Origin of the sequence: Bradyrhizobium elkanii WSM2783 (assembly GCF_000472865.1) — a bacterium.
Classification (GTDB): Bacteria; Pseudomonadota; Alphaproteobacteria; order Rhizobiales; family Xanthobacteraceae; genus Bradyrhizobium; species Bradyrhizobium elkanii_A.
Window position 1 is genome coordinate 57,078 of sequence record NZ_AXAP01000010.1, and the last position, 57,671, is coordinate 114,748.

At 63.5% G+C, this 57,671-nt stretch carries 47 protein-coding genes (1 of these 47 only partly in view); 26 read left to right on the forward strand and 21 right to left on the reverse strand.

Translation table 11 applies throughout. From position 1 onward, the window contains the following. Positions 1-64: 64 nt before the first annotated feature. From YY7_RS60245 to YY7_RS0111780, 11 genes are all read right to left on the reverse strand, one after another. The gene (locus YY7_RS60245) at positions 65-193 is read right to left on the reverse strand and encodes a DUF2474 domain-containing protein (protein WP_155255134.1); all 129 of its coding nucleotides are present in this window, start codon (positions 191-193) and stop codon (positions 65-67) included. Continuing rightward, entirely contained in the window at positions 193-1,203 is a 1,011-nt protein-coding gene (gene cydB, locus YY7_RS0111735) for a cytochrome d ubiquinol oxidase subunit II (RefSeq protein WP_028163402.1), read from the reverse strand. The genes YY7_RS60245 and cydB overlap by 1 nt, the downstream gene beginning before the upstream one ends. Then, positions 1,200-2,606: a cytochrome ubiquinol oxidase subunit I gene (locus YY7_RS0111740; RefSeq protein ID WP_028163403.1), complete on the reverse strand. Its 1,407-nt coding sequence runs from the start codon at positions 2,604-2,606 to the stop codon at positions 1,200-1,202. The genes cydB and YY7_RS0111740 overlap by 4 nt, the downstream gene beginning before the upstream one ends. Positions 2,607-2,757: 151 nt before the next feature. Then, on the reverse strand, positions 2,758-3,315 hold the full coding sequence (locus tag YY7_RS0111745; protein ID WP_028163404.1) for a thioredoxin family protein: 558 nt from the start codon (positions 3,313-3,315) through the stop codon (positions 2,758-2,760). 11 nt (positions 3,316-3,326) lie between these two features. Next, positions 3,327-4,028 carry a cytochrome c biogenesis CcdA family protein gene (locus tag YY7_RS0111750; RefSeq protein WP_028163405.1) on the reverse strand — a complete coding sequence of 234 codons (702 nt, stop codon included), beginning with the start codon at positions 4,026-4,028 and terminating at the stop codon, positions 3,327-3,329. Positions 4,029-4,262: 234 nt separating this feature from the next. Then, positions 4,263-4,565 (reverse strand): hypothetical protein, encoded by a 303-nt coding sequence (locus YY7_RS61840; protein WP_196237255.1) that lies wholly within the window; start codon positions 4,563-4,565, stop codon positions 4,263-4,265. A gap of 41 nt (positions 4,566-4,606) precedes the next feature. Continuing rightward, positions 4,607-5,218 (reverse strand): sigma-70 family RNA polymerase sigma factor, encoded by a 612-nt coding sequence (locus YY7_RS0111760; RefSeq protein ID WP_028163407.1) that lies wholly within the window; start codon positions 5,216-5,218, stop codon positions 4,607-4,609. A 260-nt stretch (positions 5,219-5,478) separates the two neighbouring features. Next, a complete protein-coding gene (locus YY7_RS0111765) occupies positions 5,479-6,216 on the reverse strand; it encodes a response regulator (RefSeq protein ID WP_028163408.1) in 738 nt (245 codons plus the stop codon). Further along, positions 6,213-7,958: an ATP-binding response regulator gene (locus YY7_RS0111770; RefSeq protein ID WP_028163409.1), complete on the reverse strand. Its 1,746-nt coding sequence runs from the start codon at positions 7,956-7,958 to the stop codon at positions 6,213-6,215. Before YY7_RS0111770 ends, YY7_RS0111765 begins: the two co-directional genes overlap by 4 nt. Further along, positions 7,928-9,943, reverse strand: coding sequence for a sensor histidine kinase (locus YY7_RS0111775; RefSeq protein ID WP_035689953.1), 2,016 nt, complete (start codon positions 9,941-9,943; stop codon positions 7,928-7,930). The genes YY7_RS0111770 and YY7_RS0111775 overlap by 31 nt, the downstream gene beginning before the upstream one ends. Before the next feature lie 85 nt (positions 9,944-10,028). Beyond that, entirely contained in the window at positions 10,029-10,988 is a 960-nt protein-coding gene (locus tag YY7_RS0111780) for a TRAP transporter substrate-binding protein (protein ID WP_051396679.1), read from the reverse strand. Between the two features lie 248 nt (positions 10,989-11,236). Here YY7_RS0111780 and ugpB point away from each other — a divergent pair, with 248 nt between their 5' ends. The 10 genes from ugpB (at position 11,237) to YY7_RS0111835 (ending at position 22,135) form a co-directional block, all read left to right on the forward strand. Then, complete coding sequence (ugpB, locus tag YY7_RS0111785) at positions 11,237-12,547, forward strand: sn-glycerol-3-phosphate ABC transporter substrate-binding protein UgpB (RefSeq protein ID WP_035689926.1); 1,311 nt, start codon at positions 11,237-11,239, stop codon at positions 12,545-12,547. Positions 12,548-12,657: 110 nt separating this feature from the next. Continuing rightward, positions 12,658-13,605: an aminoglycoside phosphotransferase family protein gene (locus YY7_RS0111790; protein WP_028163413.1), complete on the forward strand. Its 948-nt coding sequence runs from the start codon at positions 12,658-12,660 to the stop codon at positions 13,603-13,605. A gap of 230 nt (positions 13,606-13,835) precedes the next feature. Beyond that, positions 13,836-15,452 carry an ABC transporter substrate-binding protein gene (locus YY7_RS0111795; RefSeq protein ID WP_028163414.1) on the forward strand — a complete coding sequence of 539 codons (1,617 nt, stop codon included), beginning with the start codon at positions 13,836-13,838 and terminating at the stop codon, positions 15,450-15,452. A gap of 24 nt (positions 15,453-15,476) precedes the next feature. Beyond that, positions 15,477-16,490, forward strand: coding sequence for an ABC transporter permease (locus tag YY7_RS0111800; protein ID WP_028163415.1), 1,014 nt, complete (start codon positions 15,477-15,479; stop codon positions 16,488-16,490). A gap of 9 nt (positions 16,491-16,499) precedes the next feature. Further along, positions 16,500-17,399: an ABC transporter permease gene (locus tag YY7_RS0111805; RefSeq protein WP_028163416.1), complete on the forward strand. Its 900-nt coding sequence runs from the start codon at positions 16,500-16,502 to the stop codon at positions 17,397-17,399. Between the two features lie 133 nt (positions 17,400-17,532). Further along, positions 17,533-19,305, forward strand: a complete 1,773-nt coding sequence (locus YY7_RS0111815) for a dipeptide ABC transporter ATP-binding protein (protein ID WP_028163417.1) — start codon at positions 17,533-17,535, stop codon at positions 19,303-19,305. A gap of 121 nt (positions 19,306-19,426) precedes the next feature. Further along, complete coding sequence (locus YY7_RS0111820) at positions 19,427-19,609, forward strand: DUF4089 domain-containing protein (RefSeq protein WP_028163418.1); 183 nt, start codon at positions 19,427-19,429, stop codon at positions 19,607-19,609. Between the two features lie 7 nt (positions 19,610-19,616). Further along, positions 19,617-21,008, forward strand: coding sequence for an AtzE family amidohydrolase (locus YY7_RS0111825; RefSeq protein WP_028163419.1), 1,392 nt, complete (start codon positions 19,617-19,619; stop codon positions 21,006-21,008). A 3-nt stretch (positions 21,009-21,011) separates the two neighbouring features. Further along, positions 21,012-21,410: an oxalurate catabolism protein HpxZ gene (gene hpxZ / locus YY7_RS0111830; protein WP_028163420.1), complete on the forward strand. Its 399-nt coding sequence runs from the start codon at positions 21,012-21,014 to the stop codon at positions 21,408-21,410. Continuing rightward, the gene (locus YY7_RS0111835) at positions 21,407-22,135 is read left to right on the forward strand and encodes a GntR family transcriptional regulator (RefSeq protein ID WP_028163421.1); all 729 of its coding nucleotides are present in this window, start codon (positions 21,407-21,409) and stop codon (positions 22,133-22,135) included. The genes hpxZ and YY7_RS0111835 overlap by 4 nt, the downstream gene beginning before the upstream one ends. A gap of 125 nt (positions 22,136-22,260) precedes the next feature. On the opposite strand, the gene atzF is transcribed toward YY7_RS0111835, so the two are convergent. Further along, positions 22,261-24,054 (reverse strand): allophanate hydrolase, encoded by a 1,794-nt coding sequence (atzF, locus tag YY7_RS0111840; protein ID WP_028163422.1) that lies wholly within the window; start codon positions 24,052-24,054, stop codon positions 22,261-22,263. 341 nt (positions 24,055-24,395) lie between these two features. On the opposite strand from atzF, the gene YY7_RS0111845 reads away from it, so the two are divergent. Next, positions 24,396-26,258 carry a feruloyl-CoA synthase gene (locus YY7_RS0111845; protein ID WP_035689928.1) on the forward strand — a complete coding sequence of 621 codons (1,863 nt, stop codon included), beginning with the start codon at positions 24,396-24,398 and terminating at the stop codon, positions 26,256-26,258. 14 nt (positions 26,259-26,272) lie between these two features. Here YY7_RS0111845 and YY7_RS0111850 read toward each other — a convergent pair whose 3' ends face one another. Continuing rightward, the gene (locus YY7_RS0111850; protein WP_028163424.1) at positions 26,273-26,797 is read right to left on the reverse strand and encodes a MarR family winged helix-turn-helix transcriptional regulator; all 525 of its coding nucleotides are present in this window, start codon (positions 26,795-26,797) and stop codon (positions 26,273-26,275) included. A gap of 67 nt (positions 26,798-26,864) precedes the next feature. Then, a complete protein-coding gene (locus tag YY7_RS0111855; RefSeq protein WP_028163425.1) occupies positions 26,865-28,139 on the reverse strand; it encodes an NAD(P)/FAD-dependent oxidoreductase in 1,275 nt (424 codons plus the stop codon). Positions 28,140-28,618: 479 nt separating this feature from the next. On the opposite strand from YY7_RS0111855, the gene YY7_RS0111860 reads away from it, so the two are divergent. From YY7_RS0111860 to YY7_RS0111880, 5 genes are all read left to right on the forward strand, one after another. Then, on the forward strand, positions 28,619-29,791 hold the full coding sequence (locus YY7_RS0111860; RefSeq protein ID WP_028163426.1) for an ABC transporter substrate-binding protein: 1,173 nt from the start codon (positions 28,619-28,621) through the stop codon (positions 29,789-29,791). A gap of 224 nt (positions 29,792-30,015) precedes the next feature. After that, positions 30,016-30,933 (forward strand): branched-chain amino acid ABC transporter permease, encoded by a 918-nt coding sequence (locus YY7_RS0111865; protein ID WP_028163427.1) that lies wholly within the window; start codon positions 30,016-30,018, stop codon positions 30,931-30,933. Continuing rightward, positions 30,930-31,877, forward strand: a complete 948-nt coding sequence (locus YY7_RS0111870; protein WP_028163428.1) for a branched-chain amino acid ABC transporter permease — start codon at positions 30,930-30,932, stop codon at positions 31,875-31,877. The genes YY7_RS0111865 and YY7_RS0111870 overlap by 4 nt, the downstream gene beginning before the upstream one ends. Next, a complete protein-coding gene (locus tag YY7_RS0111875; RefSeq protein WP_028163429.1) occupies positions 31,870-32,649 on the forward strand; it encodes an ABC transporter ATP-binding protein in 780 nt (259 codons plus the stop codon). Before YY7_RS0111870 ends, YY7_RS0111875 begins: the two co-directional genes overlap by 8 nt. Beyond that, positions 32,642-33,355, forward strand: coding sequence for an ABC transporter ATP-binding protein (locus YY7_RS0111880; protein ID WP_028163430.1), 714 nt, complete (start codon positions 32,642-32,644; stop codon positions 33,353-33,355). Before YY7_RS0111875 ends, YY7_RS0111880 begins: the two co-directional genes overlap by 8 nt. 2,116 nt (positions 33,356-35,471) lie before the next feature. Here the strand turns inward: YY7_RS0111880 and YY7_RS0111895 are convergent. Together YY7_RS0111895 and YY7_RS51420 are read right to left on the reverse strand one after the other, a co-directional pair. Then, positions 35,472-36,332: a DMT family transporter gene (locus tag YY7_RS0111895; protein ID WP_028163432.1), complete on the reverse strand. Its 861-nt coding sequence runs from the start codon at positions 36,330-36,332 to the stop codon at positions 35,472-35,474. Between the two features lie 89 nt (positions 36,333-36,421). Continuing rightward, positions 36,422-37,036, reverse strand: a complete 615-nt coding sequence (locus YY7_RS51420) for a TetR/AcrR family transcriptional regulator (RefSeq protein ID WP_035689933.1) — start codon at positions 37,034-37,036, stop codon at positions 36,422-36,424. 1,508 nt (positions 37,037-38,544) lie between these two features. Here YY7_RS51420 and YY7_RS0111910 point away from each other — a divergent pair. Beyond that, on the forward strand, positions 38,545-40,227 hold the full coding sequence (locus YY7_RS0111910; RefSeq protein WP_245287259.1) for a beta-(1-6) glucans synthase: 1,683 nt from the start codon (positions 38,545-38,547) through the stop codon (positions 40,225-40,227). Between the two features lie 17 nt (positions 40,228-40,244). Beyond that, complete coding sequence (locus YY7_RS0111915) at positions 40,245-41,726, forward strand: GH1 family beta-glucosidase (RefSeq protein WP_028163434.1); 1,482 nt, start codon at positions 40,245-40,247, stop codon at positions 41,724-41,726. A gap of 321 nt (positions 41,727-42,047) precedes the next feature. Here YY7_RS0111915 and YY7_RS0111920 read toward each other — a convergent pair whose 3' ends face one another. Then, the gene (locus tag YY7_RS0111920) at positions 42,048-43,484 is read right to left on the reverse strand and encodes a glutamine synthetase family protein (protein WP_028163435.1); all 1,437 of its coding nucleotides are present in this window, start codon (positions 43,482-43,484) and stop codon (positions 42,048-42,050) included. A gap of 31 nt (positions 43,485-43,515) precedes the next feature. After that, positions 43,516-44,874 carry an aromatic ring-hydroxylating dioxygenase subunit alpha gene (locus tag YY7_RS0111925; protein ID WP_028163436.1) on the reverse strand — a complete coding sequence of 453 codons (1,359 nt, stop codon included), beginning with the start codon at positions 44,872-44,874 and terminating at the stop codon, positions 43,516-43,518. 118 nt (positions 44,875-44,992) lie between these two features. On the opposite strand from YY7_RS0111925, the gene YY7_RS0111930 reads away from it, so the two are divergent. Next, on the forward strand, positions 44,993-45,778 hold the full coding sequence (locus YY7_RS0111930; protein ID WP_028163437.1) for an IclR family transcriptional regulator domain-containing protein: 786 nt from the start codon (positions 44,993-44,995) through the stop codon (positions 45,776-45,778). Positions 45,779-45,968: 190 nt separating this feature from the next. On the opposite strand, the gene YY7_RS0111935 is transcribed toward YY7_RS0111930, so the two are convergent. Further along, complete coding sequence (locus tag YY7_RS0111935; protein ID WP_028163438.1) at positions 45,969-46,877, reverse strand: helix-turn-helix transcriptional regulator; 909 nt, start codon at positions 46,875-46,877, stop codon at positions 45,969-45,971. Between the two features lie 138 nt (positions 46,878-47,015). Here YY7_RS0111935 and YY7_RS0111940 point away from each other — a divergent pair, with 138 nt between their 5' ends. The 4 genes from YY7_RS0111940 (at position 47,016) to boxB (ending at position 52,853) form a co-directional block, all read left to right on the forward strand. Continuing rightward, positions 47,016-48,551, forward strand: coding sequence for a benzoate-CoA ligase family protein (locus tag YY7_RS0111940; RefSeq protein ID WP_028163439.1), 1,536 nt, complete (start codon positions 47,016-47,018; stop codon positions 48,549-48,551). A 106-nt stretch (positions 48,552-48,657) separates the two neighbouring features. Then, positions 48,658-49,464 carry an alpha/beta fold hydrolase gene (locus YY7_RS0111945; RefSeq protein WP_028163440.1) on the forward strand — a complete coding sequence of 269 codons (807 nt, stop codon included), beginning with the start codon at positions 48,658-48,660 and terminating at the stop codon, positions 49,462-49,464. A gap of 121 nt (positions 49,465-49,585) precedes the next feature. Then, a complete protein-coding gene (boxC, locus tag YY7_RS0111950; RefSeq protein ID WP_028163441.1) occupies positions 49,586-51,274 on the forward strand; it encodes a 2,3-epoxybenzoyl-CoA dihydrolase in 1,689 nt (562 codons plus the stop codon). A 127-nt stretch (positions 51,275-51,401) separates the two neighbouring features. Continuing rightward, positions 51,402-52,853, forward strand: coding sequence for a benzoyl-CoA 2,3-epoxidase subunit BoxB (boxB, locus tag YY7_RS0111955; protein WP_028163442.1), 1,452 nt, complete (start codon positions 51,402-51,404; stop codon positions 52,851-52,853). A 143-nt stretch (positions 52,854-52,996) separates the two neighbouring features. On the opposite strand, the gene YY7_RS0111960 is transcribed toward boxB, so the two are convergent. Continuing rightward, complete coding sequence (locus tag YY7_RS0111960; protein WP_028163443.1) at positions 52,997-53,806, reverse strand: SDR family oxidoreductase; 810 nt, start codon at positions 53,804-53,806, stop codon at positions 52,997-52,999. A gap of 311 nt (positions 53,807-54,117) precedes the next feature. Then, entirely contained in the window at positions 54,118-55,179 is a 1,062-nt protein-coding gene (locus YY7_RS0111965; protein ID WP_035689957.1) for a polysaccharide deacetylase family protein, read from the reverse strand. Positions 55,180-55,347: 168 nt separating this feature from the next. On the opposite strand from YY7_RS0111965, the gene YY7_RS0111970 reads away from it, so the two are divergent. From YY7_RS0111970 to YY7_RS0111980, 3 genes are all read left to right on the forward strand, one after another. Continuing rightward, the gene (locus tag YY7_RS0111970) at positions 55,348-56,742 is read left to right on the forward strand and encodes an OmpA family protein (protein ID WP_028163445.1); all 1,395 of its coding nucleotides are present in this window, start codon (positions 55,348-55,350) and stop codon (positions 56,740-56,742) included. Then, positions 56,742-57,038, forward strand: coding sequence for a hypothetical protein (locus YY7_RS0111975; RefSeq protein WP_028163446.1), 297 nt, complete (start codon positions 56,742-56,744; stop codon positions 57,036-57,038). Before YY7_RS0111970 ends, YY7_RS0111975 begins: the two co-directional genes overlap by 1 nt. Before the next feature lie 326 nt (positions 57,039-57,364). Further along, positions 57,365-57,671, forward strand: partial view of a lysylphosphatidylglycerol synthase domain-containing protein gene (locus YY7_RS0111980; protein WP_028163447.1) — the 5' end (the start) only. It continues 749 nt past the right edge of the window; the window shows 307 of its 1,056 coding nt (coding positions 1-307); it begins with the start codon at positions 57,365-57,367; its stop codon lies off the right edge, out of view.

Here is a 57,671-nt window from a genome sequence, read left to right on the forward strand (position 1 = left end):
AGGCAGAGGAGATCACTGCCTGGAATACCTGCGATTCCCGTCATAGCCCTGTAGCGGAGCTGTCTTATCGCGGTGCGATCCAGAGGCGCAGACCGAACGAAATCAACGCCACGGTGCCGACACCGCCGAGCCAAAGCGCGACGAACCACATCAGGCGCTTGGCGAGCGGATGTGGTTTCTCTGGGCGCGACATCAGTGATACCCGCTGCCGGGCCGCACCTTGCCGCGAAACACCCAATACGCCCAACCCGTGTAGGCGAGGATCAGCGGAATCAGGATCGCGACGCCAACCAGCATGAAGATCTGGCTGTTGGCAGGCGAGGCCGCTTCCCAGATCGTGATGCTCTGCGGCACGATATAGGGATACATGCTGATGCCGAGGCCGGCATAGGACAGCAAGAACAACGCCAGCGTCAGGAAGAACGGCTGGTAGTCATATTTGTTCGCAAGGCTGCGCAATAGCAGCGCGGTGACGGCCGCCACCGCGAGCGGCACCGGCGCGGTCAGGATGATGTTCGGCCAGGTGAACCAGCGCTGGGTATATTGCACGCTGAGGAACGGGGTTGCGAGGCTGACGGCGACGATCGCACCGAGCATCGCGAACAGTAACACCCAACTCAATTGATAGGCCTTGTCGCGCAGCGCGCCCTCGGTCTTCATCACCAGCCAGGTCGCGCCCAACAGCGCGTAACCCACCAACACCGATATGCCGGTCAGCACGCTGAACGGCGTCAGCCAGTCCCACCAGCCGCCGGCATATTGGCGGGCCTCGACATGCACACCCTGCAGGATGGCGCCGAGCGCAACGCCCTGGGCCAGCGCCGCGACCAGTGACCCGCCGAAAAAGGCGCTGTCCCAGCGGTTGCGTTCCCTTTGCGTGCGCCAGCGGAATTCGAAGGCGACCCCGCGGAAGATCAAGCCGACCAGCATCGCGATAACGGGCGTATAGAGCGCCGGCATCAGCACGGCATAGGCGAGCGGAAACGCCGCCATCAGCCCGCCGCCGCCGAGCACCAGCCAGGTCTCGTTGCCGTCCCAGACCGGCGCCACGCTGTTCATGATGACGTCGCGATCCGCCTTCCTTGGAAACAGCGGAAACAGGATGCCAAGGCCGAGATCGAAGCCGTCCATGACGATGTAGACGAACACCGCGAAGGCGATGATGAAGGCCCAGACCGTGGCAAGGTCGACCGCGCCGCTCATGGCGCGCCCTCCGCTGCCGCGGCGGCGGCCGGGGTGATGCCGGCGGCGCGGGCGGGAACGTCACGCGGCGGTCCCGCTTCGCCGGGATGCGGCGGCGCCGCCATCAGCCGCAGCAGATAGATCACCCCCGCCGTGAACACCGCGAAATAGACGATGACGAAAGCGAGCAGCGAGGAGCCGACCGCAGGCGCAGCGAGCGGCGAAGCGGAGTCGGCCGTCCGCAGCAGGCCATAGACCGTGAATGGCTGCCGCCCGGTCTCGGTGGTGATCCAGCCCGCCAGCACCGCGATGAAGCCCGCCGGCCCCATCAGCATTGCGAAGCCGTGCAGAAAGCGCGAGGAATAGAGCTGACCGCGCCAGCGCATCCACGCGCTGAGCAGGCCGAGCCCCATCATCAGGAAGCCGAGCCCGACCATGATGCGGAACGACCAGAAGGTGATCGGTACCGGCGGCCAGTTTTCGCGCGGCACGGTGTCGAGCCCGTCCATCGGCGCGGTCGGCGAGTGCTTCAGGATCACTGATCCGAGCTTGGGGATCTCGACGGCGAAGTCGACCCGGCCGGCCGTCTGGTTGGGCCATCCGAACAGGATGAGCGGCGCTCCGTCCTTGTGGCTCTGGTAGTGGCCTTCCATCGCCATGATCTTCACGGGCTGATGCTCCAGCGTGTTCAGCCCGTGCTGGTCCCCGGCCAGAATCTGGATTGGCGCCACGAAAGTCGCCATCCACATCGCCATCGAGAACATCACGCGCGGGCCGGCGAGATGCTGGTCACGCAGCAGATGATAGGCGCCGACCGCGCCGACCACGAGCGCGGTGGTCAGATAGGCCGCGAGCACCATGTGCGCGAGGCGATAGGGAAAGGACGGGTTGAAGACCACCTTGAGCCAGTCGGCCGCCACGAACTGGCCGTTCGCATTGATCGCGTAGCCGGTCGGCGTCTGCATCCAGGAATTGGACGAGAGGATCCAGAATGCCGAGATCAGGGTGCCGATCGCGACCATCAATGTCGCGAGAAAGTGCAGCCTGGGACCGACGCGGTTCAATCCGAACAGCATCACGCCGAGGAAGCCTGCTTCAAGGAAAAACGCGGTCAGCACCTCATAGGCCATCAGCGGTCCGATGACGGGCCCGGTCTTGTCGGAGAAGGCCGACCAGTTGGTGCCGAACTGGTAGGACATCACGATGCCCGACACCACGCCCATGCCGAATGCGACCGCGAAGATCTTCAGCCAGTAGTGAAACAGATTGATGAAGACCTCGCGCCCGGTCCAGAGCCAGAGCGCTTCGAGCACCGCGAGGTAGCTGGCGAGCCCGATCGAGAAAGCCGGGAATATGATGTGAAACGACATCGTGAAAGCAAACTGCGCACGGGCGAGCGCAACCGCATCCCAGCCTTCGAACATGACACGCTACCCATCGTGAATTACGACGTGAGGTTATCACGCGTCCGATCGTAGTGAAAACATGTCAATATGACCAAGGCAGAGGGAGCGACCCGGCGCGGACCTTGGCGCGCCGGGTTTGACGATAGTACTTTGGTTGTCGCAGAAGCGCTCAACTGTTGGCGTTGAGCAGCCGGGCGACGGTGCGGTCAATCTGCTCGTACTGTCCCTCGCCGTCGTGATGGAATACGATATGTCCATTCTGGTCGATGATGTACTGCGCGGGCCAATACTGGTTGCGGTAGGAATTCCAGGTCTGCGACTCATTGTCCTGCGCCACCGGATAGGTGATGCCGTGCCGTTTCAGCGCGGCCTGGACGTTGGACGCTGAGCGTTCGAACGGAAATTCCGGCGTATGGACGCCAATCACGACGAGACCTCGATTCCCGTACTTGGCGTCGAGCGCAACGACGTGGGGCAGCGTGTTGACGCAGTTCACGCAGCCATAGGTCCAGAAGTCGACCAGCACGACTTTGCCGCGCAGGTCAGCGATGTCGAGCGGCTGCGAATTGAACCATTTGGTGATGCCGGCAAAATTTGGCGCGCTCTGTTGCGCCGCCGTGACCCTCGCCGCGGGCTCCTGCGCACGAGCGATATGGGGAGCGGTGATGCCGGTCAGGCAAACGGTGCCGATCAGCGCGGATATAAGTGAACGCAGGATCATGGTGATTTCCTTTGAGGTCAAAGGCCGATCTGGCCGTTGGGATAGAAGCTGGTCAGCCACGCCACGATCAGCGTGTCGTATTGGAAGTAGGAGAGGGCCGCGAACGCGATGATGACGACGCCAAAGCCCTGCTGCAGTCGCGGCGCGATCCGCGCAATGCTGCGGATGCGGGTCGTGACGGCCTGACCGCCGTAGGCGATGGCGAGCATCGGAAGCGCCGCCCCGACGGCGTAGACGACAAGCTGCAAGCTGGCCCAGCCGGTATCTTTCGACGTCGCGACAATGGTCAGGATCGAGCCCAGCACGGGCCCGGCGCAGGGCGTCCATACCAGCCCGAGTGTCGTGCCGAGCACGAAGCCGCCGATCAGGCTTTGCGATGGTGTTGCATTGCCCGGCGAACCGCCCGCGGTGAGCCCGGAAATCCGGATCGCCAGCCATTCGAATGGCGCGGGCCAGATCATCAATAGCCCGAAGCCGAGCAACAGGATCGCGGCGCCGGTTCGCAGCACGTTGGGATCGAAATCGAAGGCGCGGGTGATCGCGCTCAGCAGCAACGCCACCATCGAGAACGACATCACAAAGCCGAGCGCGATCATCGCCGGCCGCGCCTTGCTGGTCTGGCCTATCGATGCCCCAAGCAGGATCGGCAGCATCGGCAGGGTGCAAGGCGCCGCGACGGTGACGACACCTGCGAGCAGCGCCAGAACAAGATTCAACATCACGATCGTCCGTCACAGTCCGGCCACGCCCAATGCCTGAGCCGGCAGTGTGATGTTGTTCGCGAAGACAAGATCAGACGTTACGTCTGCCTTATTCGGATGTGGTCACGTCTGTGTGAGGCTTCCACGGTGATTGTACGAGCCACAAAGGCAGAGCGACCCGGCTGGGGGGCATCCCGGCCGGGTCGTTGGAGGTCGTCTTGGGAGGTTAGAACTTGAAGATGTAAGAACTCGCTATCTGATCTCGCAGACTTCCGCGGCGCTCTTGGTGCTGCAATCGATAACCTGCTCGCGCACTGGCGTTGCACCGCCATCGCGCTGCGCGCGCGGGGTGACGTGCTGGCTCGACAGTGTCGCAAGCGTAGCAACTGCGCCGAGCGGGATGATGAAGAAGCGGAAGGATGGCTTCAGCATGTCTTTCTCCTGTTCGGCGTTGGCGCTGCGTTCGATGGTTAATGGTCTAGCGACTAAGTTTTTCCAGGTGATGTCGTCGACTGTTTCAATTGCTTCGTGGCCGCCCTCTGGTTCCGAAGACAATCCGTACAATTTCCGGCCTTATGACCTTCCGGATCGCTCCTTCACGCCGCGAGGCTTTCCACGCCGGCGCACCTCAGCAATTCGGCGAGCTGCTTGCGGGCATAGAACATGCGGGTCTTCACCGTGCTCTGGGGAATGCCGATGATCGCACCGGCCTCTTCCACTGACTTCTCGTGATAATAGACGAGGTTGATGATCTCGCGATGCGCCGGCGACAGCTTCGCGACGCAGGCGCGCAGGATCTCGCTGGTCGAGGCGCGATCGAGCGCGGCTTCCGGCGTGTCGGCATCATCGACGATCTCGAGCACTTCTTCCTGCTCGATATCCTCGTGCCAGCGCTGGCGCAGCGCGGTCAACGCCTTGAAGCGGGCGATCGACAACAGCCAGGTGGAAACCTGCGAGCGGCCTTCGAACTGGTCGGCGGTGCGCCAGACGTCCAGGAACACCTGGCTCACGAGATCTTCCGCCACCGTGGTGTCGCGGACCATGCGCAGGACAAAACGGTAGACCCGGACGTTGTGGCGGGAATAGAGCACATGCATGGCTGTCCGGTCGCCTATGGCGATCTTGCCGAGCAGCATTTCGTCGGATGTCTGGCGTGCAGCGGCGATATGATCGTTGGCTGCAGCGTTGATGGCGACGACGTTCGACATGACAGGCTCCCAGTTCGCCTTGGCGGCTTTCGTTGGGAGAATTGTTAATGAGCCACGGTTTCGGGATGTCTGCGCCAAAAGCGGAAAATGGTTTCATCCGTAGGAGAATTGTTTCGTCGGAGCGCGGGCGACGAAACATTCGAGGCAAAAATGCTAGTAATTTCAATGCGAGGAAAATTGCGGGGAGGTTGCGGGCAGGGTGAAACCAGGCGGCCCCCTGATACGTTCTCCCGCCCCCAGCATTGGGCGGGCGGCGAAGATCAGGCCTTTTCGCCGCTCGGTGAGAACAGATAGCCGCCGCCGCGGATGGTGCGGATGACCGCGGGCTTGGTCGGATCGATTTCGATCTTGCGGCGGATGCGCATGATCCGGAGGTCGACGGCGCGGTCGAAGGCCTCGGCGTCGCGCGCATTGGCCAGTTCGAGCAGCCGCTCGCGCGACAGCACCCGTTTCGGATTGGCCGCGAACACCTTCAACAGCCCGAATTCGGATGCCGTCAACGGATGCTCGTTGCCCTCGTCGTCGCGCAGCGCCTGCGCCTGCAGGTCGAGCCATTTGGTGCCGAAGCGGACCAATTGTTCCTTTTCGGTCTTGGCGGCCGCAGCCTCGGGCGCGGCCGCTTTGGCCGGCGTGCTCCGCCGCAGGACCGAGCGGATCCGCGCCATCAATTCGCGCAGCTCGCAGGGTTTTGCCACGTAATCGTCGGCCCCGAGCTCAAGCCCGACCACGCGGTCGATCGGGCTCGCGGTCGCCGTCAGCATGATGACCGGCACATTCATCCGGCTCTTGAGATCGCGGATGATCGACAGCCCGTCTTCCTCGGGCATGTTGAGATCGAGCACCACGAGGTCGGGATGGTTGGTCTCGATCACGCTGCGCAGGCTCTTTCCGCCGTCGCACAGCGTCACGCCAAAGCCGTGCATCTTGAGATAATCACCGACCATTTCGCGGGCCGGTGCCTCGTCATCGACAATGATGATGTGCGGGCTCTGGGTCATGATGTCTCTGCTGTAGCAGGCAATGTAACCGTAAAGATCGAGCCTTGTCCGGGCCCGGGGCTCTGTGCCGTTACATGGCCGCCATGCATGTCGATGATGCGCTTGACGATCGAAAGTCCTAACCCGGTCGAACTCTCCCCTGCTGTCGGCTTGGCTGACAGCCGCTGGAACCTGCCGAACAGGCGACCCAAATCCTCCGGCGAGAGGCCGGCGCCCTCGTCGGCGATCCGGATCACCGTGTTGTCGCCCTCATGGGTGACGATCACCGTGATCTTGCCGCCGATTGGTGAGTATTTGATGGCATTGCTGACCAGATTGTCGATTGCCTCGCGAATGCGGTCGGCATCGCACATGGTCACGAAATTCGGTGGTGCGGAGACCGAGATGCTCTGCTGCTTGTTGACCGCCAGCGGCAGGTTCGCTTCGGCGACCTCGTTGATAAGAGCCGCGACATCGACCGGTTCGCGGCGGATGGTGATGTCGAAGGCGTCGGCCATCGCGTCAGAGATCAGATGATCGACCATCGATGTCAGGCGCTTGGTGGCATCCCTGATGTGCTCGACCTGGGTCGCGACCGCCTCCTTTGGCGAGCCGGCGCCGATCAATTCGGTCAGCATCTCGGTGCGGCCGAGGATCACCCCGAGCGGATTCTTGAGATCATGGGCAACCGTGCCCAGGATCTCGTTCTTGAAGCCGTTGGCACGCTGCAATCTCAGCCATTGCGCCGAAAGCCGGCGGTTGGCCTGCATCAGCGCGCGGGTGCGCTGGGCGACGCGGTCCTCGAGCTGCGTGTTGGCCTCATGAAGCTGCTGGTACAGGATCACGTTGTCAAACGCGATCGACAGGCGGCTACTGAATATCTCGACCAGCGCACGGTCGGTGTCGGAGAGCTGGCGCTCCGCCTGCAGGAGCACCACGACTTCGCGGCCGCTGCCGGTGCGCAAATAGAGCACGCTGCGGTGGTCGGCGAATTCGTTCTTGCGACGCTGGAAGGCGGCTTCCACCATGTCGCGCAGATCAGGGTCGAGCGACTTCGAGCTGGTGGTGCCGATGAAACGGCTGTAGCATCCGGAGCCTGCCAGCACCGACAATTCGCTGCCGGCGCCGTCATCGCGCAGCACCAGGATGCCGGCGCACTCGACATTGAGCAGCGAGGCGAGCTGGGTCAGCACGCCCTCGGCAAGCCGCTGCATCGATTTGAAGTCGTAGAGCGTGGAGGCGGCGTCGATGATGATCTCGAGCCCGCGCCTCGTCTGCACCATGCGCTCGAGCTGCTGATAGCTGCGCAGCGCCGCCGTCAACGAGGTGAACAGCTTGTCAGCGGTGAGCTCGGTCTTGGCCTTGTAGTCGTTGATGTCGTATTGGACGATCACGCGCCGCTCCGGCGCCTGTCCCGGCTGTCCGGTGCGCAGAATGATGCGGACGGTCTCGTTCTTGATCTCGTTGCGGATATATTCGACGAGCTCGAGCCCTGCGACGTCGGTCTCCATGATGACGTCGAGCAGCACGGCGGCGATGTCCGGATGCTCCCGCATCAGCTTGCGACCTTCCGCCGCAGAATAGGCCGACAGGATTTCCAGGGTGGCCCCGTTCAGGCTGTAGTCGGACAGCGCGAAGCGGGTGCCTTCATGCACTGCAGCATCGTCGTCGATGACTGCCACTTTCCATTTGCGTGCGGACGAATCTTCCGGTGCGACCCCGGTGTCGTCGATCAGGTGGAGGACATCGTCCTGTTCGGCCATTGAGCAGTTCCGTCATTGGCTTGGTCCGCGATCGTGGGCTCGCCCGTAGGCTGCCCCTTGGCGATTCTCGGCATGATAATGCGAAAAGTGGTGCCTTGTCCCACCCTTGACTCCAGCACCATGCGACCGCCGAGCTGCTGGGTGACAAGATTATAGACAATATGCAAGCCCAGCCCGGTGCCGCCTTCGTTGCGCCGCGTGGTGAAGAATGGATCGAACGCCTGGCGCTGCACGTCCGGCGTCATGCCGGCGCCGTTGTCGGCGAAGATGATCTCGATGTCGTCGCTGCCGCGGGCCCGCGCTGAAATCGTGATCGTCCCCGATCGCCGGTCGGCGAACGCATGATTGACGGCGTTAAGGAAAAGATTAGTTAAAATTTGTCCGTAGGAACCGGGATAGCCGTCGATCATCAGGCCTTCCGGCACGTCGACGGTGAGGGCGATCGCGGCTTTCTTCAGCACCGGCCGCAGGCTGGCGACGATCTGGTCGGTCGCTTCGCTCAAGGAAAACTGGCGACGCTCGGCATGTGAGCGGTCGACAGCCACCTGCTTGAATGACTGGATCAGTTCGCCCGCACGCTGCAGGTTGGCGACGAGCTGCTGCGCGGCATCGCGCGAGCTTTTCACGAATTCGTCGAGCTTGGAGCGGCGGAGCTGGTCCGATTTCAGCTCGTGCTCGAATATCTCGGTGCGGCGCGCAAAGCTCGAGGCCACCGTCAGGCTGATGCCAATAGGGTTGTTCACCTCATGGGCGACACCGGCGACAAGACCGCCGAGCGCCGCCAGCCGCTCGGCATCGATCAGGTTCTGCTGCGCCGTATTGAGTTCGAGCAGCGCGCTCTCCGCCCGTTCCTTGGCGGCGCGCAATTCGTCCTCGGCCTGGCGCTTGGCGATCGCGTTCTCGCGGAACACTTCCACCGCGCGCGCCATCGCGCCGACCTCGTCCTTGGCATCGGTGCCCAGCACGTGGCGATCGTAACTGCCCGACGTGATGGCGTGCATCGAGGCCATGATCTGCTGCAGCGGCAGGCGGATCGAGAGCGCGATCAGGACGCCCGCGGAAACGATGATGCCGAGGAAGATCACCGCGATCGAGAGCACGCGGCGCGAAATGTCCGACAGCGTCCGGTCGAAAGTCTCCTGCGCCTTCTGCTCGCGCTGGCGCATGTTGATCGAGAGATCGTCGATGACGCCGATGGCGTCGGCCTGGCTGGCGTCGATGGTGTTGCGGAGCAGCTCGGTGCGGCTGGCGAGCTGCTCGGTCAGTTTTCCCAATCCCTCGCGCAACGCTTCGGTTCGCTTGTTGAGCCGCGCCAGCGCCAGGCGCTGCAGGTCGTTGTCGGCGAGGTCGATCATGACCGGGATCGTCTTCTCGATCGTCTCGGTGTTGCGGCGGGCCTCTTCGGCGGATGCGCTCGAGAGCGACAGATAATAGGCGTTCGCCGCCACCAGCATCGCGGTGAAGGCCTCGCGGGATTTGCCGAGCGAGGGCCAGATCAGCGCGTCGCGATGGCCGGTGGCGCCTTCGATGATGGAGTAGAGACCGGCCATGTCCTTGGCCGGCCCGAGCACCTGCTCCTCATAGGTCTTGGTGATCTTTGCCTGCACGGCGCGCAATTCGCCGAAGCCGTCCAGGAAGCGGCTGGTGACGCGCTCGAGCTGCTCCACCGACCCCGACAGCATCGGATCGGTGGCGGCGCGCGTGGTCAGCGTGCCGAGCACGGCTTCGCGGAGCAGCAGGATCTCGGCGAAGAGCTCCGGGCTCGGCTGGTTGATGTAGCGGTGGATCAGGTTCTGCAGCCGGCTGGTCTCGGTCTCGAGCTTGGCCAGGATCTTGTCGGATTCGCGGACCTGCCGGACATCCTCCCACGCCGAGCGAAGCACGGTGGCGCCGTTCCAGATCAACGCCGCCAGCACCACCACGACCGCCGAGTTCAACAGCGCGATCGACAGGATGCGCCAGCGGATCGGCACCGCCCGAAGCATCTGGACGATCTGCACGCGGCCGCGCGCGGCGAGGCTCGCCCGCCGTCCCACTGCTCCATCCTGTGCGGGTGTTGCCAAGCTTGCTTCACTCCACCTTGCGGATGCGCGCGATCAATGACGCGATCGCGCCGTCGCGCTGCGCTTTGGCATAGAGCCCTGCCATCGCCGCCTCGAACGGCCCGCGGTCGAAATCGCTGACGATCTTCACGCCCGCGGCTTCCGCGCGCTGGCGCGAGCGCTCGTCGAGGTCCTTCCACTTCTCGCGCATGAAGGTGCTGGAGCGCTTCGCGGCTTCGCGGAAAAGCGCCTGGTCTTCGACCGACAGGCTCGCCCACGCCTTTTGCGACATCACCAGCACTTCCGGGCTCATCGTATGTTCTGTCAGCGTATAGAAGCCTGCGAACTTGTAGTGATCGGCGGTGATGAAAGACGGCCAGTTGTTCTCGGCGCCGTCGATCAATCCGGTGGCAAGTCCGGTCTTCACCTGACCGTAGGGCAGTTCGATCGGTTCGGCGCCGAGCGCGCGGATCATGTCCGACATCTGCTGCGACTGCTGGACCCGAATCCGCAGGCCCTTGAAGTCGTCGAGCGAACGGATCGGACGAGCGCTGTTGTAGATCGAGCGCGCGCCTGAATCATAGAAGGCCAAGCCGACGAATCCGTAGGCCTCGAATGAGTTGAGGATCTCGTTGCCGATGGGGCCATCCAGCACCTTCTGCAAATGTTCGACCGAGCGGAACAGGAAGGGCAGCGCCAGCACGTTGGCCGCGGGCACCATGGTGCCGATCAGCGCCACATTGGTGCGGTTGATGTCGATCGCACCCGCCCGCGTCTGCTCCAGCGTTTCTTTTTCCTCGCCAAGCTGCCGCGAATGAAACACCCGCACATGATGACGGCCACCGCTTCGCTCCTCCACCAGGCTGCCCATGTAACGCAGCGCCTGGACGGTCGGATAGTCCTCGCTCTGGGTATCGGACGCCCGAAACTCGCGCGCAGCCGCACCCGTTGCGACCGCCGTCAGCAGCAGCGCGATAACAAGCGTCATGGTCCGCGAAAGGCCGGCGCGGCGGTACACAGGCTACAAATCCCCTTGTGATATGGTCTGTGGCAGGAAGAAAAGGTTCAATACTTTTTAGCAGAAGCCTGAAAGATAGCTATCCGACGATCTACGGTTAATCGGCCATTCCGACGCATTGTCGGATTGCAACCGTAACGATGCAGCCTTAATCAGGGGCAAAAGTCATTTTGCTTCTCAAGCGCGAAAGCCTGGATTGGCGCACCGTGACATTGTTTATGAGATTCCTATACCCAGCGGCGCTTGCGACCACTCTCCTCGGATCTCCAGCGCATGCCGCGACCGAGATCATGTGGTGGCACGCGATGTCGGGAGAACTCGGCAAGCAGGTCGAGAAGCTCGCTGCCGATTTCAACGCGTCCCAGTCCGACTACCGGATCGTGCCGAGCTACAAGGGCAACTATACCGAGACGGTCACGGCGGCGATCTTCGCCTTCCGCTCGCGCAGCCAGCCCGCCATCGTCCAGGTCAACGAGATCGCCACCGCCACCATGATGGCGGCCCGCGGCGCGATCTATCCGGTGTTCGAGCTGATGCGCGATCAGTCCGAGCCGTTCCTGCCGTCGGCCTATCTGCCGACCGTGACCAGCTATTACGCCGATCTCAGCGGCAATCTGCTGTCGTTTCCGTTCAACGCCTCGACGCCGATCCTCTATTACAACAAGGATCTGTTTCGCGCCGCCGGCCTCGATCCGGAGGTGGCGCCGAAGACCTGGCCCGAGCTCGGTGCGGCGGCAAAGCGGCTGCGCGCGGCGGGTGCTCCGTGCGGATTCACCACGTCGTGGCCGTCCTGGATCAATGTCGAGAATTTCTTCGCCTTCCACAATGTGCCGATCGCGACCAAATCCAACGGCTTCGGCGGGCTTGATGCGGAGCTCATCTTCAACAATCCGCTGATGGTGAAGCACATCGCCCAGCTCGTGGAATGGCAAGCCACCAAGGTGTTCGACTATAGCGGCCGCGGGCAGTCGGCCGAGCCGCGCTTCCAGAAGGGCGAATGCGGCATTTTCATCGGCTCGTCCGGCACCAGCGCCGATATCAAGGCCAACTCGAAATTCGAGGTCGGCTACGGCATGCTGCCCTATTGGCCAGATGTCGCCGGCGCGCGGCAGAACAGCATCATCGGCGGCGCCACGCTATGGGTGCTGCGCGATCGCCCGCGGACCGAATATGCAGGCGTTGCGAAGTTCTTCGCCTATCTGTCGAAGCCGGAGGTGCAGGCCGCCTGGCACCAGGCGACCGGCTATCTGCCGATTACCCGCGCGGCCTATGAGCTCACCCGCTCGCAGGGTTTCTACGACCACAATCCCGGGGCGGCGATCGGGATCGAGCAATTGACGCTGAAGCCGCCGACCGAGAACTCGAAAGGTATCCGGCTCGGCTCTTTCGTGCTGATCCGCGGTGTCATCGAGGAGGAGCTCGAGCAGGCCTTTTCCGGCAAGCAGTCGCCGCAGACAGCGCTCGATCTGGCCGTCGAACGCGGTAACCGGCTGCTGCGCCAGTTCGAGCGCGCCAATCCGGACAGGTAAGGGATCGTAGCCCGGATGGAGCGCAGCGCAATCCGGGATGTCTGCATCTGTTCGCGGCATTGCCCCGGATTACGCTGCGCTCCATCCCAGCTACGGTTCTGCGAATGACGATGCCACTGCCCACCTTCACCGATTACGAAGCCTTTCGCGCCTGGCGTGCTGACCCATCGCGCTGGCTGCCGGTCGCGATGGATATCGCCCGCAGTCACGGAATTGCGTCCACGCCGCCTCACGTCTTCACGACCGGCACCAACCTCGTCGTCGGACTCGGTGATGATCTCATCCTGAAGTTATTCCCACCGGTGCTGCGGGCGCAGTTCGTATCCGAACGCGGATCGCTCGCGCAGCTTCGCGGACGGCTCAAGATTCCGATTCCCGAGCTCGTCGCCGAAGGCGAGCGCGACCGCTGGCCCTATCTGATCATCACGCGCGTGTCGGGTGTCCTGGGTGCGGAGGTGTGGCCCTCGCTGCCCGAAGCGGACAAGGAGCGCGTGCTCGCCGAGATCGGCGAGACCATTGCCGATGTTCAGCGCGTGCCGCCGGGCCCGCTGCTTGAAATCGAGCCACGCTGGGACGTGTTCATGCGGAGCCAGATGGAAGGCTGTCGTGCCAGGCACGAGCGGCTGGGGCTGGCGCGAAAATTCCTCGACGGGCTCGATGATCTCTTGCGCGACGCCGCCGAGTTGATCCCGATGCACGAACCGCCGGTCATCCTCTCCGGCGAATACATCCCGCAAAACTTCATGCTGACGCAGCGGGGCGGCCGCTGGCACCTTTGCGGATTGATCGATTTCGGCGATGTGCTGGCGGGATGGCGCGACTACGATCTGCTCGGCCCCGGCGCATTCATGGCCGCGGGCCGGCCGCGCCGCGTGCTGAGCCTGCTCGAAGGCTTTGGATATTCCCGCAGCGACATCGATTTCACGCTGAAGCGGCGGCTGATGGCCTTGATGCTGTTGCACCGCGCAAGCGACCTCAACCGCCACGTCTGTATCGATGGCTGGCAAGCGAAAGCTGACGATCTCCTGCAACTGCAGGAACTGATTTGGGTCACGTAAAAATGACTCGCCTAACAATCGGGCGTTCAAAAATAGCCGCCTAATCAATAGGCAAAAACACTGGTTTGTATGCAACGTGGTGTCTGCCAATTGTAGCGTTTGACCCTGCTTCTCTCGATATTCCGAAGCGTTATCAATGCTTTGGGACTGCGCCAACGCTCCGTTGAGGCTTGGCACAAACCTTGCGAACTCCTTCCACGCCATTTCCCAGGGGCGTTGGAGCATCACCCATGAAACGTCGCGATTTCCTCAGATCCGTGTCCGGATTGGCCGCAAGCGCGATGGTGCCTGCGCCGGCGATCTGGTCGCCCGCCAAGGCCGACGCGCGCTCGGAGACGCTTCTGATCGTCTCCGAGGGCGGCCCGAACAATCTCGATATCCATGGTGTCGGCACCAATGTGCCGGGCTACGAAGTGTCCTGGAATTGCTACGACCGCCTGATCACCCACGAGATGAAGAGCGGCCCGGGCGGCGTACCCTATTACGACCGCGACAAGTTCAAGGGCGAACTCGCCGACGACATGAATGTCGGCGACATGTCCGTCACCTTCAAACTGAAGAAGAACGCCAAATTCCACGACGGCACGCCGGTGACGGCAAAGGACGTCAAATGGTCGCTCGATCGCGCGGTCAGCGTCGGCGGCTTCCCGACCTTCCAGATGAGCGCGGGCTCGCTGACCAAGCCCGAGCAGTTCGTCATCGTCGATGACTCCACGGTGCGGGTCGATTTCGCCACCAAGGACCGCCTCACGATTCCAGATCTCGCCGTGATCGTGCCCTGCGTCGTCAATTCGGAACTGGTCAAGAAGAACGCGTCCGAAAAGGACCCCTGGGGCCTCGAATACACCAAGCAGCAGACCGCCGGCTCCGGCGCCTACAAGGTGGTGAAGTGGACCGCGGGTACTGAGGTGATCATGGAGCGCAACGACGCCTGGATCGGCGGCCCCGCGCCGAAGATCAAGCGCGTGATCTGGCGCATGGTGCCGCAGGCCGGCAATCGTCGCGCGCTGCTCGAGCGCGGCGATGCCGATATCTCGTATGAGCTGCCGTTCAAGGATTTCCAGGAGATGAAGGCGAACGGCAAGCTCGACGTGGTGTCGCTGCCGTTCTCCAACGGCATCCAGTATATCGGCATGAACGTCACCAAGCCGCCGTTCGATAATCTGAAAGTCCGTCAGGCGGTGGCTTACGCCATTCCCTATCAGAAGATCATCGACGCCGTGCTGTTCGGGCTCGCCAATCCGATGTTCGGCGCGAAGGACAAGCCGACCGATGTCGCCTGGCCGCAGCCGCACAAATATTACACCGATATCGAGAAGGCCAAGGCGCTGATGGCGGAGGCCGGCTATCCGAACGGCTTTGAGACCACGATCTCGTTCGACCTCAATTTCGCAGGGGTCAACGAGCCGCTCTGCGTGCTGGTGCAGGAGAGCCTGGCGCAGATCGGCATCAAGACCACCATCAACAAGGTGCCCGGCGCCAACTGGCGCACCGAGCTGACCAAGAAGGAAATGCCGCTATTCACCAATGTATTCTCGGGCTGGCTCGATTACCCCGAATACTTCTTCTATTGGTGCTATCACGGCAACAATTCGATCTTCAACACGATGAGCTACAAGTCGCCGGAGATGGACAAGTTCATCGACGGCGCGCGCAAAGCTGCCGCGCTCGGTGACACTGCCGCCTACGATGCCGACGTCAAAAGCTTCGTCGATCTCGCCTTCACCGACATCCCGCGCATTCCGCTGTATCAGCCGTTCGTCAACGTGGCGATGCAGAAGAACATCTCCGGCTATCAGTACTGGTTCCATCGCCGCCTAGACTATCGAGCGATGGCGAAGGGGTAGCGAACGAACAGTGGAGGGCGCGCGATGCTGACGATGATTGGCAAGCGGCTGATGTTCGCGATCCCGAGTCTGATCGGGGTCGTCATTGTCACCTTCCTCCTGACGCGCGCGCTGCCGGGCGATCCGGCCGCGTATTTCGCCGGTCCCGCCGCGACCAAGGAGGCGGTCGAGCAGATCCGCAAGAAACTCGGCTTCGACCGGCCGCTGATCGAGCAGTTCTTCCGTTACACCAGCGATCTCGCTCATGGCGATTTCGGCACCTCGCTCACGACCGGCCAGCCGGTCGCGACCGAACTCCGCAATCGCCTGCCGGCGTCCGCTGAATTGACGCTGCTTGGCCTTTTGGTGTCGGTCGCGATCGCGATCCCACTCGGCGTGCTCGCAGCGACGCGCCCTGGTTCCTGGATCGACCATCTCTGTCGCGTCACGACGACGGCAGGCGTGTCGCTTCCGGTGTTCTTCACCGGCCTCGTGTTGGTCTACGTCTTCTATTTCCGGCTTGGCTGGTCGCCGGCGCCGCTGGGGCGGCTCGACGTGTTCTACAGCGCGCCGCCGACCGTGACCGGCTTCTATCTGATCGACACGCTGATCGCCCGCGATTTCGAAGCGTTCCGCTCGGCGCTCAGCCAGCTCGTCCTTCCGGCGACGACGCTTGCGATCTTCTCGCTGGCGCCGATCGCGCGCATGACCCGCGCCTCGATGCTGGCGGTGCTCGCCTCCGACTTCGTACGCACCGCGCGCGCCAGCGGCCTGTCGCCAGGCACCGTGATCGTCACCTACGCGTTCCGCAACGCGATGCTGCCGGTCATCACCACGCTCAGCATGGTGTTCTCGTTCCTGTTAGGGGCCAACGTGCTGGTCGAAAAAGTGTTCGCCTGGCCCGGCATCGGCTCCTACGCGGTGGAAGCGCTGATATCGTCGGACTTCGCGCCGGTGCAGGGCTTCGTGCTGACCATGGCGGTCATGTATGTGCTGCTCAATCTCGTCATCGACATTCTCTACGGCGTCATCGATCCGCGTGTGCGGCTGGAAGGGTAGGGGTGAAGCATGAGCACCGTTGCGCCTGTCGTTGAGCCCGTCGGTCCGGCGCGGACCTCAGGGCTGTCAGCCATCTTCGAGCACGCGCGCTATGTGCTGAGCGAGAACAAGGTCACCGGCTTTGCCTTTGCTCTGCTGATCTTGATCCTGCTCGCCGCGCTGTTCGGCCCCTATGTCGTGCCTTATGATCCGCTCGCGAGTGATACGTCGGCGGCGCTGAAACCGCCGTCGGCGGCACACTGGTTCGGCACCGATCAATTGGGTCGCGACATCTTCAGCCGCGTCATCGTGGCAACCCGGCTCGACACCTTCATCGCGGTCGCTTCCGTCGTGCTGGTGTTCCTGATGGGCGGGCTCGCCGGCATCGCGGCCGGTTATTTCGGCGGCTGGACCGATCGCATCGTCGGCCGCATCGCCGACACCATCATGGCATTCCCGCTGTTCGTGCTGGCGATGGGCATCGTCGCGGCGCTCGGCAACACCGTGCAGAACATCATCATCGCCACCGCGATCGTGAATTTCCCGCTCTATGCCCGTGTCGCCCGCGCCGAGGCCAATGTCCGCCGCAATGCCGGCTTCGTGCAGGCGGCGCGGCTCTCCGGCAATGGCGAATACCGCATCCTGCTGGTGCATATCCTCCCGAATATTATGCCGATCATGATCGTGCAGATGTCGCTCACCACGGGCTACGCGATCCTGAACGCCGCCGGCCTCTCCTTCATCGGCCTCGGCGTCCGACCGCCGACCGCCGAATGGGGCATCATGGTCGCCGAAGGCGCCGGCTTCATGGTGTCAGGCGAATGGTGGATCGCGCTGTTCCCCGGCCTCGCGTTGATGATCGCCGTGTTCTGCTTCAACCTGCTCGGCGATGGCCTGCGCGACATCGTCGATCCGCAGCGGAGGACGTAATGGCCGCACTTTTTCAGTTGATCGTCATTGCCGGGCTTGACCCGGCAATCCATCGCGCGAAGCGCAGCGTTGACTCTCCGATGGATGCGCGGGTCAAGCCCGCGCATGACGAGCTGAGAATGAGGCGCTCGTCATGAGCGCGCAGCCGCTGCTCGACGTCAAGGATCTCACCGTCGAATTCACCACGCGTCGTGGCATCGTCAAGGCGGTGCAGCACGTCAATATCTCCGTGGCGAAAGGCGAGACGGTGGGCATCGTCGGCGAATCCGGCTCCGGCAAGTCGGTGACCTCTTACGCCGTGATGCGCATCCTCGATCGCGCGGGAAAAATCGCCGAGGGCTCGGTGATGTTCTCCGGCATCGACGTCAAGGCCGCGACCGAGACGCAGATGCGCGACCTGCGCGGCCGGGAGGTCTCGATGATCTTCCAGAACCCGCGCGCCGCGCTCAATCCGATCCGCAAAGTGGGCGACCAGATCGAGGACGTGCTGCGTCAGCACGTTCAGCAGTCGACGGTGGCCGATCGCGGCGAGAAGGCGATCGAAGCGCTGGAGCAGGTCAAGATCGCCCGGCCGCGCGAGCGTTATCACGCCTATCCGTTCGAGCTTTCGGGGGGCATGTGCCAGCGCGTCGTGATCGCGCTTGCGCTGGCCTGCAATCCGCAGCTCCTGATCGCGGACGAGCCCACCACCGGTCTCGACGTCACCACGCAGAAGGCGGTGATGGAGCTGATCGTCGAATTGACGAAGCGTCGTTCGATGTCGACGATCCTGATCACGCATGATCTTGGCCTCGCCGCCGCTTATTGCGACCGCGTCGTGGTGATGGAGAAAGGCCGCGTGGTCGAGACCGCCAGGTCGGCCGATATTTTCGCCAAGCCCGAGCATCCCTATACCAAGAAGCTGATGCGCGCGACGCCGCGGATCGGCGTGTCGCTGCGCGATCTGCTGCCGGAAGAGGATGCGAAGCCCGTCATGGCCGGACTTGACCCGGCCATCCATCAGTCTTCGAAAAACTCTTCTCCTGAAGGGATGGACCCCCGGGTCAAGCCCGGGGGTGACGAGAAGACAGAGCCGCTCCTCCTCGTCGAAAAGCTCGTCAAGGAATATCCGCGCCAGGGCGCAGGTGCGGTGCTGTCAAAATTGTTCGGCCGCAAGCCGCCGGTGGAGCAGGAGGTGTTCCGCGCCGTCGACGGCATCAGTTTCCATGTCGGCCATGGCGAGAGCGTCGGCCTGGTCGGCGAATCCGGCTGCGGCAAATCGACCACGTCGATGATGGTGATGCGGCTCCTGGACCAGACCTCCGGCCGCATCGCCTTCGATGGTGAAGAAATCGGCGAGATCAAGCCGCCATCCTTTGCGCGATTGCCGCTGCGCAGCCGGATCCAGATGGTGTTCCAGGATCCGACCGACAGCCTCAATCCCCGCTTCACCGCTGCGCGCGCGATCGCCGATCCGCTTCTGCAACTCGGCGACATCAGGGGACGGGACGCGTTGCGGGCTCGCTGCGAGGAACTCGCCACGCTGGTCGGTCTTCCCGTCAATCTCCTCGACCGCTTCCCGCATCAACTGTCCGGCGGCCAGAAGGCGCGCGTCGGCATCGCGCGGGCGATTGCACTGCATCCAAAGCTTGTCATCCTCGATGAGCCGACGGCCGCGCTCGATGTCTCGGTGCAGGCGGTGGTGCTGAACCTGTTGCAGGATCTCAAGCAGTCGATGGGGATGAGCTATCTTTTCGTATCGCACGATCTCAACGTCGTGCGCCTGTTGTGCGACCGCGTCATCGTGATGCGCAGCGGCAAGATCGTCGAACAGGGAAGTTCCGAAAAGGTCTTGGGCGATCCGCAGGAAGCTTATACAAAGGAGCTGCTGACGGCGATCCCGCATCCGCCGTTGCCTGTTCATTGAGCAGCCTCCGGAAAGAAAACAGGCACGCAGGCTTTCCCGGCGCTCGATAAAACAGATGAGGTTGTGATTCGATCCAAGTCATCGGATCGTGGTTGCGTTGAGATCGTCGGGTGGGAGAGTCATGGCTGCCGACAAGCTGGATGACTATATCGACGCCGTGGCAACGGCGATGGGGCTGCCGGTCGAGGACGCCTGGCGGCCGGCGGTTCGTGCCAATCTCGAGGTCTCGCTGAGACTGGCACGGATGGTGGACGAATTCCCGCTGCCTGACGAGACCGAGCCGGCCAGTGTCTACTCCGCCTGATAGCGCAATGACCGATCAATCCTTGTCCGCCGCCGACATCGCACAGGCCGTCGCCGCGCGAAAGCTCTCCGCGCTGGAAGCAACCGAGGCGGCGCTCGCCCGCATCGCCAAGCACGACTCCGTGCTCAACGCCTTCACCGACATCACCGCCGATCGCGCCCGCGCCAAGGCCAAAGCCCTTGATGCAGCGATTGCGGCCGGCCAGACCGTCGGCCCGCTCGCGGGCGTGCCCTTCGCGGTGAAGAACCTGTTCGACGTGCAGGGCCTCTCCACGCGCGCCGGATCGAAGATCAATCGCGATCTGCCGCCGGCCGCGCGCGATGCGACGCTGATCGAGCGGATGGAAGCAGCCGGCGCCGTGCTGGTCGGCGCGCTCAACATGGGCGAATACGCCTATGACTTCACCGGCGAGAACGTGCATGACGGTCCGTCGCGCAATCCGCACGATCCGACGCGGATGACGGGCGGCTCCTCGGGCGGCTCCGGCGGTGCGGTCGGCGGCGCCCTGGTGCCGATCGCGCTCGGCTCCGACACCAATGGCTCCATCCGCGTGCCGTCGTCCTTCTGCGGTATCTTCGGTCTGAAGCCGACCTATGGCCGGCTGTCGCGCGCGCGTTCTTTTCCGTTCGTCGCGAGCTTTGATCATCTCGGGCCGCTGGCGCGAAGCGCAGGTGACCTCGCATTATCCTATGACGCGATGCAAGGACTGGATCCTGATGATGCCGCCTGCAGCCCGCGACCGGTCGAGCCCGTTGTGCCACAGCTTGCGCGAGGCATCCGTGATCTCCGCATCGCCATTGCCGGCGGCTATTTCCAGCAGAACGTCTTTCCGGAGGCGGTTGAAGCCGTCGGCCGCATCGCCAAGGCGCTCAACGCGACGCGTACGGTCGAAATTCCGGAAGCCGCGCGTGCCCGCTCGGCGGCCTACGTCATCACGACCACGGAAGGCGCTTCGCTGCACCTCGATCGCCTGCGCACGCGGCCGAATGATTTCGATCCCGCGGTGCGCGATCGCCTGATCGCAGGCGCGATGATCCCGGCGCCTTACGTCGACAAGGCGCAGAAGTTCCGCCGCTGGTACCGCGAAAAGGTGCTGGAGCTGTTCAAGACGGTCGACGTGATCCTGGCTCCGGCAACGCCCTGCGTGGCGCCAAAGCTTGGGCAGGTGAACTTCACGCTCGATGGTGTCGAACTGCCGGTGCGCGCCAATATCGGCATCCACACCCAGCCGATTTCGTTCATCGGCCTGCCGGTGGTGGCCGTCCCGGTTCCGCTTCTGCCGATGCCGATCGGGGTGCAGATCATCGCCGCGCCCTGGCGCGAGGACATCGCGCTGCGGGTTGCCTACGCTCTGGAGCAAATGGGCGCGGCCGCCGCGCCGTCGCCGCGAGGAATCTAGCGAATGGAAATCGATCTGCCCGACGTGCTTGCCGAAGTGACCGCGCAGTTTGAGCGCTACGAGAAGGCGCTGGTGTCGAACGACGTCGCCGTGCTGGATGAGCTGTTCCGCAACGACAAGCGGACGCTGCGCTACGGCATGGGCGAGAATCTCTATGGCTATGAGGCGATCATGGCGTTCCGCGCCGGACGCTCGCCAGCCGGGCTCAATCGCCGGACCGACAGGACGGTGATATCGACCTACGGCCGCGACACCGCGGTCGCGTCGACCCTGTTCTATCGCGACTCCGCACCTGGCAAGGTGGGGCGGCAGATGCAGACGTGGATACGCTTCCCCGAGGGCTGGAGAATCGTTGCCGCCCATGTCAGCATCATCGACGAACCGAAGGATCCGAAGACATGAGTCTGGACGACCTTCCGCGTCGCCCTGCCGCCGCCGGACCGGACATGCTGGTTCGTCGCGTCGACCGTCCGTCTCCGCAACAATCCAAGATCACGCGTGCCGAGGAGCTGCGCCTGCAACTCGCCGACGAGATTGTGCGCGGTGCGCTCGGACCGGGCTCGCCGCTCGACGAATCCGATATCGCGCGTCGCTTCAATGTCTCGCGCACGCCGGTGCGCGAGGCGCTGCGCCAGCTTGCGGCGAGCGGCCTGGTCGAAGCGCGCGCCCATCGCGGCGCGGTGGTGGCGCGGCCGTCGGTCGAACGGCTTACCGGCATGTTCGAGGCGATGGCGGAATTGGAAGCGCTGTGCGCGGGGCTCGCCGCGGAGCGGATGACGGCTGCTGACCGGCATGCGCTCGAAGCAGTGCATGAGGAATTGCGCGTGCTCAGCTACACCGGCAATCCCGAGCGCTTTCACGAGGTCAACGAGCGCTTCCACAACACGATCTATGCCGGCTCGCACAACGATTATATCGCCGAGATGACACTGGCGACACGGGTCCGGGTGCAGCCGTTCCGCCGCGCCCAGTTCCGCAATCTCGGACGATTGGCAAAATCGCATGCCGAGCACGACCGCGTCGTGGTCGCAATCCTGCGCGGCGACAAGACCGGCGCCGCCGCCGCCATGCGCGCCCACATCACATTGGTACGCGGCGAATACGAGATCTACTCGGTGTCGGTGTAATCACGCCTATTGGTTCTGTCATTCCGGGGCGCGCGAAGCGCGAGCAGGGAATCCATTCATCCACGTCGTCTGCGGTCCGATGGATTCCGGGCCTGCGCCTTCGGCGCATCCCGGAATGACGGCTGTTATGCGGTAGCCGTCTCCGCCACGAACGCGCGCCAGCCGCCGAAGGCGGAGATGTCGCGTGCGCCGTTGATCGCCGCCGGCTCCACGATAAAGCCCTTCACCTCGCGCCCGTCCGCGAGGCGGATGGTGCCGATCGAGAGCGGCGGCGGGATCGCAGCGACGAACTTGCCGAAGGATGCCGGCGAGAGCGCCCAGAGTTCGAGCTTGATCGATGCGCCGCTGCCCGCCTCGACGCGCAGCATCCCGGGTTTCGGCGGCGTGGTGCCGAGCGCATAGAGCTTGTAGTCCGGCGCGGTCGTGGTCTCCTCGAGCAAACGTCCGTCGAGCGCGCGCAACTCGCCGTTCAGCGCCATGCCGGACAGGTGCGCGCCGACCACAGCAATCGGAATGTCCTCGCCGCTTGACGGCGGTAGCGGAGCGAGCAGCGGCTGCGGCAGCGACTTCGCGCCGATCGGCAGCTTTGTATCGGCATGGAAGACGCGGCCGATGCTGGCAAGCAGCGCGTCGCGGCCGGCCGGCGCCAGCAGTGTGATGCCGAACGGCGCGCTGTCTGGCCGCATCGCCGAGGGCAGCGCGAGGCCGCAGAGGTCGAGCAGGTTGACGAAATTGGTATAGGTGCCGAGCCGGCTGTTGAGCTCGATCGGATTGGCCAATACCTGCGCGGTGGAATAGACCGTCGGCGCCGTCGGCAGCACGATCGCGTCCATCGAGGCGAAGGCGCGCTCGGCGACCCGGCGCAGTGCCTGCAGCCGATAGAGCGCGGCAAAGGTTTCGGCGGCGGTGAGCCGCGCGCCGGCCGCGGTGATCTCGCGCGTGACCGGGTGGATCGACTCCGGCGACGAGGCGAGCAGATCGCGGATCACCAGATAGCGCTCGGCAACCCACGGGCCTTCGTAGAGCAGCCGCGCGGTCTCGTAGAACGGCTCGAGGTCGAATTCGACCAGCGTCGCGCCGAGCGCGGCCCAGCGCTCGATCGCCTCGGCATAAAGCTGCTCCGACTGGCGGTCCCCGAAGAAGATCAACTGCCCTTTGCGGGGGACACCGAGCCGAAGCTTGGCCGGCAACTCCGTCATCTCGCCAAGCGGCCGCTCGCGCGAGAAAGGATCGGCGCCATCAGTGCCGGCCATCACCTTCAGCGCGGTCATGGCGTCGTCGACGGTGAGCGAGAACACCGAAATGCAATCGAGCGTACGGCAGGCCGGCACCAGGCCCGCGGTCGAGATCAGTCCGAGGCTTGGCTTCAGCCCGACGATATTGTTGAGCATCGCCGGCACGCGGCCGCTTCCCGCGGTATCCGTGCCCAGCGCCAGCGGCACCAGTCCGGCGGAGACCGCAACCGCCGATCCCGAGCTCGATCCGCCCGGAATGAGGTCGTCGCGGACTGGATTCTTCGGGATCCCGTAGGGCGAGCGCACGCCGACCAGGCCGGTCGCGAACTGGTCGAGATTGGTCTTGCCGATGATGATGGCGCCGGCCGCGCGCAACCGCGCGATGGCAGTCGCGTCATGCGTCGGCCTATAGGAGAAGGCTGGACAAGCCGCCGTGGTCGACATTCCCGCGGCGTCGATATTGTCCTTCACCGCGACTGGCACGCCATAAAGCGGCAGGCGCGCGGCGTCCTTGCCGGCCAGCGCCTCGGCTTCGGCTTGCGCGTCTTTCTCGGCGCGCAGGGTGATGAAGACGGCGGGATCGCCATGGTCGTGGATGCGCTGAAAACTGCGCGCGACCGTTTCCGCAGGCGTCATGGTGCCGGCGCGGTGCGCAGCAAGGATCTCAGCGACGGTTTCAGTCACGTGGTGCCTCGTCCATTTGGTCGGCCGATCTCCGTCACAATCGACGGCGCCCGGCCTGACAAAACCCAAGCCCACCGAAGCAAGCGATGTGCCATTGTGTACATTTGCAGTATTGGGGTGCTTGCGGAAATCGGGCTGTAATCTCCGTGACTTAAGTCCCCCGCGGAGAACTGGCAAAAGCGCGCAACGACGACCGGTTGCGATGCTCTGCCCAATTTTTGGGCGCAGTACCGCAAGCTTTGCGATCCTCTATCCGCGGCGTGCGGCGACATTGCCTGATCGCGGGATAGTCGCGTAGAGCAGAGCCAGCCCCAGCAAAGAGGGCGTGTGAGGAAGCCCCAATGACCTTAGCCGTCGCTCGCCGCGATGATCCCGAAATGCTGTTTGCCGTGCCCGCGATCGTTGCCGATCGGCGGAACGACGGCAGCATCATCGTGAGATCGACCGTGCCCCTGCGCGAAGGTGCGCGCTGCGTCGGCGACTGGCTGGAGCATTGGGCGAGGCTGACGCCGGACCGGGTCTTCCTCGCCGAGCGCGCCGATGTCGAGGCGCCCTGGACCACCATCAGCTATGCCGATGCCCTGCGGCAGGTGCGTTCGCTTGCCTCCTGGATCCTTGGGCAGGGTCTCGGCGTCGAACGTCCGGTGATGATCCTCTCCGATAACAGCATCGACCATGCGCTGCTCGCGCTCGCCGCCCAGCATGTCGGCGTGCCCTCGGCGGCGATCTCGCCGGCCTATTCGCTGATGTCGAAAGATTTCGACAAGCTGAAGTGCATGGTCCGGCTGCTCGAGCCCGGCGCGATCTATGTTTCCGCCACCAGGCCGTTCGCGGCGGCGCTTGCCGCGGTCAAGCCGCTGCATACCGCGAGCATCATCAGCGGCAATGCCGACGACAGTGACGCCATTTCGTTCAGTGCCGTCGCGGCTACGCCGGAGACCGCGGACGTGGAAAAAGCCTTCGCAGCGGTGACGCCGGACACCATTGCAAAATTCCTGTTCACCTCGGGGTCGACGGGCGCGCCAAAGGCCGTGATCAACACCCAGCGGATGCTGACCTCGAGCCAGCAGGCCAAGGCCCAGACCTGGACCTTCCTCGATACAGTGCGCGATGATCTCGTGATCCTGGACTGGCTGCCCTGGAGCCACACCTTCGGCGCCAACCACAATTTCAACCTCGTGCTGCGCAACGGCGGCACGCTTTATATCGATGGTGGCAAGCCGGCGCCCGGCCTGTTCGCGACCTCGCTCGCCAATCTGCGCAGCGTGGTGCCGACGGTCTATTTCAACGTGCCGCGCGGTTTCGACATGCTGATCGCGGCGCTTCAGGGCGATGACGCGTTGCGGCGGAAATTCTTCGGCGAGGTGAAGTTCGCCTTCTATGCCGGCGCGGCGCTGCCGCAAAATCTCTGGGACGCGCTGGAAGAATTGTCCATGAAGACGGTCGGCCGTCGGCTTCCGATGGTGTCAGCCTGGGGCTCGACCGAGACGTCGCCGCTCGCGACCGACTGCCATTTCCTGGCGGAGCGTTCCGGCAATATCGGCGTGCCGGTCCCGGGCACCGAATTGAAGCTGGTCGCCTCCGGCGACAAGCTCGAGGTGCGCGTGCGCGGCCCCAATGTCACGCCGGGCTACTGGAAGGCGCCGGAGCTGACGGCGCAGGCGTTCGACGAGGAGGGCTTTTACCGGATCGGCGATGCCGTGAAGTTTGCCGATCCGGAACAGCCTGAGCGCGGGCTGTTCTTCGACGGCCGCGTTGCCGAGGATTTCAAGCTCAATTCCGGCACCTGGGTCAGCGTCGGCACGCTGCGCGTCGCCGGCATCGCCGCACTGGCGCCGCTCGCGCAGGACATCGTCATCACCGGTCATGGCGGCGACGAGGTGCGCTTCCTGGTCTTCCCCAATATCGCCGCCTGCCGCGCGCGGGCCGGGTTGCCTGACAGCGCCGATGTTTCCGATGTGATCGGCCATGAAATGATCCGCGGCGCGATCGGGCAGGGTCTTGCAAGACTGAAGGCGCAGAGCGGCAACTCCTCCGGCCATGCCGCGCGCGCGCTGTTGCTTGCGGAGCCCGCCTCCGTCGACGGCGGCGAGATCACCGACAAGGGCTACATCAACCAGCGCGCGGTGCTGACGCGCCGCGCCGGCGCGGTAGCGGTACTGGACGATGATGCTTCGCGTGAATGGATCGCCTGCGCCGGCTGACACCGGGCCTGGAGTCAGGAGCCGGTTCGGCCGGTGACGGCGCTGAGATTGTTGTGCAACCGCCGCAACAAGTCGATCAGCACTTCGCGCTCGTCCTTGCGCAGGCAGGACAACAGCCGACGCTCGCGATCGAGCGCGGCGACGATGACCTTGTCATGGATCGCGCGGCCTCTGGCCGTCAGCGTGATCGAATGGCTGCGGCCGTCGTTCGGGTTGGCGCGGATCGCGACCAGCCCGCGCTTCTGCAACAGCGCCAGCGTCCGGCTCACCGGTCCCTTGTCGAAGCCGATGATGTGGCAGATGCGCGAGGCGGGGATGCCCGGCTCGATCGCGAGCTGCGACATGATCCGCCACTCCGTGACATTGACGCCGAAATGACGCTGGTAGAACGAGGTGGCGCTGTTGGAGAGCTTGTTGGCAATGAAGGTGACGAAGCCCGGCACGTAGCGATCGAGGTCGAGTGTCGGGCCGGAATTGACAGAAGCAGCTTGCGCAGCTCTCGGCCGGCGCGGCTTCCTGGGGGAGGTTTCAGTGCTCATATTTCAATCATCGCTGCGGGGTCGCTGCCCGCAATAAGGACGTTCCAGCGGTTCTTTTTGGTTAAAGTTATCGCGCCACCTTGCTGCTGCCTTGCGTGATCAGCCGGGCCGCGCGCTGGTCGCGGGCGTGAATCCAGAGCCAGCTCAGCGCGACGCTGAGGCGGTGTCGGATACCGATCAGAAAGTAGATGTGGGCGATGCCCCAGATCCACCAGGCGATGGCGCCGCGCAGCTTGAGCCAGCCGAAATCGATCACGGCGAGCCGCTTGCCAATCTGGGCGAGGCTGCCCTGGTGCTTGTAGCGGAATGGCGGCAGCGTGCGGCCCTCGAGCCGCGCCCTGATCAGCGATGCGACATAACGCCCTTCCTGCTTCGCCGCCGGCGCGATGCCGGGCACCGGCTTGCCGTCGGGGCCGGCGATCGTGATGGTGTCGCCGATCGCAAAGATGTCGGGATGGCCGGGGACGGTGAGGTCGGGATTGACCTGCAGCCGGTAGGCGCGGTCGGCAGGGGCGTTCAGCCATTCGGCGGCGCGCGAGGCGCGCACGCCGGCAGCCCAGATGATGGTCCGCGCCTCCAGCCTCTTGCCGCCATAAACCACGCCGTCGGCATCGCATTCGGTGACCGGCGCGCCCAGCATCACCTCGACGCCGAGCTTTTCCAGCGAACGCTGTGCGTAGGTCGAGAGATCGTCGGGAAAGCCCGCGAGCACCCGCGAGCCCGCCTCGATCAGCACGACGCGGGTCTTGTGGGTGTCGATGTTGCGGAAGTCGGGCGCCAGCGTGTCGCGTGCGAGGTCGGCGATCGTGCCGGCCATTTCGACGCCGGTCGGTCCGGCGCCGACGATGACGAAGGTGAGTAGCGCCGCGCGCCGCGCCGGATCGGTCTCGCGCTCGGCGCGCTCGAAGGCAACGAGGATGCGGCGCCGCAGCGTGGTGGCATCCTCGAGCGTTTTCAGGCCCGGTGCGAACGGCTCCCATTCGTCGTGGCCGAAATAGTCGTGGCGTGCGCCGGTCGCCAGGATCAGCGTGTCGTAGGGGACGCTGTCGCCATCATCGAGCACGACACGCTTGCCTTCGGTGTCGATGCTGTTGACGTTGGCGAACAGCGTCGTCACCTCGCGGCGGTCGCGCAGCAGGTAGCGGATCGGCCAGGCGATCTCGGAGGTCGCCAGCGAAGCGGTTGCGACCTGATAGAGCAGCGGTTGGAACAGATGATGGTTGCGGCGATCGATCAAGGTAATCTTCACCGGCGCGCCGGCGAGCCCAAAGGTCGCCTCCAGGCCGCCAAATCCGGCGCCGACAATCACCACGTGATGCGGATCTTTCGGCGGCGTCGTCATCGAATATGGCCCCAGGGTTCTCGGTATCTCCGTGCGAATTATGTATTAATTCGCGCAGTCGTTCCAAGGCGCTTCTTTCTAATCGCACGATAGCGAAAGCGTGTGGGATCAGCCCTTTCGCGGTGCCGTCGCCGTGAGCATCAGGCTATTGAACAGTGCGCCGGCCAGCGAAAGTGTCGGGGCTATTGCGCCAGCCAGTGGGGCCGGCAACAGCTCCAAAAACTGCGACAATGGTTGCCCGCGCAACCGGCACTATAATTCTTGCCAGCCTCGCATTTTACGAATTATGGTGCAGATCAGGCGCAAGCATGCGCCGAAGGTTCTAAACGCCGCCTTCGGTTCGCGCTTGCTGCCCGGTCAGGATTCCGCGCACAAAACACGTCACCTAAAAAGGGAGTGACGGGGGCACGGACAACGCTGCCGGACGGTTCACCCGCCTGGCGGGTCGGTTGGAATGGTTGAGGAGGAGGGGAGTGAACATGAAAACGTCATTTTGGCTGGCGGGCGTCACCGCGCTGGCGCTGGCCCAGCCCGCATTGGCGGCTGACACCATCAAGATCGGCTTTGTCTCGACTTTCAGCGGTCCGACCGCCGTCATCGGCAACGATATGCGGAACTCGTTCGAGCTGGCGCTCGACCATCTCGGCCGCAAGATGGACGGCAAGCCGGTCGAGGTGATCTACGAGGACGACCAGCAGAAGCCCGACATCGGCAAGCAGAAGACCGAGAAACTGGTGCAGTCCGACAAGGTTGACTTCATCGTCGGCTACATCTGGTCGAACGTGCTCCTGGCCTCGCTGAAGACCGCCGTCGACAGCAAGACCTTCCTGATCTCGGCCAATGCCGGCCCGTCGCAGCTCGCCGGCGAACTTTGCTCCCCTTACGTCTTCTCGACCTCCTGGCAGAACGACCAGACGCCCGCCGCCATGGGCCTCTACATGAACCAGAAGGGCGTGAAATCGGTGTTCCTGATCGGGCCGAACTATGCCGCCGGCAAGGACATGCTTGCGGGCGTCAAGAGCACCTTCAAGGGCGAAGTGGTCGGCGAGGAATATACGGTGTGGCCGAGCCAGCTCGATTTCTCCGCCGAGCTGACCAAGGCGCGCAACTCGAAGGCCGAGTCGATCTTCGTGTTCTATCCGGGCGCCGCCGGCGTGCAGTTCCTCAACCAGTATGTGCAGGCTGGCATCAAGCAGCAGATCCCGCTCTACACCGCCTTCACCATCGACGAATTGTCGTTGCCGCTGCAAAAGGAGAACGCGCTCGGCATTCCCGGGGCCCAGGAATGGGTGAACGATTTGCCGAATGAAGAGAACAAGCGTTTCGTCGCCGATTACCGCAAGAAATACGCGAACCTGCGCCCAACCTATTACGGCGCGCAGGCCTATGACGCCGCCCAGCTCATCAACAGCGCGGTGGTCGCGGTGAAGAGCGATTTGACCAAAAAGGACGCGATGAAGGCGGAGATGGAGAAGGCGAACTTCAAGTCGCTGCGTGGTCCGTTCAAATACGGCAACAACCACATCCCGATCCAGAATTTCTACCTGCAGGACGTGGTCAAGGACGCGGACGGTCAGCTATCGCTGAAGACGGTGGCAACCATCGTCGAGAACGACCAGGACCGGTTTCACGACAAGTGTCCGATGAAGTGAAGGTAAATCACCTCGCCCAGCTTGCCGGGAGAGGTCGGATCGCTCTTGCGATCCGGGTGAGGGGGCCTCTCCGCGGGCGCGGTGTTCGTGGAGGCAGCCCCTCACCCCAACGCTCTCAGAGCGAGCTTTCGCTCGTCTCGACCCCGCAAGGGCGGGGCGAGGGAGAAGGCGGCGGCGCATGCGCGCTGCCGCTGTTTTGTTTGTGAGGCTGACTTAAACTTGCGATGTTCCTTCTGATCGAACAACTTCTGAACGGATTGCAGTTCGGCCTGCTCTTGTTCCTGCTGGCGGCAGGGCTCACGCTGGTGTTCGGCATCATGGATTTCGTGAACCTGGCGCATGGTTCGCTCTACATGATGGGCGCCTATTTCGCCGCGACCTTTGTCGGCTGGACCGGCAGCTTCGTGCTTGGCGCGATCCTCGCGCTGGCCGCCACGCTTCTGCTCGGCATTGCCCTCGAATTCGTGGCGCTCAGGCATCTCTATGGCCGCGACCATCTCGACCAGGTGCTGGCGACCTTCGGCCTGATCCTGTTCTTCAATGACATGGTGCGGCTGATCTGGGGGCCGGCGGGCCTTGCGCTGCCGCTGCCGACATGGCTGACCACCCCGGTGCAGCTGCTGCCCGGCGTGTACTATCCGGCCTACCGGCTCTCGATCATCATTGTCGCGCTGCTGGTCGCCGCGCTGCTCTATCTCGTGGTGATGCGCACCCGCATCGGCATGCTGATCCGCGCCGGCGCCTCCAACCGCGAGATGGCCGGCGCCCTCGGCATCAACATCAAGCTGTTGTTCACGCTGGTGTTCGGCCTTGGCGCCGCGCTCGCGGGCCTTGCCGGCTTGATGCAGGCGCCGATCCTGACCGTGCAGATCGGCATGGGCGAGAACATCCTGATCCTCGCCTTCGTCATCATCGTGATCGGCGGCATCGGCTCGATCCGCGGCGCCTTCCTCGCCGCGATCTTCGTCGGCCTGATCGATACGCTCGGCCGCGCCTTCCTGCCGGATCTCCTGCGCAAGGTGCTGAGCGGCGCCGCTGCCTCGACCGCCGCACCCGCTTTGTCTTCGATGCTGATCTATTTGTTGATGGCGATCGTGCTGGTCGTGCGGCCGGAGGGGCTGTTTCCGGCCGCCAAGCGATGAAGTTCAAGCTCAACGCCAGCAACGTCCTCGTGGCGGTGGTTTGCGCCGCGCTTGTCCTGCTGCCGGTCTATTCGGCTGTTACAGGCAACATCTTCATCCTGACGCTGTTCACGCGCATCGTCATCTTTGCGCTGGCGGCTTCGAGCCTGAACCTGATGATGGGTTACGGCGGCATGATGAGTTTCGGCCACGCCGCCTATCTCGGCATCGGCGGCTATGCCGTCGGCATCCTGGCCGCCGAAGGCATCGGCTCCGGCTTCATCCAGTGGCCTGTGGCGCTCGCCGTCTCCGCTTTGTTTGCGCTGGTGATCGGCTCGCTCTCCCTGCGCACCCGCGGCGTCTATTTCATCATGATCACGCTCGCGTTTGCGCAGATGGCCTATTACGTCGCCTCCGCGCTGTCGCGCTATGGCGGTGACGACGGCCTGACCATCTACAAGCGAAGCACCTTCGACGGCCTGATCAATCTCTCGGACCGCACGCAATTCTATTATCTCTGCCTTGCCTGCTTGTTCGGCGGCGTCTACCTGATCTGGCGCATCGTCAATTCGCGGTTCGGCCTGGTGGTGCAGGGCGTACGCTCCAACGAGCAGCGCATGCAGGCGATCGGCTTTCCGGCCTATCGCTACCGGCTGACCTGCTTCGTCATCGCGGGCACGATCTGTGGCCTTGCCGGCGCACTGCTCGCCAACAATACGGATTTCGTCAGCCCGGCCGTGATGTACTGGACCCGCTCCGGCGAACTCATGGTGATGGTGATCCTCGGCGGCATGGGCTGGCTGTTCGGCCCGTTGATCGGCGCGATCGTCTTCCTCGTGCTGGAAGAATTGCTGTCGCAATTCACCGAATATTGGGCGCTGATCATGGGCCCGCTGTTGGTCTTGATCGTGCTGTTCGCGCGTGGTGGCATCATGGGCCTGCTCGGGAGGGTGCGTCGTGGCTGATCCCCTGCTTCGCGTCGACAATCTGGTGCGCCGTTTCGGCGGCATCCTCGCCACCGACAATCTGTCGCTCGAGGTGCCGCGCGGCGAGTTGCACGCGATCATCGGCCCCAACGGCGCCGGCAAGACCACGCTGATCAGCCAGTTGACCGGGCAATTGATGCCGAATTCCGGCACGATCCATTTTGCTGGTCGCGACGTCACGCGGCTGCCGTCCTATCGGCGCAGCCGGCTCGGGCTGGCGCGCTCGTTCCAGATCACCTCGCTCCTCAAGGATTTCACCGCGATCGACAATGTCGCGCTCGCGGCGCAGGCGCATGACGGCCACTCCTTCCGCTTCTGGGGCAACGCGCGCAAGGAGAGGCACCTGCGCGATACCGCGCGTGCGGCGCTGGAACGTGTCGGGCTCGGATCGCGCGCCGATGTCCTGGTCTCCGAGCTCAGCCATGGCGAGCAGCGCGAGCTCGAGCTCGCGGTGGCGCTCGCGACCAAGCCGCAATTGTTACTGCTGGACGAGCCGATGGCGGGCCTCGGCGTCATCGAATCCGCGCGGATGGTCGCCCTGTTGAAGGAGCTGCGCAAGGAATTCACCATCGTGCTGGTCGAGCACGACATGGAAGCGGTGTTCGCACTCGCCGACCGCATCACGGTCCTGGTCTATGGCCGCGTTATCGCCTGCGATACGCCGGATGCGATCCGCCGGCACGAAGAGGTGAAGCGGGCCTATCTCGGCGAGCAGCATGCGGTGACCCGTCAGGGAGACCCAATTGGCTGACACGTTGCTTGAAGTGGAGGGGATCGAGACCTGCTACGGCCTCAGCCAGGTGCTGTTCGGCCTGTCGCTGTCGATCAAGAGCGGCGAGATGGTCGCGCTGATGGGCCGCAACGGCATGGGCAAGACCACCACGATCCGCTCCATCATGGGATTGACCCCGGCGCGATCAGGCGCGATCCGCTTCGCCGGGCAACAGGTGCGTGGCCTGCCCTCCTACAAGATTGCGAAACTCGGCATCGGCCTGGTGCCGGAGGGCCGGCAGATCTTCCCGAACCTGACCGTGCGCGAAAACCTGGTCGCGGCCTCAGGCAATCGTCTGCGCAGCTCGGATCCCTGGACGCTGGAGAAGATCCACGCGCTGTTCCCGCGGCTCGCCGAGCGCGGCAGCAACATGGGCGTCACGCTCTCCGGCGGCGAGCAGCAGATGCTCGCCATCGGCCGCGCACTGATGACCAATCCGAAACTCCTGATCCTGGACGAGGCCACCGAAGGCCTCGCCCCGCTGATCCGCGACGAGATCTGGAGCTGCCTGTCGATGCTGAAGGGGCGCGGCCAGTCCGTGCTGGTGATCGACAAGAACGTCGGAAACCTCGCCCGCATCGCCGACCGACATTACATCATCGAGCGCGGCCGGACCGTGTGGAGCGGCACATCGGAGCAACTGGTCGCCGAGCCCGATCTGCAGCACCGGTATTTGGGCATTTGAGATACGCTAGGCGCCGCGATGTCGGCTCGAAGAAGGTGTCGCTCCAGACCAGCTGCACCGTGTAGCCTGCTTGTTCGACCCGCCGAAGAATAAAAAGGTCATCTCGCATGCTATCCATGGAAGCAGGACGAAAATTATGCATGGCAGCCGTATGGTTGCTGCTCGCGTCGTACTTCTCGGTAGTGGTCGGTTTCGGTTTCGGCACAGATTCTCAGCTAGGCTGCGGGCTGGCGGGTTATTCGTCTCATGTGTGGCTTTCACTGAACGACGAGATAAATGCCGTCAGAACCTCTCTGCCTCGCTACGAATGCGTTTTCGTTTTCTTGAAGTCGTTCAATCTGCTCCTGTCAGGAGCTGCTGCCTTGGTATTCATGGCGATATTCTTACGCAATTTCCGGATGAGTAATACCCTGTTTCGGAGATCGCCATGGCCGTTTGTAGGTTCGTTTCTGTTGGGCGTAGCTTGCTTCGTCCTTGTCCGCTATTACCCAGTCAGCAGTTTTTCCCACCAGTCGCTTCTGAGGTCGATAATGTCGCCCGTTGTTATCTATTTTTTTATGTCAATTGGTCTCTTAGGACCGTTGGTGAAGGACGAGAGTGAGTAAGCAGCAATCGGGAAATCGCATTTGAGACACTGAGGGTCAGGTAGGCCCTCCAAGTTCAGCAGATGCCGGCCGGATGTCCGCTTGGCCGCCAAAGCGGGATGAGAGCGATGACGAAGCTGTGCAGATGATCGACAGCTCGATTTGGTCGATATCAACGCCCACCGGTCTGGATCGCACTGGCAGCCGGTGAGGCCGACCGCCTTGCGCCGGCGCTCGCCGGAAACTCCGCCGTCATTGCGAGCGAAGCGAAGCAATCCATGCCTCTATCTCGGGATTTGAGGCACGGCTTGGCGCCGCGATGTCGGCCCGAAGAAGAGCTCCGTCGCCTACGGCGCTTGTGCGATCCACTGAAGTCGATATCCGCTTCGCGCCCAAAGCGACGGAATTGCTGCGCGGCAGTAAATGACGCAGCGGGCCAGAATTCGACATGCAGGTCCATGCTGCTGCGTGTGCGCAGATGGCGCGATTCTGCTCAACCAAAAGCGGTTATGTGTCGATCTCCGTTCATGAAGATGAATGGAACTCGATGAGATGTTTCGCATGTTATGGCACAAGTAGCCCTTGCGCGCCGGTTTCGCCGAGCGCAGTCTTCCCGAGCGTTTCACGAGAACTTACGGAGGGTGCGACCATGCCAAGGGTCAAGCAGGCTTCGAAGCAGAAACGCGCAACCAAAGGCGCCACCGTGAAGGTGCTGGGTGCCGTCGGACTGGGTCTTTCGCTGGCGGGTAGTGCATCCGCATCCACGATGCCCGCTGCCGGTGTCCCGCAGCCTTACAATACCTCGCCAAATCAGCGCTTCTTTCTCGGCGAGGAGGAAATGGCCGACGTCAGTCTGGCCACGTTCCATCTCTTCGATAGAGAAAACTTTGGTCGCGGCGTGCAGCTGGCGCGCGGCTGCGGCGGTTGCGGGTGCGGCCATGGTGGCGGCGGTTGCGGCGGCGGCCGAGGTTGCGGTGGTGGCGGGTTTGGCGGTGGCCGAGGTTGCGGTGGTGCCGGATTTGTCGGCGGCGGAGGTTGCGGTGGTGGCGGATTTGTTGGCGGCCGAGGTTGCGGTGGTGGCGGGTTTGTTGGCGTCCGAGGTTGCGGTGGTGGCGGATTTGTTGGCGGCCGAGGTTGCGGTGGTGCCAGGTTTGTTGGCGTCCGAGGTTGCGGTGGCTTCCGTGGTTGCCTTGGCTTCCGTGGTTGCGGTTGCGGCGGCTGCGGGTTCAGCGTCGGATTCTATGACGACATCGGGTTCGATGACGACATCGGGTTCGGTGGCTGGGGGTATGGTGGCTGGGGGGTTGGTGGTTGCGCGGGTTGCTGCGCATCCTGGGGGGCGTGCCGCTTGTGCTAAGTCCCACCAAGGACTCTGCCAAGCCGCGATCAGCCTCTCGCTGGTTGCGAGTTTAAGGTCGCCTTCTGTGAAGGGTTTCGGACGCCGGCCGCCGAATATGCCGCGCCGTCAATCATGCGACCGGCATCCGAAACCCTTCACAAACCCGGAAGTCGCCACGACGCGACTTCCGGGTTCAAATCGGTCGAGCGCTCGGTCTTAATTGTGTGATAGCGACGCCGGAGATCGCGAGCAGCCCACCGACAATCAACTTTGGAGTCGTGCGGTCGCCAAGGAATAACACGCTCGAAATCAAGGCGAACACCGGAAGCAGCAGACCGAAGGGTGCGACGCGGCCCATGGAGCAGCGGGCGATCAGCCAGAACCAAAGGCCAAACCCAACAATTCCTCCGATGAAAATCGTGTAGGCGAGTGCCAGCCAACCACGGTGATCCGCTGTGACAAGGCTCGCCAGTTGTCCATACTCAAGGAGCAGCGACATCAACATGACCTGCGGCACCGTGAGCAGGGACGACCACCCCATCAACGCCAGGGGATCAAAAGGGCCGTAGCGTTTCGTCAGGACGTTGGACACCGCGAATGCGAAGGCTGATCCGACCACAAGCAGCAGCGGACGCGCATTTGCCGACAGGCCAGGCTCCGCTGCCAACACGACCACGCCGACGAATGCAAGCACCACTCCGGCGGACGTGGTGAGAGACGGCCTCTCCGCCAGCAGCGGCCAGGCTAACAGCACAGTAAAGGGCGTGGCGAGCTGATATGCGACGGCCGACATGCTTCCCGAGCCGAGCCCAAGGCCAACATAGAAGAGTCCGAAGTTCAGTCCACCAAAGAAAATCGAAATAGCTGCGATCGGGCCGAGCTGTTGCCGCGTGGGCCTCTTGACGAACGGAACCAGCAGCAGCGCGATGGCCAGGAAGCGCAGTGCGAGGAAGAAGAGAGGCGGAAACTCCGTGACGCCCACCTTGATGGCCACGAACTGATAACCCCAGAGCAACGGAACGACCACCGCGCAGACGATCTGGATGGCAGACATGGGCCTCTTCCTTTCAAGACCGATCAGTCTAGATATCGGTGCGCCAATAGCGGAGGCGTCCAAGGGGCGATTACCTGACGAAGGGTTGTTTACTTGATGAAGCGGTCGAGAAGAGCGTCAACGGTGGCTTGCGATGTGATCCGTGCCGGTGCCGTTTTGCCGACCACTCGCAGCCCCTCAACGAAACAGACGAGAATTCGGGCGGCACTTGAAGGCTCAACACCATCGGCCAACTTGCCCGCCGCCTTCGCGCGAGAAAGCGTATCCGCCACCCTGGCCTCCATGGCTTTGAAAAAGCTCGCGATGCGACGGCTAACTTCAGAATCCTGGCCAGCCAGCTCCATGGCTGCGGCCACCAGCAGGCATCCGCGCCGACCATTGGCACCGCTGGTGCGGTCAACGTAGCCGGCAAGGTAGGCCCGCAGGCCGTCGACCGGCTCACTGCGGGGGTCGAGTTCGATATCCATCCTTGTCAGAGCATCGGCAATGTAGCGATCAAGCGCCCGCAAGAAGAGCGAGTGCTTGTCACCGAAAGCCGCGTAAAGGCTGCCACGCGAGAGCTTTGTCGCACGAAGAAGGTCAGGGAGCGCCGTGGCGTGATAGCCGCGCGACCAGAACACACCCATCGCGCGTTCGACAGCGGCTTCCATGTCGAAACTTCGGGGGCGGCCACGGGGCAACTGTGCTGGGGTCTGATGGCTCATTGCCAATATATAGACCAACTGGTCTATAAATCGCAAGTGGCCGCTTTGGGTGATTTTCGACCGAGTAAGCAAACTCTGCCGTCATTCCGGGATGCGTGCGAAGCGCGCGGGCCCGGAATCCATTTGGCCGCAAGCGCCTGTGGTGAAATGGATTCTCGATGCTGTCGCATCGCCCCGGAATGACTGGGGACACATCGCGCAATCCTCTCCTCCGTCATGGCCGGGCTTGACCCGGCCATCCACGTTCTCTCAGGCGCGTGGAAAGACGTGGATGCCCGGGACATCTGCGCGAAGACGCGCTTCGCGCTTTTGCCCGGGCATGACGGCGTCGTATCGTTCGCGCGATTTTCCTTAAGCCAATCAATATGATTTGCCCGGTCCACCCCTCGCAGGAAAAACATTCCGCTTCCGTCGTCGGGCAAATCAGTGATTTAACTCCGCGCGTCTCACGGCGGATGAGGGGCGGCTCGCGATCGTCACGAACGTTGCGGTGAGATGCGGTGGACGTGATGGGTGTGACTGACGAGCACGCACATCACGGACGGCGAAGTCGCGTGGTCCTGGCGCCCCGACGCTGGCGCTAAGCTCGCGAGCAGCAAGAACTGCCGCGGGTGATGGTGGCAAAAAAGCCCGGTCACCAAGGAGAGCACGAAATAAGCCGTAAACCACTGCGCAGGGAAAGCCGGAATGCTTCGGTTGACCTGTGGTCCTACCCCCGTGCTTTTTGTTGCACGGGACCCATGGGTGCAACCGGCACCCGGCTTTCCCTGCGCCCTCTGATATCGAGGAGGGTGGGAAGTAGCGCAAAGCTCGGGCGCAAAACGCGCCGCGAGAATGCGGACTCACATCCTTTCGCTGTTTGACATTTGAATCGTGATCTCTCCCCGCGTCGTCCCGGGCTTGACCCGGGACCCATAACCACAGGTCTTTGTTATGTGCTCCGCTGCAACCGCTTGCTCCCGCCACAACACCTGCCTGTGGTTATGGGTCCCTGCTTTCGCAGGGACGACATCGTAGGATGAGGAGAGCGCCGGCGACTTGTCCGCCGTAGCTCAACGAGCGAAGGCGGAAGCAATCCATTTCTCTGCCTGCTGAGGCATGGATTGCTTCGTGCTAACTCAAACTGCGCGCGGAAGGATCGAGAATGGCAATGCCTGCATAGCGCGCGATCCGCGCGTAGCCAGCGCCGCCGCGCCTGCAATGAACTCGCGTCGCCGCATCAATAGCCATCCCGCACAATCGTCGGGGCCTTCAAGAACGCGCGAAGCCTGCCCATTGCCATTCCTGCGTTTGTAGGCACATGAAAGACACTGCTATACTTCTTCCGTAAATCACGGATGGGGTCTGCCGTAGTTGCGTGCGGCGAATTTGGGGATTTAGCTTTGGCTTGACCGGGCCAGGCTAAAGCATTTGAAACGATGTCTTCAATCGCTTTCTTCAGCGAACTGGATGGTTCCTCGCGCTCCCCTGCGATCGTCGGTTCGGACGCAGCCCGGAGCGCTTAACTGATGCAACTCGATGTTCCCGCCGGATCAAGCCCCAATCGTGCGAGCCGGTTGCCCGGTGGCGCCGCCATAAGATCGCCGCTTAGGGTTGCCGCGCCGCTATGGCTGTTCCTACTGTCCATGTGCATCATTGTCGCGGTTTGGTGCTGGCTGGCGATGCCGGTCCCATTGGGACATGCGCCCGTCGATCTCGCGAAAAAGCTGGATTGTGTTTCCTACGCGCCATTCCGCGGCCACCAGACGCCGTGGAATTCCTCCGCCGTCATCAGCCCGGACCAGATCGCGGAAGATATCGCCGATCTTGCCAGGATCACCAGCTGCATCCGCATCTACTCGGTGGAGAACGGCCTGGACAAGGTGCCGGAGCTTGCCTCAAGGGTCGGGCTGAAGGTGATCCTCGGCGTCTGGATCGGACGCGATCGTCTGAAGAATGCCAGCCTCATTGAAACCGCGGTGTCGCTGGCCAACCAATTTACCGACGTCGTCACCGCCGTCATCGTCGGCAACGAGGTGCTGCTCCGTGGTGAACTGCCCGAGGCGGCCCTTCGCGAGGCCATCCGCTCCACCAAAGGCCGCATCCGCGTTCCCGTGAGCTACGCCGACACCTGGGACTTCTGGCTGCGCTACCCGGAGATCGGCCATGACGTCGATTTCGTGACGATCCACGTCCTGCCCTATTGGGAAGACGTTCCGCCCCGCGCCGAGGAAGCGCCCCAGCATGTGCTCGACGCGCGCAACAAGGTCGCGCTGGCATTTCCCGGAAAGGAGATCTTCATCGGCGAGGCCGGCTGGCCGAGCCGAGGACGCATGCGCGACGGTGCGCTGCCATCGCGCATCAATCAGGCGCGCTTCACCTTCGAGCTGCTCGACAAGGCCAGTCGGGAGAACGTTCGTATCAATTTGTTCGAAGCGTATGACGAGCCATGGAAGCGCCAGTGGGAAGGGACGGTGGGCGCTCATTGGGGCTGGCTCGATGGAGAAAGCCGCCGGCTGAAATATTCACCCGGAGCTGCCGTCAGCAACTATCCGTTCTGGAAGCTGCAGCTCGGCGCTGGCCTGGCTTTCAGCATCGCCATGTTCGTCACGGCGTTGTTGGCGCGCCTGCGCTCGGCTGCGCCAACGGCATTGTCGCGGTGGCTTGCGGTGGCGGCATCCGCCACCGTCGGCGGAATCCTGCTCGGTATCAGCGTCGAGAATGCGCTCCACGAAAGCTACGGCCTTGCCGGGTTGATGCGGCAAGGCTCGTTCTTGATCGCAGCAACGGTTCTGCCGCTCCTGTGCATGAACGCCTTGATGTCGGGCCGCGCGCTCCCGGCGATTGCGGAATTGATCGGACCGCGCGAGATGCGAACACGATCCCTGCCGGCACTGCTTCACGGCGCTGTGCTCCTCCTCACGGCCATGGTCGCAGCGGAAAGCGCACTGGGCTTCATGTTCGACCCGCGGTCGCGCGACTTCCCATTTGCCAGCTTGACCATGGCGGCGGTGCCGATCCTGGTGGTGGCGCTACTGAACCGTCGAAAGCCGGAGGTGCGCGCAACATCCGAGTCGGTATTCGCTGGCCTGTTCGCGGCGGCCGCGGTCTTCATCCTGCTGAATGAAGGCATTCAAAACTGGCAGTCGCTATGGACCGCGGCCGCGTTTGTCCTGCTTGGCGCCGCGCTGTGGTCGTCGCGCGAGCGGTGAATTTTTGGAGTATATCGATGTCGCTGGATGGACTTTCACGGCGTCATTTCGCAACGCTCGCCGGAGCGGCGGCGCTCGGATTGTCGGCCGCGCCGGCCTATCCGGCCGATGCCGGCAAGCCGCAGGGGGTCAGAGCCGCCGGTGAAAATTCGCTGGCCGGCTTTCCGGCCGATTTCCGATGGGGCACGGCGACCTCGGCCTATCAGATCGAAGGAGCCGTCAACGAAGACGGCCGCGGGCCGGCGATCTGGGACGGCTTTGCTCACACGCCCGGCACCATCATCGATCACAGCAATGCGGATGTCGCCGATGATCACTATCGCCTGTACCGCGACGACGTCCAGTTGATGAAGGCGCTGGGAGCCACGGCGTATCGGTTCTCGATCGCGTGGCCGCGCGTCTTCCCGGAGGGGGCAAGCACGCCAAATCCGAAGGGCCTCGACTTCTACGACCGGCTGATTGACGAACTCCTGGCGAACGGCATCGAGCCGTTCGCCACGCTCTATCATTGGGATCTGCCCCAGGCATTGCAGGACCGCTTCGGCGGCTGGATGTCGCGCGACACCGCGAAGGCTTTTGCGGATTACGCGGCCTATGTCGCCGAGCGCCTGACCGATCGCGTCAGCCACATCTTCACCATCAACGAATGTTCGAGGCTCGTTCATCTCGGCCACGGCCTTGGGATCGACGCGCCGGGTTTGAAGCTGCCGCAAGCCGAGTTGAATCAGGTCCGTCACAACGTTGCGCTCGGGCATGGCCTGTCGGTGCAGGCGATCCGCGCGCGTGGGCGGCCGGGGACGAAGGTCGGGCCCGCGGAGAACCTGGTCGTCTGCATACCGGCGATCGACACTCCCGCGCATGTGCGCGCCGCAGAAATCGCGACACGTGAACTCAACGGCGGCTATCTGACCGTGATGCTCGAAGGGCAGTACATCGACGGCTTTCTGGCTCAGGCCGGAAAGGACGCCCCAAAATACACGACCGAAGATCTCCGCATCATCTCGTCGCCGATCGATTTATTGGGGCTGAACATCTACAAGCCCGACCACTACGTGCTGGCGGCGGACAACGAACGCGGCTTCGCCTTGGCGCCGTTTCCCGCATCGTTCCCGCACATGGATGCGGATTGGCTCCGGTTCGGCCCCGAGGCGATGTACTGGGCGCCGCGTCACGCGGCAAAGCTGTGGGGCGTGCGGTCGATCTATATCACCGAGAACGGGACGTCGTCGTCGGACCAACCTGCAGCGGACGGCAACGTCTACGACCTCGATCGGGTGATGTATCTGCGCAACTATTTGCAGCAGCTCCAGCGCGCGACGTCACAGGGAGTGCCCGTGGCCGGGTACTTCCACTGGAGCCTGATCGATAATTTTGAATGGGCGGATGGCTATCAGAAAAGGTTCGGGCTCTACCACGTCGACTTCAAGACGCAACGCCGTACCCCGAAATTGAGCGCTTCATTCTACCGCGAGGTCATCAAGCAAAACGCCGTGGTCTGATACGCCGGACAGGCGTACATAAATGCTTTGATGTCAGCGGCCCAGATGGTGCCGTCCCATTTGCGCAAGGCTCGCGCGGCAGGCGAAGCGGTAAATGATGTTGAAGAAATATGCCAACATGATCGAACTCCGCTGTTGATCATGGAGGGGTAGGTTGACCCCTTATTCTTTCAGGAGATTTTCGTGGCTTGGCAAAATGGTTTCGTTGCGGCGATAGTGGATTTCGTCGGGCGACAATGCACGAAACCGATTCACGCGCGTGTGAGGAATATCGCCGTCATTTGGTGAGGTCTACTGTCCTTGTTCGCGGCGTCCGTCCCCTCAGAACATCTCGAAATATTCGCGATGCTCCCAGTCGGACACCTCGGCCTGGAAGCGCTCGATCTCGGCGTTCTTGATGTGCACGTAGTAATCGACGAACTCCGCGCCCAGCGCCTGACGGAAGAACGGGTCGTCGCTCAGTGCGAACACCGCCTCACGCAGGCTCTTTGGCAATAGCGCCGCCTTGGTTTCGTACGGAGTGTCGGCCGATGGCCCCGGATCGAGCTTGCGGTCGATGCCGTCGAGCCCCGACAGGATCTGCGAGGCCATGTAGAGATAGGGATTGGCGGCCGGCTCCCCGATCCGGTTCTCCAGCCGCGTCGCGGGATCGCCCGCGCCGCCGAGCACGCGGATCATGACGCCGCGATTGTCACGGCCCCAGATCGCGCGGTCCGGCGCCAATGAGTAGGAGCGGTAGCGCTTGTAGCCGTTGATGGTCGGCGTCGTGAACACGGTGGAGGCGCGGGCATGCTCCAACAGCCCGGCGAGATAGCAGGACCCGAACGGGCTCAAGGCCTGGTCGGGCTCCCTCGCCATGAGTGCATTCTCGCCGCTTGTGCGCGACATCAGCGACTGATGCAGGTGCCAGCCCGACGCAAACACGTTCGGCAGCTTCGGGCGGCACATGAAGGTCGCGTGATAGCCATGCCGCCGCGCGATCTGTTTCACGGCGGCGCGGAACAGCACCATGGTGTCGGCCGGCTCGATGCCTGCGGTCGGCTGGAACGTGAATTCGCACTGGCTCGGGCCGAACTCGACCTCGACCGAGCGCAGCGGCAGGCCGAGCGCGAGGACGTCGCGGCGGATGATCTCCAGCGCCGGCTCCATCTGGTCGTAGCGCTGCTCGGTCAGATATTGATAGCCGTGCGAGAGCAGGCTCACCGAGGGCGGCCGGCCCGGCTGACCGGAATCCTCCGGCGCCATATGCGCGTCGTCGAGCTTGAAAAGGTGGAATTCGACCTCGAGGCCGGCAATGAAGTCATAGCCGCGCGCGCCGAGCTGTTCGAGCACCCTGCGATAGAGATTGCGCGTCGCGAACGGCACCGGCCGGCCGTCATTGAAATAGATGTCGCAGAGCAGCCAGCCCGTCGTGGGCGCCCATGGCAGTATCCGGAACGTAGTGGGGTCGGCCACCATCAACACGTCGGCGGCGCCTTCCATCTCCTTCATGCCGAAGCCGCCGCCGGCGGTGAATACGGGAAACACCGTCTTGTGCGAAGTGTCCTTCGCCAGCATGGTGGTGGTGATGGAGCAGCCGCTTTCCAGCGCGCGCACCGCTTCGCTTGCGATCAGCGTCTTGCCGCGCAGGATGCCGTGCTGGTCCGGAAACGACAGCCGGATGACTTCGAGGTTGTTTTCTTCGACGATGCGGCGGACGCGCGCCGCCGCCGCCTTTTGCTCATCCGACCACAGGCCGTGACGCTGGACAAAGCTCAACGCGCTGTTCCCCCTTGCTGACGCCGCCCGCTCACTCGGCCGCCGAGAGATGCCGCACCTTGCCGGCGATCTCGCTCGGCACCGGCGCGGCCCACGGCGCGCCGCGGCGCCGCTTGACGTCGACTTCCATCCAGTAGAGCTCCCAGCCCTGGGTCGGCCCGATGCCGTCCATGGTCGCGGGACCCTGGATGCTGCGGGAGGTCGCCTCATCCAGGAACAGCATCGGTTTCTCGCCGCCGGACACCTTTTCGATCTCCTGCCGCAACAGCCGGCGATACTGCACGATCGCCTTGTCGCTTTGGCCGAGATGCTCCTTGGTGCGATCCTGGATCGGGCCCATCGATTCCACCGCCCATTGGTCGTGGACGTTGATGTCGTTGCCCATGCCGGTATAGGTCGCCGTCATCTGCTCGTGCGGATCGAAGCCGTAATCGTTCGACCTGTTCTTGCGCGAGATGTAGTCAGGCAGCTCATAGAGCTCGAGCCGCTGGTCGCGCATCTTCTTCTTGTCGACCGGCGCCGTGTAGCTGGTGAAGATCGCGTACCAGTAGCAGTTCTCGTCATCGACAGGCACATGCCACTGCGTGATCGTCATCTCCGTGCTCATCGGAATGACGAAGCCGTGCGGGAAGAGCTGGTTGGTCACGCGCACATGGGTGCGCGCTTCGTCCAGTTCGCGCAGCGCGATCAGCCGCAGGCCATATTCGGTGTGCTCGACATTGATGGTGGGCCGGTCATATTCGCGCAGGATCCTGGTCATCGGCATCTCGGATCCCGCGGACGCGCCGCGGAACTGCTTGCCATACGCGGTCGAGGTGTCCTCGTCCTCGAAGAAGCGGTGCAGGTAGGAGGCGTGCGAGGGATCGATGCCGACTTCGAGCGCCTGCAGCCAGTTGCAGTTCATGTGACCCTTGAAGGCGAAGGTGTGGCTGCCGGGCGCCACGAAGCAGTCGATCTCCGGAAAGGCCGGCGGGGTACCTTCGCCGAGATAAGCCCAGAGGATGCCGCTCTTCTCGACCACGGGATAGGAGCGCTGCCGGATGCCTTTGCAGAGCTGCGAGTTCTTCGGCTCGGCCGGCGTCTCCAGGCATTGACCGGTGACGTCGAACAGCCAGCCGTGGAAGGCGCAGCGCAGGCCGCCATGTTCCAGCCGGCCGAAGGCGAGGTCGGCGCCGCGATGCGCGCAATGGCGCTCGATCAGGCCGTAGCGGCCCTGCTCGTCACGAAACAGTACGAGATTTTCGCCAAGCAGCCTGACGGGGCGTACCGGCCGCGGCCCCTCGAGTTCGTCAACCAGCGCCGCCGGCTGCCAGTACATCCGCATCAATTTCCCGCACGGATCCTTCGGCCCGGTGCGGGTGATCAGGTCGTTCTGCTCCTGGCTCATCATGGCGGCGTTCCTTCCCGGGTATCTGGATTTGTTCGCCTATTGAACGAATGGGCGAATTATGCCATGGCTCAATACGGCGGCAAGCCCAATTTTTGATCCGCGCCGCCAAGGGCGGGCTATGCCGAAGCTGAAGCGTGAAGATCGCGAGGAGCGCGCCACCGATTTCGTCGAAAGCCTCGACCGTGGGCTGCGGCTGCTCCAGATCTTCGGCACCATCACCGGCCCTGCGACGCTGAGCGATCTGGCGCGTGCCGCCGACCTGCCGCGCGCCACCGCGCGGCGCATCCTGTTCACGCTGGAGCGCGGCGGCTTCGTCGCAACGGATGGCAAGCTGTTCACGCTCACGGCGCATGTGCTGACGCTCGCAGGATCGTACCTGCGCTCGAACCAGGTGATCGCGGTGCTCCAGCCGGTGCTCGATCGTATCGCGAGCGCGGCGCAGGAGATTAGTTCGCTGGCCTTGCTCGATGGCGATGAGGTGGTGTTCGTCGCGCGCGGCAGCCCGGCGCGGATGTTCTCCAGCGGTCTCGATATCGGCTACCGCCTGCCGGCCTTCTGCACCTCGGTCGGCCGCGCCATGCTCGGCCGGCTCCGTGATGAAGAACTGGCAATGCGGTTGAAGGCGATGCGCCGCGAGGCGCTGACGCCGCAGACGGTGACCGACCCGAAGCGGCTGCTCGCCGCCATCATTGCCGATCGGCAAAAGGGCTATTCACTGGTCGACCGCGAAGCCGAGCCGCATTTCCGCTCGATCTCGGTGCCGGTGCGCCGCTACGACGACACCATCGTTGCCGCCATCAACATGGGCGCCCATGTCGACCGCGTGCCGACGGAAGAGTTGATCGAACGCTTCCTGCCGCTGCTGCGCGAGGGAGCGGAGGATGTGAGAGGCAGGTTGCTCTGAAGCGTGTAGCCCGGATTGCGCTTCGCTCTTTCCATTCTACGACTGTCGTCCCCGCGAAGGCGGGGACCCATAACCACAGGGAGAGGTTGTGGCGCGAGCAAGCAGTTGCGGCGGAGCATACAACAAAGGTCTGTGGTTATGGGTCCCGGGTCAAGCCCGGGACGACGGGGGAGTTGCGTGGTTGGCGTAACTACATCGCCACGCTGCGCAAGCCAAAACTGCGCGCCTGGTTCTGCAGCACCGGCGTCACTGCTTCGATCAGCCGCGCGGCTGCGGCATCGACGGAAAGGCCGGCCGTATCGACCACGGCCGATGCGCGGGAGTAAAGCGGCTCGCGGCTGAGCAGGATATTGCGCAGCTCGGCCATCGCCGAGCGATCGTCGGCCATCGGCCGCAGATCACCTTGCCGGCGCACCCGCGCCATGTGTTCCTCCGGCTCGGCCTTCAGCCAGATCGTGTAGAACGACGACAGGATCAGGTCGAAGGTCAACGGCTCGGAGACGATGCCGCCGCCGGTGGCCAGCACCATCAGTTCGTTCCGCGTCAGCAATTGCTTCAGCGCGGCCTGCTCCATGCGCCGGAAACCTTCCTGGCCGTAAAGCGCGATGATCTCGGCGACGGAGAGGCCGTTCTCGCGCTCGACCTCCTTGTTGAGCTCGACAAAGCTCCAGCCGATTCGTTTCGCCAGCATCCTGCCGAGCGTGGACTTGCCGGCGCCGCGCAGCCCGATCAGGGCGATGCCAGAGAATGAGGCGCGCCGCGGCGTGGATGCGCTGCCGCCGGCGAGGATGTCCTTGGCATGCGCGATCTGGTCCGGCGTTGCTTTGCGCAGGAGATCGCGGATCACGGCCCAGTCCGGCGCCGGTTCAGCGGAGGGGATCAGGTCTTGCAGATGCGCGCCCATCGCGTGCGACACCCGGCGCAGCAGCACGATCGAGACATTGCCCTTGCCGCTTTCGAGCTGCGCGATATAGCGCTCCGAAATTCCCGAAACCTTGGCGAGCACTTTCCGCGACATGCCGCGCAGCGCGCGCATCGTGCGCACGCGCTGGCCGAGCTGTTCTAGGAAATCGGTTTCAGGATCGCCTTGGTCTGTCATGTCCCCCCGCAAAGGAGTCGCAGGAAGGATAGTGCCGACGAGGATTGACAGCAAGCCGCTCCAGTGGCTTTCTATGAATTATAATTCTTAAAATCTGGGGAGAGACGTCGTGGCGCGCGTAGGCGTACGGAGCAGGGCATGAGCGGCACCTCCTACAACGCGGTGACTTGGCTGTTGGACCGCAATGTCGACGAGGGCCGCGGCGACAAGCTCGTCTTCGACGACACCGTCTCGCAACTCACCTATGGCGAGCTGCAGCGACAGACGCGTCGCCTTGCCAACCTGCTGCGCCGTCTCGGCGTCCGCCGCGAGGAGCGGGTGGCGATGATCATGCTCGACACGGTCGATTTCCCGATCGTGTTCTTGGGCGCGATCCGCGCCGGTGTGGTGCCGGTGCCGCTGAATACGCTGCTCACCGCGGATCAATATGCCTATGTGCTCGCCGACTGCCGCGCGCGGGTGCTGTTCATCTCCGACGCGCTGCTGCCGATGGTGAAGGACATCGTCGGGCGGATGCCTGACCTCGAGCATGTCGTGGTCTCCGGCAAGGATGCGCACGGCCACAAGACGTTTTCCGACGAGCTGGCGCGCGAGGGCGATGACTTCACGACCGCCGCGACTCATCCCGACGAGCCCGCATTCTGGCTCTATTCGTCAGGATCGACCGGCATGCCCAAGGGCGTGCGCCACCTGCATTCCAATCTCGCCGCGACGGCCGAGACCTACGCCAGGCAGGTGCTCGGCATCCAGGAGAACGACATCGGGCTCTCGGCGGCAAAGCTGTTCTTTGCTTACGGTCTCGGCAACGCGCTCACCTTCCCGATGTCGGTCGGCGCCACCACCATCCTCAACTCGGAGCGGCCGACGCCTGCGGTGATGTTCGCGCTGATGAACAAATATCACCCGACCATCTTCTACGGCGTGCCGACGCTGTTCGCGTCGATGCTGCACGATGAAGCGTCGAAGACGATGCCCGCGGGGAAGCGGCTGCGCATCTGCACCTCCGCCGGCGAGGCGCTGCCGGAATCCGTTGGCAATGCCTGGAAGGCGCGTTTCGGCGTCGATATCCTTGACGGCGTCGGCTCGACCGAGCTCTTGCACATCTTCCTGTCGAATGCGCCCGGCGACATCAAATACGGCTCGTCCGGCCGTCCCGTCCCCGGCTACAGGGTGCGCCTCGTCAATGAGTCCGGCACCGACGTGCCGGACGGCGAAGTCGGCGAACTCTTGGTCGATGCGCCCTCTGCCGGCGAGGGCTACTGGAATCAGCGCAGCAAGAGCCGGCAGACCTTCGAAGGCCACTGGACCCGCACCGGCGATAAATACATCCGCGATGCCGAGGGCCGTTACACTTTCTGCGGCCGGAGCGACGACATGTTCAAGGTATCCGGCATCTGGGTCTCGCCTTTCGAGGTCGAGAGCGCGCTGATCACCCATCCCGCGGTGCTGGAAGCCGCCGTCGTGCCGGAAGCCGATCCGGAAGGATTGCTCAAGCCGAAGGCCTTTGTGGTGCTGCGCGCGGACGCGAACACCGATGGCTTGCACGAGACGCTGAAGGAGTACGTCAAGCAGAAGATCGGCCCGTGGAAATATCCGCGCTGGATCGAGGTGGTCGAGAGCTTGCCCAAGACCGCGACAGGCAAGATCCAGCGCTTCAAGCTGCGGGAACACTAGTCGTCATGGCCGGGCTTGACCCGGCTATCCACGTCTCGCCACTTGGCAAAAGGACGTGGATGCCCGGGACAAGCCCGGGCATGACGAGAGACACAAGTGGAGCAACATGACTCTTTCTCCGTCCGGCTTCCTTCGCATCAACGGCTCCGATCTCGAATACCGCATGATCGGTCCGGCTCCTGACGCAGCACCAACCATCGTGATGCTGCATGAAGGCCTGGGCTCGGTCGGACTGTGGGGTGACTTTCCGGAGAAGCTGCAGGCAGCGACCGGCGCCGGCGTGTTCGCCTATTCGCGCGCCGGCTATGGCGCCTCGAGCCCGGTGAAGCTGCCGCGGCCGCTCGACTATATGCACACCGAGGCGCAGGAGGTGCTGCCGAAGCTGTTGGATGCCATTGGCTTCCGCCGCGGGCTTCTGGTCGGGCATTCCGATGGTGCGTCGATCGCGGCGATCTACGCCGGCTCGCACCAGGACCATCGCCTGCAGGGCATCGCATTGATCGCGCCGCATTTCATCGTCGAGGACATCTCGGTGAAGTCGATCGCGGAGATCAAGACGATGTACGAGAGTACGAACTTGAAGGAGAAGCTGGCGCGCTGGCACAAGGACGTCGACAACGCCTTCTACGGCTGGAGCGGCGCCTGGCTCGATTCGAAATTCCGGGACTGGGATATTTCCGAATACCTCGCCTATGTCCGCGTACCCATCGCGATCGTGCAGGGCGGGGCCGACCAGTACGGGACGTTGCGCCAGGCCGAGATCGCCAAGGAAGAGTGCTACTGCCCGGTCGATGTCACGGTCATTCCGGGCGCGGGACATTCGCCGCACCGCGAGGCGCCGGAGGCAACGCTCAACGCAATCGCGGATTTTGCCGAGGCGGCGTTGCGGACTGACCAGCCGCAAGCGGCCTAGGCCATTGGCCGAGTACCGGAACATGAAGCAAAGTGCATGTTCTCGCGTTTTTGACTAGACCTATTCCAAAACATGAATTATTGTGCATATCCAGATAACCAATAACGCACAAGGGTGGCTCATGGCCGGTGAGGATCGCGTGCTCGCGAACGGCGCGAAATACATCGATTTTCAGACCGACCCGTCCCGGTACCGGCATTGGAAGCTTGATGTCGACGGCGAGGTCGCAACCCTGACCATGGACGTCGACGAGAATGCCGGCCTGTTCGAAGGCTACCAGCTCAAGCTCAATTCCTACGACCTCGGCGTCGACATCGAACTCGCCGACGCCGTGCAGCGGCTGCGCTTCGAGCATCCCGATGTGAAGGTCGTGGTGATGCGCTCGGGCAAGAACCGCGTGTTCTGCGCCGGCGCCAACATCCGCATGCTCGCGGGCTCGACGCACGCGCACAAGGTCAATTTCTGCAAATTCACCAACGAGACCCGCAACGGGATCGAGGATTCCTCGGAGAATTCCGGCCAGCGCTTCATCACCGTCGTCAACGGCACCGCGGCCGGCGGCGGCTATGAGCTGGCGCTGGCGACCGACCACATCATCCTCGCCGACGACGGCGCGGCCGCCGTGGCGCTGCCGGAAGTGCCGCTGCTCGCGGTGCTGCCGGGCACCGGCGGGCTGACGCGTGTCGTCGACAAGCGCAAGGTCCGCCGCGACCATGCCGACTTCTTCTGCACCATCGAGGAAGGCATCAAGGGCAAGCGCGCCGTGCAGTGGCGCCTCGTCGACGAGATCGCGCCGAACAGCAAGCTGGAAGGCAAGCTCGCCGACCGCGTCAAGGAATTCGCCGCCAAGTCGACGCGCAACGGCAGCGGCAAGGGCATTGCGCTCTCGCCCCTCAACCGCGTGATCGACGAGAACAGCATCCGCTATGGCTTCGTCAGCGTCGATATCGACCGCGCCGCACGCATCGCCACGATCTCGATCCAGGCGCCGGAGGCCGCGCCGCCGTCCGATATCGACGGTCTGATCGCGCAAGGAGCGGCGTTCTGGCCGCTGCAGGTCGCGCGCGAGCTCGATGACGCGATCCTGCATCTGCGCATCAACGAGCTCGGGATCGCGATGCTGGTGTTCAAGAGCCACGGCGATCCCGCTCATGTCGTCGCTTACGACGATTTCCTCGAAGCCAATAAGTCCCATTGGCTGGTCAACGAGATCAGGCACATTTGGAAGCGCGTGCTGAAGCGCATCGACGTCACCTCGCGCACGCTGGTGGCGCTGGTCGAGCCCGGCTCCTGTTTCGTCGGCACGCTCGCCGAACTCGTGTTCGCCGCCGATCGCTCCTACATGCTGATCGGCTCGCGCGAGGGCGACAACCGTCCGCCGCCCGCGATCCAGCTCACCGCGATGAATTTTGGGCCCTATCCGATGAGCCACGGACTCACCCGTCTGCAATCACGCTTCCAGGCCGACCCATCCGATCTTGAGCGGGCGCGTGGCGCGATCGGCAAGGCGCTCGATGCGGAAGAGGCCGAAGGGCTCGGCCTCGTCACCTTCGCGCTCGACGACATCGACTGGGACGACGAGGTGCGCGTGTTCCTGGAGGAGCGCACCAGCTTCTCCCCCGACGGCCTCACCGGCATGGAAGCCAACCTGCGCTTCGTCGGCCCCGAGACCATGGAATCGAAAATCTTTGCCCGTTTGACCGCGTGGCAGAACTGGATCTTCCAGCGCCCCAATGCGGTCGGCGAGGAGGGCGCACTGCGCCGTTACGGCACCGGCCAGAAGGCGCAGTTCGATATGACGCGGGTTTGAAGATTTGGTGCGTCATGGCCGGGCTTGTCCCGGCCATCCACGTCTTCCTTCGTCGAGGGAGGGAAGTGCGTGGATGCCCGGGACAAGCCCGGGCATGACGGAAAGAATATGCCCCAAGGAGGCTGCCATGAACGTCAACATCATGAACGTCGACTACTCGACCAAGATTCCCAACAACGTGAACCTGTCGGCGGATCGCCAGGTCTTGAAGGCGCTGGAGGGCTGGCATCCCGGCTACATGGACTGGTGGAGCGACATGGGACCGGAAGGCTTCCAGCAGTCGCTGGTCTATCTGCGCACCGCCTATTCGGTCGATCCGCGCGGCTGGGCCAAGTTCGATTACGTCAAGATGCCCGAATATCGCTGGGGCATCCTGCTCGCGCCGCAGGAAGAGAATCGCGTGGTTCCGTTCGGCGCCCATTATGGCGAGCCGGCCTGGCAGGAAGTGCCAGGCGAGCACCGCGCCATGCTGCGGCGGCTGATCGTGATCCAGGGCGACACCGAGCCGGCCTCCGTCGAGCAGCAGCGCCATCTCGGCAAGACCGCGCCCTCGCTCTACGACATGCGCAACCTGTTCCAGGTCAATGTCGAGGAGGGCCGCCATCTCTGGGCGATGGTCTATCTGCTGCAGAAATATTTCGGCCGCGACGGCCGCGAGGAGGCGGATGACCTGTTGCGCCGCCGCTCCGGCGACACGGACTCGCCGCGCATGCTGGGCGCCTTCAACGAGAAGACGCCCGATTGGCTCTCCTTCTTCATGTTCACCTATTTCACCGACCGCGACGGCAAGATGCAGCTCCACTCGCTGGCGCAATCCGGCTTCGACCCGCTGTCGCGCACCTGCCGCTTCATGCTGACGGAAGAAGCGCATCACATGTTCGTCGGCGAGACCGGCATCAGCCGTGTCGTGCAGCGGACCTGCGAGGCGATGCGGGAAGCCGGTATCGAGGATCCGACCGATATCGCGAAAGTCCGGGCGTTAGGGGTGATCGACCTGCCGACCATCCAGAAGAAGCTGAACCTGCATTATTCACTGTCGCTCGATTTGTTCGGCTCCGAAGTCTCGACCAACGCCGCCAACGCCTTCAACGCCGGCATCAAGGGCCGCTACAAGGAGACGACGATCGAGGACGATCATCAGCTCCAGAACTCGACCTATCCGGTGCTGAAGCTGATCGACGGCGAGCTCAAGCTGGTCGACGAGCCGGCGCTGACCGCGCTCAACATGCGCCTGCGCGACGACTATACGCAGGACTGCGTCAAGGGCATGCTGCGCTGGAACAAGGTGATCTCGACATCAGGCTACGACTTCAAGCTCGCAGTGCCGCACGTCGCCTTCCACCGCGCCATCGGCGAGTTCAAGGACGTCGAGGCGACGCCCGAGGGCATCCTGATCGACAAGGCGACCTGGGAGAAGCGCAAGGCTGAATGGTTGCCGACAACCGAAGATGGCGAGTTCATCGCTTCGCTGATGAAGCCCGTCACCGAGATCGGGAAATTCGCCTCTTGGATCTCACCGCCGAAGGTAGGTATCGACAACAAGCCCGGCGATTTCGAGTACGTGAAGATCGAGAGCTGATCTCGCTGTCGTCCCTGCGAAAGCAGGGACCCATAACCACAGGCGTTTGTTGTGGACGCGCGCAAGTGGTTGCGGCGGAGCTTGCCACACACGCCTGTGGTTATGGGTCCCGGCTCAAGGCCGGGACGACACCGTAATTGTCGCTAAGAATCCCAACCGCTGCCCTTGATCCCGGCATTCGCATAGACGATGCCGCCATCCACCGTGATGGTGGCGCCGACCACATAGTCGCCGGCGCGGGAGGCGAGATAGATCGCAGCGCCCGCCATGTCCTCGTCGGTGCCGATCCGGCCCGACGGCACCTTCGTCGCGACCTCATCGGCATTGTCGCGCGCCGCGCGGTTCAAGTCCGATTTGAACGGCCCCGGCGCGATCGCGGTGACCACGACGTGGTCCTTGATCAGCTTCACCGCCATCCGCCGCGTCAGGTGGATCAAGCCGGCCTTGCTTGCGGCATAGGAATAGGTCTCCAGCGGGTTGACGAAGATGCCGTCGATCGAGGCGATGTTGATCACCTTCGCCGGCCGCTCCGCGCTCGCGGCCGCGCGCAGCGGCGCGGCCAGCGCCTTGGTCAGGAAGAACGGCGCCTTGACGTTGAGGGTCATCACCTTGTCCCAGCCGCTTTCCGGAAAGTCGTCGAAGTCCGCGCCCCATGCCGCGCCGGCATTGTTGACGAGGATGTCGAGCCTCGGCTCGCGCTTCTTGATCTCGGTGGCCAGCACCTCGATGCCGGCGAGACTGGAGATGTCGATCGGCAGCGCGATGCACTCGCCGCCATATTCGGCCGAAAGTTCCTTTGCGGTCTCTTCGCACGGCCCGGCTTTCCGCGCGGTGATGTAGACCTTGGCCGCGCCCTGCGCGAGGAAGCCCGCGGCGATCATCCTGCCGATGCCGCGCGATCCACCCGTCACCAGCGCAATGCGGCCCTTGAGTGAAAACAGATCCTTGAACATGCGTTCCTCCGATTGCTTGCCGAAGGTTGTGAAAGGAGCATCGAGACGAGTCAAGGAACTACCCGCAACGCGGAGCAGCTCGCGTGCTTTGTTCGCTCGCCAATCATCACAACTTCAAGGCTGCGAGTTGATGCGCCCTCGCCCCTTGCGGGAGAGGGCGGCTCCGGCGCTACGGCAAATTCGCTTGGGTGAGGGGTTCTCTCCACGAACACCTGCGCCTGTGGAGACAACCCCTCATCCGGCGTGGACTGCGTCCACGCCACCTTCTCTCACAAGGGGAGAAGGGAAGGGCCGTAGCGAGGGTAGAAAAGCTACGCCGCGTCGATGCGGCGGAAGCCGTTCCAGACGGCGGTGGCGGCGCCGGAGGTGAGGACGGGGATGATGCGCGCGTCCTGGTAGTTGCCGTTCAGCGAGACGCGCTGCACGGCGGTCAGGTGATCAGCGCTTTCCGGGAAGATCATGCCCGGCCGCGTCGTCACGGCGGTCTTGAAGCCCGCGGCGCTGGCAAGGGCGAATTCGCGTTGGCCGGCCGCGATCTTGTCGCCATAGGGATAGGCGAAATGCAGCACCGGCCGCGCCAGCGCCGCTTCGATCCGCTCCCGACTGGCGGTCATCTCGAACGCCGCCACGTCCTCGGACTGCCGGGCGAGGTTGCAATGGGTGATGGTGTGCGCGCCGATTGTCACCAGCGGATCGTTGGCGAATTCCTTCAGTTCGTTCCAGGACATGCAGAACTTGCGCGCGATCGTCGTCTCGTCGACATCATGGCGTGCGCACAGCGCCGAAACCTCGCGCTGGACATCCTGCTCGCCCGGCAAGCTCCGCAACCAGTCGTGCAACTGCTCGAAGGCGGTGTGTTTCGCCTCCGGCGTCGAAGTATCGATCGGCGTCATCGCTCCGCCGACCGGCGCCTCGATCGCGGCCGCCTTGGCGACCACCTGCTCCAGCGCGATCCACCACAGCCGGCCGGTCCCTTCCGCGAAATCGCTGGCGGCGTAGACAATGAACGGCGCGTCGAACTCGCGCATGACAGGCAGTGCATGGTCGCGGTTGTCGCGATAGCCGTCGTCGAAGGTGAAGCAGGCAAAGCGCCGCGCGAAATCGCGCTCGGTCATTCGCCGGTGCATCTCGTCCATGGTGACGATATCGATGTCCAGCGAGCGCAGATGCTCCAGCATCGCGCGCAGGAACTCCGGTTCAACCTCGAGATGATGGTTCGGCTGGAACTCATCGTTGCGGCGTGGCCGGACATGGTGCAGCATGAAAACCGCGCCGACGCCTGCGAAGATTGGTCGCAGCAGGAAATGGGCTCCGGAGAAATACAGCGCTTCGAGCCCGGCGCGGATAACGGTTTTTCTGAGCTGTTTTTTCATCCGCGACATCGGCCGGCCGGTTGCATTACGGCGCGAAATTAGCGAACCACCGCTGAACAAACGGTTAGCCGGCCCGGTTATACGCGGCTCTTTGCCAGACGCGGTATTTCGGGTTTGACAGTCAGCCAAGGGTTTGTTTTCTCTCTGGTTCCGGAGCCAGGACCCCGAATGCACGAACTTTTCAAGTGGAGTCGCAAGTGGTGGCCGGGCGTGATTCCGCTGGTCATCTGTTGGGGTATCGCGGCCTGGACCACGACCGCAACCGTGGAGGCTGATCTCGCCGCGCGATCAAACGCCGCGCTCAAGGACACCATCCTTGACAAGCGCAGGATCGCGGTCGCCGGGCGGGACGTGACGTTTGCCGCCGAGGCGTTCTCGGAGGAGGGCCGTCAGAGCGCGGTGGCCTCCGTCGAGGCAGTGCCCGGCGTGCGCCTCGTCAATAACGAGACGCGGCTCGTTCCCGAAGCAAAGCCATTCGTCTGGTCGGCCGAGCGCGACGTCGTCCGGGTGACACTCACCGGCAGTGCGCCGTTACCGTCGAGCAAGGGCAAGCTGCTCGAAGCGGCCCGCAATACGCTTGGCAGCGTCGAAGTCGCCGACCAGATGTCGCTCGCGCGCGGCGCGCCGCCGCGCTTCGACAGTGCGGCGCTGCTGCTGCTCGACCAGATCGGCAAGTTGAAGGATGGCAAGATCACGTTGACCGACACCAAGGTCAACCTGTCCGGCATGGCGCGCGAACTCGGCGGGCGCGAGGCGATCGCGGCCGCGCTACGGAATCTGCCGGAGGGCTATTCGGTCGCAGCCAATGACATCAAGGCGCCGCCCTACATCTTCCAGGCCTACAAGGATCCGGTCGCGGTGACGCTGACGCTCACCGGCAATGTGCCCGACAACAACGCTCATGCCGCGCTCGTCGCGGCCGCCGAGCGCAAGTTCTTCTCGGAGAAGGTCGTCGACAACCTCAAGGCCAGCCTGGGCGCTCCTTCCGGCTTTGCGAACGCCGTGGTGCCCGCGCTCGGCGCCTTGTCGCGGCTGTCGACCGGCACGCTCGTGGTGACCGATCGCGAAGTGAAGCTGTCGGGCGATGCGTTCTATGACGCCGCCGCCAACCAGATCCGCGCCGGACTCGGCCGGGATTTTCCGCAAGGCTGGCAGTACAAGGCCGATATTTCGGTGAAGCCGGCGGCCTCCCCGGTGGATGCGACCGTGTGCCAGCAGCTCTTCACCGAGCTGCTGTCGAAGGCGAGGATCCGCTTTGAATCGGGCAAGGCCGATATCTCCGCGGATTCCGTGGGCCTGCTCGATCGCCTGACCGAGACCGCGCTGCGCTGCCCGAATGCCACGATCGAGATCGCCGGTCACACCGACAGCGACGGCGACGAGAGCGCCAACCAGGCGCTCTCGGAACGGCGCGCGGAGGCGGTGATGGACTATCTGGTCAAAGCGGGCCTGCCGCCAACCCGCTTCCAGGCGGTCGGCTACGGCGCTACGCAGCCGCTTGCCGGCAACGACAGCGAAGAAGGCAAGGCGCAGAACCGCCGCATCGATTTCGTGGTGAAGTGATGGCCTATTTGGCGACGTTCTTCTGGGGTTGGCTGCTCGCGGCGCTGTTGATCGGCCTTGCGATGGGCTGGATATCGGTGGTGCAGCACGGGGAAGGCGTGTCACGAAAGCTGGCGCGATGGCTGGCGCTGCTCGCGGCGATCCTGATCGCCCTTGCGCTCGGCCACATCGTTCCCGGCCGGTTCGGCTATTGGCTCGACCTGTTCCTGATCATGTTCGCGCTCTACCTCGCCGGATGCCTGGTGGGATCGTGGCTGCGTGATTGGGTGGTGTCGCGCAGCCAGCCGGCCCGATGAGGTGGTCGGGTGAGGCGGCAAGTTGCGGCCGCCCAGCGCGTTTTCGTGCTCCCGATGGCTGCTGCCGGGACGTTCGGTCGCATCGGTGCCGGGCTGGCCATGGCCCGCGCCTACGTGTCAACTCCTTGTAGGATCGGAGAGAATGCAGCAAAACTGTGCACCTGCTGTCATGAACTCCCCCTAATGTGTTGAAGATGCGCGTTTTATCGTCGCCAGACGAATTCCACTTCGACCCGAAACGCGCTACGACAGGCGGGAGGGAACAGCGGAGCGTCGGCGGGGTTCGCCCGATAGCCGTCGTCGCAGGATCGCAATTCGAGGTCTAGATGCTGGAAGCAATCCGCAGGGCGATCGCGTTTCTGCGCCAGAAGCAGGTCCTGCACAAATTGGGCGTTGCGATTAGCATCACGGTCATCGCGATCGCGTGCTACGTGCTCTATCACATGCTGCGTGGCATCGACACCAACGAGGTGCTCGAGGCTATCAAGAGTACCGAGCCGCGCCAGATCGCCCTGGCGGCGCTGTTCGTGGCGGCCGGCTATTTCACGCTGACCTTCTACGACCTGTTCGCGGTGCGCGCGATCGGCCACAGCCACGTTCCCTACCGCATCAATGCGCTCGCCGCCTTCACCT

What these genes read in the sequence shown, in the direction of transcription:
- YY7_RS60245 (WP_155255134.1), bottom strand. Translation starts at nt 193, where the DNA reads ATGTCGCGCCCAGAGAAACCACATCCGCTCGCCAAGCGCCTGATGTGG.
- cydB (WP_028163402.1), bottom strand. Translation starts at nt 1,203, where the DNA reads ATGAGCGGCGCGGTCGACCTTGCCACGGTCTGGGCCTTCATCATCGCC.
- YY7_RS0111740 (WP_028163403.1), bottom strand. Translation starts at nt 2,606, where the DNA reads ATGTTCGAAGGCTGGGATGCGGTTGCGCTCGCCCGTGCGCAGTTTGCT.
- YY7_RS0111975 (WP_028163446.1), top strand. Translation starts at nt 56,742, where the DNA reads ATGGCCTATTTGGCGACGTTCTTCTGGGGTTGGCTGCTCGCGGCGCTG.
- YY7_RS0111795 (WP_028163414.1), top strand. Translation starts at nt 13,836, where the DNA reads ATGAAACGTCGCGATTTCCTCAGATCCGTGTCCGGATTGGCCGCAAGC.
- YY7_RS51420 (WP_035689933.1), bottom strand. Translation starts at nt 37,036, where the DNA reads ATGAGCCATCAGACCCCAGCACAGTTGCCCCGTGGCCGCCCCCGAAGT.
- boxC (WP_028163441.1), top strand. Translation starts at nt 49,586, where the DNA reads ATGGCCGGTGAGGATCGCGTGCTCGCGAACGGCGCGAAATACATCGAT.
- YY7_RS0111910 (WP_245287259.1), top strand. Translation starts at nt 38,545, where the DNA reads ATGCAACTCGATGTTCCCGCCGGATCAAGCCCCAATCGTGCGAGCCGG.
- YY7_RS0111750 (WP_028163405.1), bottom strand. Translation starts at nt 4,028, where the DNA reads ATGTTGAATCTTGTTCTGGCGCTGCTCGCAGGTGTCGTCACCGTCGCG.
- YY7_RS0111760 (WP_028163407.1), bottom strand. Translation starts at nt 5,218, where the DNA reads ATGTCGAACGTCGTCGCCATCAACGCTGCAGCCAACGATCATATCGCC.
- YY7_RS0111765 (WP_028163408.1), bottom strand. Translation starts at nt 6,216, where the DNA reads ATGACCCAGAGCCCGCACATCATCATTGTCGATGACGAGGCACCGGCC.
- YY7_RS0111820 (WP_028163418.1), top strand. Translation starts at nt 19,427, where the DNA reads ATGGCTGCCGACAAGCTGGATGACTATATCGACGCCGTGGCAACGGCG.
- YY7_RS0111935 (WP_028163438.1), bottom strand. Translation starts at nt 46,877, where the DNA reads ATGACAGACCAAGGCGATCCTGAAACCGATTTCCTAGAACAGCTCGGC.
- hpxZ (WP_028163420.1), top strand. Translation starts at nt 21,012, where the DNA reads ATGGAAATCGATCTGCCCGACGTGCTTGCCGAAGTGACCGCGCAGTTT.
- YY7_RS0111940 (WP_028163439.1), top strand. Translation starts at nt 47,016, where the DNA reads ATGAGCGGCACCTCCTACAACGCGGTGACTTGGCTGTTGGACCGCAAT.
- YY7_RS0111800 (WP_028163415.1), top strand. Translation starts at nt 15,477, where the DNA reads ATGCTGACGATGATTGGCAAGCGGCTGATGTTCGCGATCCCGAGTCTG.
- YY7_RS0111945 (WP_028163440.1), top strand. Translation starts at nt 48,658, where the DNA reads ATGACTCTTTCTCCGTCCGGCTTCCTTCGCATCAACGGCTCCGATCTC.
- YY7_RS0111835 (WP_028163421.1), top strand. Translation starts at nt 21,407, where the DNA reads ATGAGTCTGGACGACCTTCCGCGTCGCCCTGCCGCCGCCGGACCGGAC.
- ugpB (WP_035689926.1), top strand. Translation starts at nt 11,237, where the DNA reads ATGAGATTCCTATACCCAGCGGCGCTTGCGACCACTCTCCTCGGATCT.
- YY7_RS0111895 (WP_028163432.1), bottom strand. Translation starts at nt 36,332, where the DNA reads ATGTCTGCCATCCAGATCGTCTGCGCGGTGGTCGTTCCGTTGCTCTGG.
- YY7_RS0111970 (WP_028163445.1), top strand. Translation starts at nt 55,348, where the DNA reads ATGCACGAACTTTTCAAGTGGAGTCGCAAGTGGTGGCCGGGCGTGATT.
- YY7_RS0111805 (WP_028163416.1), top strand. Translation starts at nt 16,500, where the DNA reads ATGAGCACCGTTGCGCCTGTCGTTGAGCCCGTCGGTCCGGCGCGGACC.
- YY7_RS0111775 (WP_035689953.1), bottom strand. Translation starts at nt 9,943, where the DNA reads ATGCTTCGGGCGGTGCCGATCCGCTGGCGCATCCTGTCGATCGCGCTG.
- YY7_RS0111915 (WP_028163434.1), top strand. Translation starts at nt 40,245, where the DNA reads ATGTCGCTGGATGGACTTTCACGGCGTCATTTCGCAACGCTCGCCGGA.
- YY7_RS0111825 (WP_028163419.1), top strand. Translation starts at nt 19,617, where the DNA reads ATGACCGATCAATCCTTGTCCGCCGCCGACATCGCACAGGCCGTCGCC.
- YY7_RS0111770 (WP_028163409.1), bottom strand. Translation starts at nt 7,958, where the DNA reads ATGGCCGAACAGGACGATGTCCTCCACCTGATCGACGACACCGGGGTC.
- YY7_RS0111855 (WP_028163425.1), bottom strand. Translation starts at nt 28,139, where the DNA reads ATGACGACGCCGCCGAAAGATCCGCATCACGTGGTGATTGTCGGCGCC.
- boxB (WP_028163442.1), top strand. Translation starts at nt 51,402, where the DNA reads ATGAACGTCAACATCATGAACGTCGACTACTCGACCAAGATTCCCAAC.
- YY7_RS0111790 (WP_028163413.1), top strand. Translation starts at nt 12,658, where the DNA reads ATGCCACTGCCCACCTTCACCGATTACGAAGCCTTTCGCGCCTGGCGT.
- YY7_RS0111850 (WP_028163424.1), bottom strand. Translation starts at nt 26,797, where the DNA reads ATGAGCACTGAAACCTCCCCCAGGAAGCCGCGCCGGCCGAGAGCTGCG.
- YY7_RS0111870 (WP_028163428.1), top strand. Translation starts at nt 30,930, where the DNA reads ATGAAGTTCAAGCTCAACGCCAGCAACGTCCTCGTGGCGGTGGTTTGC.
- YY7_RS0111930 (WP_028163437.1), top strand. Translation starts at nt 44,993, where the DNA reads ATGCCGAAGCTGAAGCGTGAAGATCGCGAGGAGCGCGCCACCGATTTC.
- YY7_RS0111780 (WP_051396679.1), bottom strand. Translation starts at nt 10,988, where the DNA reads ATGACGCTTGTTATCGCGCTGCTGCTGACGGCGGTCGCAACGGGTGCG.
- YY7_RS0111960 (WP_028163443.1), bottom strand. Translation starts at nt 53,806, where the DNA reads ATGTTCAAGGATCTGTTTTCACTCAAGGGCCGCATTGCGCTGGTGACG.
- YY7_RS0111815 (WP_028163417.1), top strand. Translation starts at nt 17,533, where the DNA reads ATGAGCGCGCAGCCGCTGCTCGACGTCAAGGATCTCACCGTCGAATTC.
- YY7_RS0111925 (WP_028163436.1), bottom strand. Translation starts at nt 44,874, where the DNA reads ATGATGAGCCAGGAGCAGAACGACCTGATCACCCGCACCGGGCCGAAG.
- YY7_RS0111860 (WP_028163426.1), top strand. Translation starts at nt 28,619, where the DNA reads ATGAAAACGTCATTTTGGCTGGCGGGCGTCACCGCGCTGGCGCTGGCC.
- YY7_RS0111965 (WP_035689957.1), bottom strand. Translation starts at nt 55,179, where the DNA reads ATGAAAAAACAGCTCAGAAAAACCGTTATCCGCGCCGGGCTCGAAGCG.
- YY7_RS0111845 (WP_035689928.1), top strand. Translation starts at nt 24,396, where the DNA reads ATGACCTTAGCCGTCGCTCGCCGCGATGATCCCGAAATGCTGTTTGCC.
- YY7_RS0111865 (WP_028163427.1), top strand. Translation starts at nt 30,016, where the DNA reads ATGTTCCTTCTGATCGAACAACTTCTGAACGGATTGCAGTTCGGCCTG.